Here is a 57,671-nt window from a genome sequence, read left to right on the forward strand (position 1 = left end):
AGCGAATGAATCGGATCATAGGTTTAAGGTGATTCCCACCATCATGGTTTTGTATTGAGGAATGGTGAAAAAGTCGATGCCCTGCGCGGTGGTCGAACCGTCCAGCGTGCTGACTTCCGGATCGGGACCCGAATACCGGGTGAGCGTCCAGAGGTTGGTGGCCGAGGCAAAAATCCGGGCGTTCGACACAATCCGGAAGCGTTCGACGTACTTTTTAGGGAGATTATATCCCAGCGAAACATTTTTCAGTCGCAGGTACGAGCCATCTTCCAGGAATCGGCTACTGTGGTAGTTGTTGTACGTATTCTGGTAAACATACCGGGGTACACTGGTGATGTCACCCGGTTTTTGCCAGCGTTCCAGGGCCTTCCGCGACTGATTACTCTCCAAATCCGCCCCGGTGTTGATGGTAGACGTACTGGTAAAGTTCAGCATCTTGTTGCCATACGAACCCTGAAAGAAGACGTTCAGATCAAAACCTTTGAACGAAAACCGGTTGGTCAAACCGCCAAACAGTTTGGGTTGGGCATTGCCAATCACCTGACCGTCTTCGGAGTTGATCCGGCCATCGCCGTTGATGTCATCGTAAATCGCATCGCCCGTCGCCGGATCGACCCCCAGGAACTTGAGTCCCCAGAACGAACCCAGTGGTTCCCCCTGCAACACCACGTTTGTATTCCCAACGCCATTCGCGGTGTACCCCCTAAACAGCGGGCCATCATTGGCCAGTTCGACCACCTTGTTGACGTTCCGGGACAAGTTCAGGTCCGTATTCCATTTAAAACCGCCCCGGTCGAAGTTGACCGTCGACACCATCAACTCAATTCCCCGGTTCGAGATTTTCCCGATGTTGCCCTGCAAGGTTCCAAAACCGGTCGTCGACGGAATGGGCTGGGCAAACAGCAGTCGGTCGGTGAGGTTGTCGTAGACATCGAAACTAATACTGAGCCGCCCGTTGTAGAGTGAAGCGTCCAGCCCCAGGTTGGCTTCCCGGGTTCGCTCCCACTGCAGGGTTGGGTTTGCGAGCGCTTCAGGACCCAAACCCGTTGCGCCACTGTAGGTCACCGAAGCCCAGGTTCCCAGAAACTGGTAATCCCCAATCCGCTCATTTCCCGTAAAACCGTAGCTGGCGCGGAATTTCAGGTCGTTCAGAAAGCGGAACGATTCCATGAACTTCTCCTGCGAAATCCGCCAACCCACGGAGGCCGAGGGAAAGAGCCCAAATTGACGATCCTGACCAAAACGGGATGAGCCGTCGTAACGGGCCGTCAGCGTCGCCAGATACCGGTCATCATAATCGTAGCGAACTTCGCCGAAGGTGGAGATCAGCCCGCTTTTCAGCAAATTGGAAAATCCGTTATCGACAATACCGGCCGAGGTGATGTACGTAAAGTCATCACTTGGAAATAACCGGCCCGTGACACTCCCCGACCGTTCCTGCCGTTGCAGAATTTCAAACCCCGCCAGAAAGTTAAACCGGTTTTTTTCATTCACTAAGGCACTGTAAGTCAGCGTATTGGTATTGATAAAGGTGGTATAGGTTCCCGACGTAAAGACCCCGTAGCCGCGCCCGCCCACGCTTTCCAGATACCCGCCAATGGCGGTTTGCGACGACTCGAACTGGTCTTCCGTCACCTGGTTATAGTCGATGCTTACCTTGGACCGAAACCGGAGATTCTGGAGCAGTTCGTATTCGGCCCAAAGCCCCCCCAGCATTTTTACCGTATAGGTATCGAACCGGGGCAACAAGGCCTGGGCTACCGGATTGAAGTTTGGAAAACCGGCGTAATTCGGATCGTTGGGGCCATACAATTTTCCCTGCTCGTTGTAGGGCGAGTGAAAGGGCAGTGATTTGAGGGCACCGGAATAGACGCCATCCAGAAAGTTATCGCCCTTGACCCGCTTGTTCAGCGTTCGCGACAGGGAAATATCCGTTCCGAACGACAGCGCCGAATTGGCTTTGTGATCGAAACTGAACTTGCCCGACATCCGGGTCAGGCGGTTGTTTAACTGAATCCCTTCCTCATCCCGGTAATTCCCACTGATGTAAAAATGGGTTTTATCGGTGCCGCCCGATGCCGAAAGCTGGTATTGCTGATAGAGTCCTTTCCGCAAAACCGCATCGACCCAGTCCGTATTGATGCCGTCGGTGACGCCTTTGATCAACCCCAGTTTGTCGGGGTCCTGCCCGGCATTGATCACGGCTTCCCGTTGCAGATCGAGCAACTCGCTGGAATTGAGCAGATCGGGCCGACGGACAATTTCAGTCACCCCGCGCTGCACTTCGGCCGTGAAGGTCGTTTTCTGATTGGCCTTTCCTTTTTTGGTAGTTATCAACACTACCCCGTTGGCGGCCCGCGATCCGTAAATGGCTTTGGCGGAGGCATCTTTCAACACCTGTAGCGACTCGATGTCGTTGGGGTTGAGGAGCGAGAACGCGTTGTCGTTTTGGCCCCCGAAATCGCGCGACGACAGCAAACCGTCTTCGACCGGCACGCCATCGACAATGAACAGGGGGCGGTTGCTGGCCGTGATGGAGGTGCTGCCCCGAACGCGGACGGTGATGCCTCCGCCCGGTGTTCCCGACGACTGGGTGACCAAAACCCCTGCCGCCTGGCCTTGTAGTGCCTGATCGAAACTGGCGACGGGAATCTCCTTGAATTTGTCGGCGGTTACGGAAACCATCGAACCGGTGATGTCTTTCTTCTGCACCGAGTTATACCCGGTTACCACCACCTGCGCCAGTTCATTGACGGCTTCGGCCATCTGGAGATTGATGACCGAACGGTTGTTGACGGGAATGTCCTGAGAAATCAGGGCGATGGACGAAAACGTCAGGATGTTTTTGTCATCGGGGACGTTGATGCTGTAATTGCCATCGGCGTCGGTGCTGACCCCAATGGTGGTTCCTTTCACCACGACGTTCACGCCCGGCAACGTCGATCCGTCCTGTACTGCGGTTACCCGCCCCGTTACCCGACGGGTTTGTCCAAAGGCCAGATTTCCCGACAGAATAATGAATAAGAACCAACAACTTAATAAAGTATAACGTTTTCTCATCTACAAAAACTGGGTGTTAGAACGAATCTCATGGGCAAAAACCGGTTATTTCTCATCCCCTTTGAAGGGTCAATATACTGATTTTTCAAACTATTAAACGCTGAATCACGGCTAATCAATGTATACCAAATAAAAAAATATGTAACATCTACCATGACGCTTTTTTTTAGTGCAACGTTGTACTTCTGCCAAATAAAAATGCCGTACCCGGTGGTACGGCATTTTTAAATAGAGTATTTCAAAATGACGAATATCAAATGATGAATAATAAATATAAAAGTGGGTACGTGCTGTAAATACTTTTACATTTATTATTCATCATTTATCTTTCTCCTTAATACCCCGGATTCTGAACCAGCAGGCTATTGGCGTCGATTTCGCGTTTCGGAATGGGCATGACCAGCTTCGGATCGTTCCAGTTGAGGTCGCCGGTTTTGCCTTTCGTGCGCTTGATGTCGTGGATGCGCAGGCCTTCGAAGGCCAGTTCCAGTTGGCGTTCTTTCAGAACCTGAGCCAGTGTAGGCGCGGCAATCGGAGCCACTCCAGCCCGTTCGCGAACGGCGTTCAGATCCTCGGCGGGTGTAGCCCCCGTGCTGGTCGAAAGTCGCAGGTTGCACTCGGCACGGGTCAGCAGCATTTCCGACAGACGAATCACGGGAATGTTGGCGTAAAAATCCGCCCATTTTCCGGTGTAATACCGGGTTCCGGCTCCTTTCACACCAATGTAATACAACTCCGTCCGGCGCGCATCCGTCAAATCATACGACTCGACGAAGCTGTTCAGCACCTGAACATCCCCCCGGCCAACGGCAGCCCCCCCCGCCGGAATACTGGCGTACAGCGTTGTTAACCCATCATTGGTCGTTCCGGGGTTGTTCTGCGTGTTTTCCTGAATCTCGAAAATACTTTCGGCCGTATTTTTGTTCCGGAAAACCGTCGTCACATTGGTGTTCAGTTGGTAATTCCCCGATTCGATCACCTGATTAACCGCAGCAAGGGCTTTTGCATAGTCGGACTGTTGCAGGTATACCCGCGACAGAAACGCCAGGGCTGCAAATTTAGACGCCCGCAACCCATTGTCTTCCGGCATCAGCGTCGTTGCCTTCGTCAGGTCATCGAGCACCTGGGTATACACCTGGGCTACGGTATTGCGCGCCCGGGTTTCGGCGGCCTGTTCCTGCCCCTTTGTGGCCCGCAGCACCAGCGGAACTCCCAGTTGATCATTGGCTGCCGTCGCTCCCCAGGGCAGCGCATACAGACGAACCAGTTCAAAATACATGATTCCCCGCAGGAACCGGGCTTCCCCTTCAAAGGCGGTTTTCTGGTCGGCATCCGTCACTTTGTCCAGCGACTCCAGGATGTTGTTGGCCACGTTGATGACCTGATAGGCCGTAATCCAGGTGCGTTGCGCTTCGACGTTGGTGGCCAGCATCTGCCGGTTGGTCACTTCCCGGTAGCTCGCAAACGTTCCGCGCCAGGACACCGAATTATCGGACGCCAGCAGTTCAGGAACCAGGTTCAGGTTGGTTCCATACAACTCGCCATCGGCCAGACCGCCCCCGGTTCCGGTCAGAACGCCATAGGTTCCAATCAAGGCACTTTCGATGTCCTGCGCCGTCGATAAAGCCGTAGCCGCATCGACCGACTGGCGGGGCTCAAGGTCCAGTTTGTTGTCACAGGCGGTTATGCCCATCACCATGGCCAGACTTAAGGATATAATTATTTTTTTCATGTTCAGTTTCAATTAAAAGCCAAGATTTACACCAAACGTAAAGGTTTTCGCCTGCGGAGGAGTATAAAAGTCATGCCCTAAAGCAATGTTGGCCGTCTGGTTCGTCGAATTGATATACTGCGTGTTCACTTCCGGATCATAGCCCGTATACTTCGTAAATGTGAACAGGTTCAGGGCCGAAACGTAAACCCGGGCGGTTTGGATAAAGGCTTTCTTCAGGAATGCACTCGGCAGGTTGTAGCCCAGCGAAGCGGTTTTTACCCGCAAAAACGAACCATCCTGCATCCAGCGGGATGAAATACTGGTTCCGTTGGCCGCGCCGAATTCAGCGCGTGGAACATCCGTCACATCACCCGGTTTCTGCCAGCGATTCATCTGGTCCTTGGTCTGGTTATCAAAATAATCACCATTCACCGACTGGTAAATACCCGCTACGTTGAAGAGATCGTTGCCGGAAACAAACTGAAGCAGAACGCTCAGGTCGAACCCTTTGTAGGAGAAGTTATTGTTCAAACCGCCCGTAAAATCCGGGTTGGGATCGCCCACAAACAATTCTGGTGCCGAAGCGTAGTTGTTCGTGGGTTGCCCATCCGGCCCCTCATACAGCGCATCGCCGTTGGCCGGATCGACACCCAGGTATTTTTTACCGTAAAAAACACCCAGTGGCTGACCCACCGTCACATAACTCAGGAAGCGGGAATTGGCCCGGATGGGCGACACATCCAGCCGCGTCACCTTGTTGCGGTTGAACGAGATGTTGAAGTTGGTCGACCAGCGGAAAGCGCCAACCAGGTTTTGCGAGGTAATGCTGAATTCAAGGCCCCGGTTGCGCATGCTGCCGATGTTGCGGGCAATCGTTGAAAAACCGTTGATGGCCGGTTGTGGCACGTTCAGCAGCAGATCGTCGGTGATCTTGTTGTAGAAATCAATCTGGCCGTTGATGCGGTTATTGCGGAAACCAAATTCCAGACCCAGGTCAAACTGCGTCGATTTTTCCCAACGCAAGGCGGCATTGGCCACCTGCGACGGACGAATACCTACCTGGTCGCCATAATTGATGGTTCCATACAACCCGCGTGAATCAAAATTGCCGATTTCCGAATTCCCGGTCAAGCCGTAGCTGGCGCGCAGTTTCAGCAGGCTCAGGATGGGCAGGGCATTCTTGATAAACGGCTCGTCGTTCAGAATCCAGCCCACGGAAGCCGAGGGGAAAAAACCGTAGCGATTGTCGGCCCCAAAGCGTGACGAACCATCGATCCGGCCCGTAAAGCCCACCAGATAGCGATCTTTAAATTTGTAGTTGGCGCGGGCCAGGTACGAAAGAATGCTGAAACCGGTTTCAGTCGAGCGGGCATCCGTTTTCTGGCTGGCACTGGCAAGTTCCTGGAATTTGTCATTCGGAAAATTCCGCCCTTCTGCCCGAACGTCCTGCACATTCTGTTCCTGATAGGTCATCCCGGCCAAAATGTCGATCGTGTGATCGGTACCGATGTTTTTCAGGTAGCTGAGTGTGTTGTTCGTGGTCCAGTTGTTCACCCGCGTCATGGCCTGATAGCCGTAGCCGGTCGGGGCACCATCTTCCGTCACCCGGCCCTGGTAGATTTCTTCCTGCAAATTCAACACATCGAAACCGTACTCACTCCGGAAAGTCAGACCCGGCAGAAGCTGATACTGACCAAATACATTTCCGAACGTACGGAAAGTGCGGGCGTAGTTGGAAGCGTTGTTGAGTTCCACCAGGTTGTTATAATACAGCGTCGAACGGTTATAGCCCGTCGGATCGCTGGGGTTGTAAATCGCCTGCAGGGGCGGCAGGGCGTTCAACTGAATCGGGTTGGAGAACGCATTATCGCCCGACACCTTCTTGTTGACGATGGTGGAGAAAGCAATGCTGGCCCCGACACTCAGTTTCTTGCTTACCGTGTGGTCGAGGTTTAGCCGCATGTTGTTCCGGCGGAAGTTGTTGCCGATGATGAAACCAACCTGTTTGTTGGTCGCACCGCTCAGGCTAAACCGGGTTTTATCGTTCCCGCCGTTGATGCCGAAGTTGGCCTGATTGACGGCTCCCTGCCGGAAAGCCGCACCCGCCCAGTCGCTGTCGATGCCGGAGTTCGGGTCAATCCCGTAGCCCGGAAAACCGTCGCTCGGATCGTTGGGATCGATGCCCGCGTTGGTCAGCGATTCCGTAAATAGTTCTTTGTATTCGGCCGAATTTAAGAACTCCCGTTTGCGGGTTGCGTTCGTGATTCCGGTGTAATAGCCAATCTGGATGTTGGTCCGGCCGGCTTTTCCGCGTTTGGTCGTAATCAGCACGACGCCGTTGCTCGCGCGTGATCCATAAATTGCCGAGGCCGAGGCATCTTTCAGAATCTCAATGGATTCGATGTCGTTCGGGTCGATGTCGGCCAGCGGACTGAAGAGTTCGGTGTCGGTTGTGTTGACATCCTGCGAGGTAATGGGAATCCCGTCCAGCACATACAGCGGTTCGTTCCCGGCGGAGATCGAAGCCGCGCCCCGAACCCGGATCTGCAAGGCCGAACCGAGTTTGCCACTTCCCTGCGTAATCTGAACCCCCGGCGTGCGGCCCTGCAACGCCGTCTCAAAGGTTTGTACCGGCAGTTTGGCAATATCGTCGCCTTTCACCGTCAGTTGCGACCCAGTCAGGTCACGGCGCTGTTGCGTTCCGTAGCCCACCACAACCACTTCACTCAGGGCGCGGGTGTCGTTCACCAGCTTCACATCGATGGTGCTGCGGTTGCCAATTTCCACTTCCTGCGTGGTCGTTCCGATAAAACTGAAAACCAGCGAACCACCCGATGTCGGTACACTGAGGGCGTAATTGCCACTGGCATCGGTCTGGGTTCCCCGCTGGGTTCCCTTCAACTGAATGGAAACACCCGGCAAGGCCGACCCGTCCTCGGAGGAGGTGACTCTTCCAGTCACCTGCCGATCCTGCGCCATCGCCGAAGCCCACACCAGGGTGATTAGCAGACAGCTAAACAGTAATGATCTTCTCATACAAATAGGTTTGGTTTGTTGAAAAAATAAAAATGAAAAAAAACAATCCCCCGGAAAATGGGAATTTACTTAAACGCAATTTAATGCAATTCGGGTGATATGCAGAGCCTTATCATCAAAAAAAATGTATGCCTGCATACTATTTACCAGGTAATTTAGAATCCGGCAATCCATTTCCAATTACCAAAAATACAGTAATTTCCTAATAATCAACCAATTAACTATTTGTTTTGATATATTCAGGATACCTTCCTGCGGCACCGTCGCGATCGGGTATTCGCTCCGGTCAACTTTCCCAATGGGTGACTCCCGGCACCGATCCCTGGTTGGAATTACACTCATAATCCTATTGGAAAGATTAAATAAAATATTTAATCTTTACCAAAACCCGGTTAAAATGGAAGCACACCTTCCGATCTAACCGAATTGCCAGTCATAGAAACACCTAGTCTATGATTATTGACATTCAGTAACAAAGGAAAGTTGAAATGCCCCGAACCCCGTTGCGTCAGGCCGATTTGGAATAAAATGCTTTCAGGTTATCGCGGTAATTGCGTGTCCACTTCAGTTGCTGACCGGTTTTGAGTTTAACGATGTATTCCCCGTTGAAATAAGTTTCGACCTCGGCGATGTAATTGAGGTTGACGATGTATGAGCGGTTGATTCGCACAAAATCGGTTGGATCGAGCCGGGTTTCCAGGCTCGTCAAACTGTCGTAAATCGTATGGCGCTCCTGCGCTGTATGCAGGGTGATGTAATTGCCGTCGGCGTCCAGGTAACTAATGTCGTCGGCCTTGACCAGATACATCCGGCCGGTTTCTTTCACCAGAATCCGGCGCAGATAGGCCCCACTGGGTTGTGCGGCCTGTTCGCTCATCAACTGACTCACCAGGGCCTCAATTCGGGGCTGGGTTTGTTGCGAAATCCGCTCCTGCACCCGCCCCAACGCCTGGTGAAAGCGCACCTCATTGAATGGTTTCAGCAGATAGTCGATGGCGTTGACCTCAAAAGCCCGCAAAGCATACTGATCGTAGGCGGTGGTGAACACCACAAACGGCTGGTGGTGGGGCCAGATTTCTTTCAGTACCTCAAAACCATCGAGTTCGGGCATTTGAATGTCCAGAAAAATCAGATCGGGGCGGTGTTGAAGAATCTTGATGACGGCTTCGGTACCGTTGCCTGCTTCGCCCAGTACAGTAACCGACGGATCGGCCTGCAAAAAGGTGCGAATGACACTCCGGGCCAGCATTTCATCGTCAATGATGAGCGAGCGATAGGTTTTCATGCGTAGAGTTGGTGAGCAAACTAGGTTCACAGGGAAATAAAAGCGTCACGATGGTGCTGCCACCCTGCGGTTGTTCGATGGTAAAATGAGCCGCATCGCCGTAGGCCTGACGGAGTCGCAGGCGGGTGTTGTTCAGTCCAAGACCGCCCCCCTCCCGTCTTTTCCGGCGATGGCCCAGCCCGTTGTCGAAAATCGAAATCTGGATTTCGCCGGGATGTCGGCGGGTGCTGATGCGAATCAGGGCGTCGGTGGTAAGCCCCGAAATACCGTGCGTCACGGCATTTTCGACCAGCGGCTGCAGCAGCAACTGCGGAACCGGACAGTTTTCGGTGGCCGGGTCAATGTCGTACTCGATCCGAAGTCGATCCTGAAACCGGATTTGCTGAATCGCCAGATACTGTTGGGTCAGCGTCAGTTCCTGTCGAAGCGTCAGAAAATTGGAATCCTGGTGCGCCAGCACGCCCCGCAGCAGATCGCTTAGGGTGGTGACCATGTCGATGGCTTTCCGCGTGTCGTTTTGCAGCATCAGACTCACAATGGCATGGTGCGTATTAAACAGAAAATGGGGATTTAACTGCATCTTGAGCGCCTGAAGCTGGGCACCCGCCAGTTGTGTCTTCAATTGCTCATTGTTCAATTCATACGTTAGATTCTGTTCTTTCAGTGCCTGGTAGCGATGGGTGTAGGAAATAATGCTGTACCCGACGACAACCAGCAGGTAATTGGTGACACGCAGTGAATACGACCAGAAAAACCAGAATGGAATATTTTCGGGGCCAATCGGCTTTCCGATTTCGTAAGCATACAAGGGCGAAACGAGCAGATACGCAACACAGGAAACCAGCAGCGAAAAACCCGATGCAATCAACACATGAATGACCAATGATTGGATCCAGGCGCCTTTGCGTTCCAGCAGCCGGATTGGGAAACGCTGCACGGCTTTCAGAATGAAGGGCGTGAAACCGAGCCACATCAGATACGTAACGAGCCATTCGACCGATTCGGCGATATACATCTTCGACTTGCTGCCCAGCAACCAAACCAGCGTACTCTGAATGTACGAGAAGATGGCCAGAACACCCCAGAAAACCAGCGAATAACGCCAGAACTGGCGACTGGTAATCGGGATGCTGGCCTGCTGCAAAAGTGTGTTGATGAAGTTTGTCATTGGGATTCGTACAGGTACGGGTTAGTTCATCCGGCGTTGTTCCTCCTCAGAAACCGTCCGACGGTTTCCGGCTCCTTTTAATTCCCGGTTTCCAAAATAGTAGGTGAATGTCAGGCGGGCGACGCGGGTTTCGGCGTAGGATGCAAACTGGAAATCCATTTGCTGAAATTGCAGCGTTCCCCGATAGCGCTGCGTCTGGAACAGATCGCCCCAGTTGAAACGCAGAACGGCTTTTTTCTGCCAAAAACTTTTCTGGAAGCCGACGCTCACCTGACCATACGCCCGCATTTTGTTCTGGCTGTAGACGTACGGCGAAGTATAAGAAGCCGCCAGTTCAGCCGACAGGCCGTGCGGAAAAACGAATGTATGGTTGCTGGTCAGATTGGCCGACGTCCAGGTCGTGTTCAGTGGTGTTCCGCCCACCCCGGATTGGTAGGAACTGTACGATACATTGGCGGTATTGCGGGCCGACCACCAACGGGTAAACCGCACAGGTGTACTGAGATGTAGCCCCAAAACCGTTTGTTTCGCCAGATTGACGAGCGTAACCCGCGTGACTCCGGTGGTGTTATTCTGTTCGTTGATGTCGGCAATGACGTCACGGGTCTTTGCATAACTCACACCCACCGTCGTTTCGTCCTTGTAACTGTAGCTGAGCTGGAATGCGTCGGTATACTGCGGTTTCAGGTACGGATTGCCCTGCTGGTACATATACGGACTAAAAATACGGATGAAAGGGTTCAGAAACTGGTAATCCGGCCGGTCGATCCGGCGGCTGTAGGTATATTGAAGCTGGTGGTTTTTGCCCACCCGACGGGTCAGCAATACATTCGGAAACAGGTTCAGATACGACCGCTTCACGGTATGTTGGGCCGTCACCGAATAGGCTTCGGTTTGTGTTAGCTCCAGCCGAAGACCCACTTGCAGCGTCCAGTTAGCCCAGTTTCGGTGGCCCGTCAGGTATCCGACGTGAATCGTTTCGCGGTATTCGAATTGGTTCGTGCGGCTGGTGTCGAGCTGCCAGGGCACGGATTGTCCTGCCTCCGCACGTTTGGTCTCAAACTGCAAATCATTTTTGAGCGTCACAAAACTACTTTTCCAGCCGCCTTCCACGGTAGTCTGCCGGTCGATGGGATGCACATAATCGGCTTTGGCGGCCCGGATCAGGGCTTTCGATACGGTATGGAGTCGCTGAAAATTCCGGGGACCGGTTTCGACGCCCTGCGGGTTCAGGTAGCGGTTTTCAAACTGTTCCAACGGCCGAAACGATGCATCGGAATAATCGACGTCCAACAGCAATTCGCGTCCCTTACCGCCCCGGCTTGTGGTGTCGAACCGGTGGCGGTAGTTCAGGTTGGCCGCCAGCCGGTCGATGCTGCGTTGATTATCGTTTCCAGTTTCTTCGGTAGAGGTCAGAACACCGGCTTTGTAGAGGGCACTGGTGGTTCCACCCTGCGAGCGGTTGCCAACGTTCATGCCGTTCAGCAACAATCCGATGGTCGAGTGGTGGTTGGGCGCAAAATCGGCTCCAAACCGAAACGAGTGGCTGGTGTTTTGAATGGGTCGGTAGGTATCCTGCCGGATCAATAGCGGCTCGCCGTCCGGGGACAGCCGCCGGTCGATGTTGGCTACTGACCAATAGTCGCGCTGATCGAATGCGTAGGTACCAAACCAACTCCACGGGCCAGTCCGGGCATTGAGTGTCAGGCCCGAATTGTATTTCAAAAACCGCCCCTGACCCAATCCGGCAGTCAGATTGCCGTTGAGGGGTTGGGCCGACCGGTTGCGTTTCAGGCGGATGTTGATGATACCGGCATTACCGGCGGCATCGTAGCGGGCGGGCGGATTCTGGATGAGTTCAATGGCTTCAATGGTATTGCTGGGCGTGTTCCGGAGCAAATCCATCACCTGTGCGGCCGACAGATAGGTGGGCTTGCCGTCGATCATCACCAGCACATTGTCGCGCCCATTCAGGCTAATCCGGTCCGACTGCCCATCCACCACCACGCCGGGTGCTTTTTCCAGCACTTCGAGTGCTGTTCCACCCGTGGCCACCATGCTGTTCTCCACGTTGAGCACCGTTTTATCAAGATGCTGCTCAATGAACGGTTTTTGGGCCTTCACCGTCACCTGGGACAATTGTCGGGTTTCTTCGCGAATCACCAAAGAAGGCAACTGGTTGTTCCAGTGGTTCTCGCCTACTGAAAAGACACGGGAATAGGTTTTCTGAAACCCTACCAGCGAGGTCGCCACCAGATAGGTTCCGGCAGGAATGGTCTCAAATTCGTACACGCCCTGCTGATTACTCACCGTCCCTTTCACCAGGGTCGAGTCGGTCGCTTTCAGCAACAGCAAGGTCACCAGTTCCAGCGGACCGCCCCCCGAATCCTGTACCAGACCCGTCACCCCGCCGAATTGCGGAGGCTGGGCCATCAGGCTACCGGAAACATACAGAAGCGCAACAATCAGAACACGTTTGAACATTACTGGGGCCTGGAAGACGGTTTTCTGATGAAAACTACGACTTCCCGATGCGTCTTCCCAGGCTCAATTGGCTCAACCGGGGGTTTTATTGTTTGAATTGGGCGAGATCGTATCTGAAATGAATGCCGACTCCAGCGTCCTGATCAACTGGGGTTTGATGGACTGGGTGTATTGATAACCTATCCGGAAAAGATCCCGGGCGCGACGCCAGTCGAAAACATCGTAGCGGCTCAATTCGGGCGGTTCGATCAAAAGGTGGCATTTGGCCAGCCGCTCCCGGGTTTTGCTGCGGACGGCCAGAATGAGGCTGCGTTCCAGCACCCCTTTGACGGACGTAATGGGTTTTTGGGTTGTGAAGGGGTTGCAATGAATCCCCACGATCAGGTCGACCTTGTCTTCGATCACTTCAACCGGCATGTTGTTCAAAACCGCCCCGTCGACGTATTGGCGTTTGTTGATCAGGTAAGGCTCGAAAATACCGGGCAGGCTGCAGGAAGCCAGAATGGGCCGGACGAGTTCTCCGGTATTGAAAACCGTCAGAACACCTTCGGTCAGGTCCGTCGCCACCACATGCATCGGGATATGCAGACTTTCGAAGCAATCGTGCGGTAGATATTTCCGGTATAATTCCTCCGCTTTGTCGAGCCGCAGCAGCCCCAGCCGGGTAAACGCGGGCCGAACGTGGCGGTAAAAGGGCGTTGTTTCGATAATTTTCAGGATTTCGTCGGGCGTATAGCCATTGGCAAACAAGGCGCCGGCAATGGCCCCCGCACTCGTTCCGGCAATCTGATCGAATACAAACCCTTCTTCCTGTAAGCCCTTCAAAACCCCCAGGTGCGCAATTCCCCGCGCCCCTCCTCCGGAAAGCACCAAGCCAATTTTCATTTTTTTACGACGATGACGTTCGAATACCCAGGAAAAAACAACCAATCCGGCCGAATCTCCTCCTTGAAGTAACGAAGCGAATGTTGATTTTGCTACAGAATATTATCTTTAACACAAACTGTGAGATTACTGACCCCGGAGGGGTCCTAAGTGCCGCTGGCACTTAAACAACTGTTAGGCAAGGGCATCATCTCATTGTTGGCGTTATATTTAAAACACCGTCCCGTTTTGTTGTAGGAACGTGGCCAATTGTCCTTTCTCGCGGATTCGGATGCCTTTCTCGGTGGCTTCGACGGTGGCGGCTTCAACAACCGGATCGTGTTCGAACACCAGAATCCAGTTTTCTTCGGCCGCCTGTCGCAGCATACGCGTTTTTTCCTCCATCGTCAGCAGCGGGCGGACGTCGTAACTCATGATCCAGGGCAAGGGAACGTGGGCCGACGACGGAATCAGGTCGGCCACATAGGCCACTTTCCGGTTGCCGACCTGAAAAACCGGCAGCGTCATTTTCTCCGTATGACCATCGACCTGCACCAGTTCGACATTCGGAAAGGAAAAACCGCCCTGGTCGACAAACTGCAACTGCCCGCTCTGCTGCAACGGTTCGATGTTTTCCTTCAGAAAAGATGCTTTTTCGCGCGAATTTGGATTCGTGGCCCAGTCCCAGTGCGCGCTGTGGCTCCAGTAGGTAGCGGATGGAAAGGTAGGCACGAGCTGATCGGCAGACCGGGAAACCGCCCCACCCACATGATCGAAGTGGAGGTGGGTCAGCAAAACATCCGTGATGTCTTTTTCAGAATACCCCGCCTGCCGAATGGATTTCAGCAAGGATGCCTCTCCGTGGGGTTCGTAGTGACTAAAAAACCGGGCATCCTGTTTGTCGCCCAGCCCCGTGTCTACCAGCAGCAGCCGATTACCTTCTTCCACCAGCAAACAGCGCATCGCCCAGGTGCAGAGGTTACGCTCGTCGGCCGGGTTGGACTTGTTCCAGAGTGACTTCGGCACAACGCCGAACATGGCCCCACCATCTAATTTAAAAAAACCGGTATCGATCGTTTGTACAGCCATAGCAAGATTGTAGGGTTCTTGGAAAATGAATAATCAGACTTCTATATACACTATTATTGGCATACCCTGTCCCATTGGATAAGGAATGGATCATTAAAATGACATTAAACAACACTATTTTATGCATTATAAACTAGATTTGCCTTGTATTTATCAGACACATTCAGTACTTTTAGGCATTGATTGAATACTCAACGTGTATGAACTTAAAGAACCTCACTGCATACTGCACGCTCCGGGCAGGTAACAAAGCTGCCGTTTCCGGTGTTGCTGGTTTCGATAATTCATCCATATCCATCGTACGTTATTTGTTCCATTTCGGGTTGTGAATAACCCTGTAAATGCAGGATGGATTCCTGGATTCAATGATATATAAAATTTCGCTTGCAAATAAGTGATCAACCGGAAAGTCCGGTATAGAGGTTCCTTCTATCTGTTTTCGGTTCGCCGAAGCGGTTGCAGGGAATGGTTATACTGATCTTTTTTTGAGCCTTACTCTTAACCGGGTAAGGTAGGTAGGACAGAGAAAAATGGTAGCAAAGATCCCCGTGCATTTCGGGGATTTTTCTTTTTAGGGCCATTGAGCTTTTTTCAGTCGGCTTTTCGGGTCAGCGTCTGGGTATCGAGGGAGACAACAATGGCTTGTCCAATGTGCCACTCCTGTACACCTGAAGGCACATTGAGTGCGATCAGATTGTCCGTCAACCGAATCCGAAGCCGCGTTGTCGTCTCCTCAACCTGAACCTCCTGTATGGTACCCCTAAGGGGAACAGCCGATTTTTTTCCTGCCACAGCAGGGCTTCCAATAGCCGTCACCTTTCCCTGGTTTAGTTCCAGGATGCAGTCGGCAACCCGGTGAATTTCGTCCTGATGGTGACTCACCAAGACCGTTGTTGTGCCAAACTGCCGGTGTAAACGAACCAGTTCGTGGAGCAATTGCTGCCGGGTTTCGTAGTCCAGGGCCGAAAAGGGTTCGTCCAGTAACAATACGTCCGGCCGCCGTGCCAAAGCCCGGATCAACGCCACCCGCTGGCGTTGCCCCCCCGAGAGGGTTGCCGGCTTCCGGTCAGCCAGATGAACCAGATTGACCAGCGACAGCAGCTCATCCACCAGTGAATCCCGGCGGTTTTCGGCCGCAAACTCGACGTTTTGTCGGACAGTCATGTTGGGAAACAGCGCAGCATCCTGAAACACCATGCCGACTTTCCGTTGCTGCACCGGCAACTGAATCCGTTCCGCCGTATCGAGCCAGATCCGGTCGCCAACCCGGATCAGACCGCTTTCCGGCATCGTCAGACCCGCCAGAATCCGCAGGAGTGTCGTTTTTCCCGAACCTGAAGGGCCACACAAACCGGTCAGGCTCCCGGTCGTCAGCTTAAAATCGACATCGAGCAGAGCCGGACCGCTGGCAAACAACAAATTCATCCGGGCCTGTAGCTGGAGCATCGGCATCAGAATATCACCCATCTTTTGTTTATTGCGTAAACCGTCAGCAAAATACCGAAGGAGATGACCAGCAGCAACAAGGCGTAGGCATTGGCCGCTCCATAATGCAGCAACTCGACTTCGTCGTAAATCGCCACGGAAGCCACGCGGGTTTGTCCGGGCAGATTGCCTCCAATCATCAGCACCAGTCCAAACTCCCCAATCGTGTGAGCGAAAGACAGTACCAGGCCCGTCAGCAGCGACGGTTTGATGTTGGGCAGCAAGACACGGAAGAAGGTTTCCCGGCGGGATTTCCCAAGCGTATACGATGCTTCCCGCAACGATGCCGGCAGATTTTCCAAACCGGCCTGTACGGGGTGAACCATAAATGGCAGGCTGTAGAAAATGGACGCCACCACCAGCCCTTCAAAGGTAAACAACAACCGCAGATCGAACCAGGAAAGCAGTTTTTTACCCAGAAAACCGGTCGGATTAAACGCCAGCAAAAAGTAAAAACCGAGTACGGAGGGGGGCAACACGAGCGGTAAACTGATGACGGCTTCGACCACCGGTTTGAAACGGAAGCGGGTGAAGGCCAGCCAACCCGCCAGCGGAATCCCCACCAGCAGCAACAAAAGCGTTGTGGTGGTGGCCAGGCGAAACGTCAGCAGCAGGGGTTGCCAGTCGAAATCGGTCATGGGCGGGATGGCAGTTGGTAACCGTATTGTTGGAAAATAGCCCGTGCTTCCGGCGAAAATAAATAGTCGTAGAATTTCTGCGAACCGGCGGTGGCCTTTCTGAGCAGCACCACGCCCTGCGCAATGGGTTTTGCCCCTTTCACATCCGCCCAGCGGCCTTTGCCCCTTAACAACGGCTCCAGCACCACCGATTTTGCCGTAAACCCCGCATCGACCGCACCCGAAACCAGGTATTGGTTGACCTGTGAAATGCTTTCTCCGTAGACGATTTTAGATTGTAAGCTTTTCAGCAGGTTCTGCTGGGTCAGTGTGTTTACGGCCACGGCACCATAGGGAGCGGTTTTGGGGTTGGCAATGGCAATCTTCGTAATCCGTTTGTCGGCCAGGACGGCCAGTCCTTTGGCGGGATCGATGTCGGCCCGCGTCCAAAGCACCAGCAAGCCGTAGGCATACGTTTTCGGTTTCGCCTGCGCCAGCCCGGCCTGAAAAACCAGCTCGGGATAGTGAAGATCGGCCGACAGAAAAACGTCGAACGGTGCGCCATTCTGGATTTGGGCCGTGAGCTTTCCCGACGAGTTGACGATGGATTCGAGAGTCAGACTGGTTTTCGCTTCAAAACCGGCTTTCAGTTTTTCCATGACGAACTGCGCATTGGCCGCCACCGCCACCCGAATTTTCTGGGCTGTAGCCGGGAGTGTGAATGCAATAAGAAGCAGGATGAACCCGTGGCGCATGAACGATCGTTATAGTCTGGCAAATATAACGAGTTCTTGGAAATAGGAACGGAAATAAGTAGGTTTATATTCCTTACAAAACAACCATGAAACATCTTTTATTTTTACTCGCAGGGTATCTTTTTAGCTTCAGCGGCCAGGCGCAGAAACACCTGGAATGGGCCGGAAAACCGAATCCGGAATGGAAGGCGGAGGTGGTCAGCCAGCATCAGAAGGGAAGTTGGTTAACGGGTGCAGGCCTTACGGTTTTGGGCACGACCGCCAAAGTCGGTTATTTTGCCGCCAACCGGTGGTGGATTGGGGCTGAGGGAGAATTGCACAATTTGTTATCGACCCGTCTGGAAGGCGGTTTATTCGCCCGGTATTACCTCTGGAATGGCTCGCTCCTGAGCGGTTTTGCACTGGGTGGCGTATCCTACGGTCGGTTTCAGGGATGGGATTGGGACATTGACTTCGAAACCCCCGGTTCGCCAACGCGGTATTCCAGCGCCAAATTGAATGCCGGACTGGGTTTGGAAATGACGCTTTCCCGGCGATTGGCGCTTGAAGGCGTCGGGAAGGTGGGCAAGCTCACCGATGCGGGCTGGTTTCAGCCCAGTGTTCAGTTGTCGCTCAACGTGTATTTAGGTAGTCGATAGGCCTAATCTGGCTTGAAAATGCTGACTAAAATGCGTAGTATTGATTTTATTGGATGAACAAGCGCATGGCAATACCCATTGTCTTTGAGGAGCCCAAACGCCTGAAACGCGTTCCCTCCTATCTGGTTTACGAAACACTCAACGGAAAGCCTCTGTATTACAAAGGCTACAAGGACGTTTTGTCAGGCGAGAAAACAGCCGCTGAGATTCTGGGAAGCAGTTCGTTGCAAGCGGCCATTGTGACCGCTATTGTCCTGTTCATAGGTCGTACGATCAATCGGAAAAGATATTTAGTCGTTTCAAATGAATCCGGCCTTCATGTCGATCATGGGAGTAACTTTTCGAACGACGTAGCCATTTTTGAAAAAGAAGGGCTAATTCTGACGAATAAATATTTTGATGTACCGCCCAAAGTAGCCATTGAAATTGATGTACAGATTGATCTGGAAAATTTTTCATCCCGCGAGCAAAGCTATATTTACGCAAAAACCGAGCGGCTTCTCGACTTTGGTGTTGAACGCTTAATCTGGATTACTACCCAGCCCCAGAAGCTATTGGTCGCCAGCCGCACTGGCGACTGGATTACGCACAATTAGGACATCAATGTTCCCGTTCTGGATGATTGTGTGCTGAACTTGGCTGAATTATTGCGTGAGGAAGGGATTGGTTATTGATGATTATTCTTCAGAAAAGTAATCATTATCAATTCTTTTTATTTCATAAATTTGTTGAAGCGAAACACCGAGGTTATAATCAATCATTAATTGAGCTAGTTCTACACCATTAATAAGAACAATTTTTGTTTCGTTGCGTGGCACATACTCAGAGGCTTCCTTTGTAAAAGAAGAAGTTGTGATAAAAATCCCTTTTTTCGCTCCTTGCCCTGCCAATGCACCTATAAACTTGTGTATTTCTGGGCGACCGACAACATTCCCGGGTTTCCAGCGCTTTGCCTGAATATAAATAATATCCAGACCTAATTTATCTTCTTTTATCGTTCCATCAATACCTTCGTCACCACTTTTTCCAATAGCTTTCCCAGCATCTTTTATTGATCCCCCATACCCCATTCTAACAAGCAGTTCGACAACAAGTTTTTCAAAAAAAACTGGAGGCATGCTCACAATTTTATCTAACAAATCTTGTGCAAGGGATTTTCTGATACTGAAATAAGCGCTTTCAAGAGTCTCTTCAGGAGTTTGCTGTGCAATAGTAGTTAGTTCAGCAACTTGCTCACCATTATCCTGTTTTTTTGTAGACTGGAATTCTAAAAATTCTGGATATTGCTTAAGAAATGCAATATTTATGGATACCGGGTTTTGTTTCAAAGCATTTTTACCCCGATCAGTTAGTTTTATAATTCCACGTTTAGGAGAGTCTAATAATCCTGATTTTTTTAAATATGTTTTTGCCCATCCAGCCCTGTTACCAAATAAAAACGCCTGACCACTCGGCAACAACTCCGCCCGCTCTTCATCGGATAGCTGAAAGATAACGCTTAGCCTTTCTACAACATCATTGAATTTATGTTCTTTTCCATCCGCCACATATTTTAGCAGAGGTAACATTATACTCTGGTAATCAGGAATAGGCATAATAAATAAAAGTGTTGAAGTAGCAACTTACAAAAGTATACGAATAGCTACAATTAAACTACATTTAAAACGCCAAAATGACTTCCTGTATAGCATTCAGTGATGTACGCATCAATACCAAAGCAATATTGTTCGTAGCCGGTCGACAAATATGTTTCTTGTTGAACAATATTTTGTTCGGCTATAAATCAACTCCCCGGATTAAACCGGGCCGCATCTATAATCGACCACAAGTGAATCAGCCAGCCGAGCAGAAAAAACCAGAGGACACCGGCCAGCACAAACTGAATGATTGCCATCAGCAACCGCCCTTGCAGCAACTGACCTAAACCGGGAATGAAGAAACTACAGAGAGCAGCCAGCACGTTGCCGCCCGATCCTTGACCTGCCATTGTTTTGAACATTTAAAGTACGATTTCCACCGAAATGTAGTGTGGTGGCGGATCAATCCGTTCGGATTATGACAAACGGTGATTCCTGTCCTTTAAACTGCCAAAAGCCGGGTCCGGTTTTAAAAACTTCTTATCTGTTTCGTTTCGGCAGACCAGTATAAGATGACGATATAAAAAAACCTGCAAGGTCAAAAAAGACCTTGCAGGTTTCGGAGCGGTTTCAAACCAGACTTTACAAGCCTAGTAATTTCTTGTTAAATGCTTCATCAGCGCCCGTTCCGGCGAAGTCGTCAAACGCCCGTTCGGTAACGCGGATGATGTGGCTTTCGATAAACGGTGCGCCTTCTGCCGCGCCCTGCTCAGGGTGCTTGATGGCACACTCCCACTCCAGAACCGCCCAGCCGTCGTAGTCATACTGCGAAAGCTTGCTGAAAATCCCGGAGAAGTCGACCTGACCATCGCCCAGCGAACGGAACCGTCCGGCCCGTTCGACCCAGCCCTGGTAGCCGCTGTAAACGCCCTGTTTCCCCGTCGGATTGAATTCGGCATCTTTGACGTGGAAAGCGAAAATCCGGTCGTGGTAGAAGTCGATGAATTGCAGGTAGTCCAGTTGCTGCAGCAAAAAGTGGCTTGGGTCGTAGTTGATCCCGGCGCGTGGGTGACCATCGACATAGTCAAGGAAAGTCTCGAATGTCACGCCATCGTGCAGGTCTTCACCGGGGTGCAATTCGTAGCCAACGTTCACGCCGGACTCGTCGAACGCATCCAGAATGGGCTTCCAGCGGTTTCCCAATTCCTGAAAAGCCGTGGTGACCAGTCCCGCCGGGCGTTGTGGCCACGGATACATGTACGGCCACAGCAGTGCGCCCGAAAACGTCACGTGCGAGGTCAGGCCGAGATTCTGGCTGGCTTTGGCCGCCCACTTCAATTGCTGCACCGCCCACGCCTGCTGTTCTTTCGGTTTGCCCGCCAGTTCGGCCGGCCCAAACCCGTCGAACATCGATGCATAGGCCGGATGAACTGCCACCAGTTGCCCCTGCAAGTGGGTGGACAGTTCGGTAATTTCCACGCCGATGTCGTTCAGTTTGCCCTTCAGCTCATCGCAATAGGTGGTGCTTTCGGCGGCTTTTTTGAGGTCAATCACCCGGGGGTCCCAGGTCGGAAGCTGGATGCCTTTATAACCGAGGTCGGCCATGTATTGGGCAATGGAATCCAGTGAATTAAACGGGGCGGCATCACCCAGAAACTGCGCCAGAAAAACGGCGGGTCCTTTGATGGTTTTCATGATAATTGAGTGAGTTAGTGATTGAGTGATTGAGCGAAGAATATTCGTTATTTTTTGACACTGTTCCTGGATTTGGAAAGCATCTTCACTAGTTGAACTCCTTCACTTAGCAAATCACTTAACCGGATTTCTGTTACAATTTCGGTATCAATTAAAGTTTCAAGCCAAAAGAGCGATTCATCTAATTCTTCAACAACAATGCTGATTTTAGCGAAAAACTCATTTTGACTTCGGGCTCTTCGCACCGCCCGATAATTGGCGGCTGACGAAGATGAACTTCGTAGAAGTTGTTTCCCAAAATGTTGTGCTTCAAACGAATTAGGCAATGAGCGAAAAACCTGAACACATCGTAACATGAATCCCTTCAGGCGTTTTTCTACACTATCTGCAAATTCGCCTTTATCAATCCGAATCGGCTCCATGTTCTGGCGGGACGGTTTTTCACTCAATCACTCATTCGCACATTCACTCAATGGTTACCCACCCCTGCTTCCTGTTCGATTCCAGAATCTTCTCGCAGATCAGCAGTTCGCGGTAGCCATCGGCGAAGGTGGGGTACGTTGGGTTTTCGGGCTGTTTGCCAGCGGCAACGGCTTCGTAGACTTCCTTGAACATCTGCTTCGAGGTGTCGGGGAAGCCTTCGTTGTGACCACCGGGGAACGATATCACCGAGCGTGCCTCCGAATACATCAGCGACGGATCGCGCATCAGGCTTTCGTTGTAGCCGTCGCGGTTACCGATCCACATTTCGTTCGGCGCTTCGGAGTTCCAGGCAAACGTTTTTTTCGAACCGGCAATCTCCAGTTTCATCTGGTTTTTGCGGCCCGCTGATACCTGCGAAACCGTTATAACCCCTTTGTTACCGTTGTCGAACCGCAGCAACACGTTGGCGTGGTCTTCGGTGTTGATGGGTACATCGGCGTAATCTTCCGGTTGCAGCATCTTGCCCGAATACGTTTCCACCGCCTTGAGCGGTTTTTTCCGGGTTTTGTGAATGGTATTGAAATCCGCCAGAACAGCCACGGTTTTCAGTCCGGTGATGTATTCCAGAATGTCCATCAGGTGGGAGCCGATGTCGGCAATGGCCCGCGAGTCGCCCGACTTATCGGGTTCGAGCCGCCAGTTGTAATCCGTTTCGTAAAACAGCCAGTCCTGCAAATACGATCCAATCACGGAATACACCTCGCCCAGATCGCCTTTCTCCCGCATCACCCGCATCTGACGGGCCAACGGGTAATACCGCAAGTTGAAGTGAACGGCATTCACCAGGCCGGTTTTGGCTGCCAGTTCCACCAGTTCTTCGGCTTCTTTCAGATCTTTGGCCAGCGGTTTTTCGCAAACCACGTGTTTCCCTGCTTCCAGAGCGGCTTTTGATTGCGAATAGTGCAGGAAGTTGGGGGTACAGATGTGGATACACTGGATGTCGTCCTGTTTCAGCAATTCGTCAAAGGTGTAGGAACGGGCAATGCCGAGCGAATCGGCTTTTTGGCGGGCCAGTTCGGCGGTAACTTCGCAAAGCGCAACTACCTCGACGTTCGGAAGCCGACGCAGGGCTTCAATGTGAGCCGGACCAATAAAGCCCGTACCAACTACACCAACTTTGATTTTTTCCATTTTTGAGAGTTAAAGAATGTATTTAAAGGTTAAAAAAGAAAACCGTGCAGGCGATTACACAGGGTTCATCGGAGAACATCAGAGAAACTTTGATTACCTCTGATGTTCTCCGATGAACCCTGTGTAATCACATTTTCGATTTCTCATTCCACGAATTTCGTCCACTTTTCATTGGACTGGTTCGACTGGAGTACGGTTTCGATGAAGGCCAGGCCGCGGATGCCGTCTTCGGCGGAAGGGAAATCGGCGTAGATCGGGTCGGGTTCCTTGCCTTCCATCACGCTCCGGAGTGTGACAGCGAAATTGCGGTACAGATTGGCAAACGCTTCGAAAAAGCCCTCGGGGTGACCGGATGGCACCCGGATGTGCGCCTTTGCGGCTGCGGACAACTCGCCGACGGCCGGGCGGAAAACCCGCTGCCCTTCCTGCGTTTTGTAAATCAGTGTGTTTGGCTCCATCTGCCGCCATTCCAGTCCACCGAGTTCGCCATAAATCCGGATGTTGAGCGCATTTTCCTCGCCGTTGGCAATCTGGCTGGCGTGCAGAACACCTTTAACACCGTCTTCAAACCGCAGCAGTACGTTGCCATCGTCGTCCAGTTTCCGGCCCTCGACGAAGATTGTCAGGTCGGCACACAATTCGGTGATTTTCAAACCGGTAATGTATTCCGCCAGGTTCTCCGCGTGCGTGCCGATGTCGCCCATGCAGCCAGCCGCACCCGACTGGGCCGGGTCGGTCCGCCAGATGGCCTGTTTGTAGGAAGTTGCTTCTTCCAGCTTCGAAAGCCAGCCCTGCGGGTATTCCACCACCACTTTGCGAAGTTTGCCCAGTTTGCCGCTTCGCACCATCTCGCGGGCTTCTTTCACCATCGGATAGCCCGTGTAATTGTGCGTCAGACAGAAGAGTTTGCCGGTTTCTTTCACAATCTGAGCCAGTTCCCGGGCTTCCGCCAGATTCAGCGTCATCGGTTTATCGCAAACCACGTGAAAACCGTTTTCAAGAGCCAGTTTTGCGGGCGGAAAATGCATGTGGTTCGGGGTCACGATCGACACAAAGTCCATCCGTTCGCCTTCCGGCAATTCCTTTTCTTTCAAAATCATTTCCTCAAAACTGCCGTATACACGCTCATCGGGCAGGTAAAGAGCGTAGCCAGTGGCTTTTGATTTTTCCGGATTGGAGCTAAAAGCCCCGCAGACCAGTTCGATTTCGCCGTCGAAAACAGCGGCCCGACGGTGGACGGCCCCAATGAAAGCTTCCAGGCTTCCGCCAATCATGCCCATCCGAATTTTTCTGTGCGCCATACTATTGTTGAACTGAAGGTTTGATTAGTTTGGTTGATTCTGACCGGATATTTTAGGTCTCCAAACGGGGAAGATTCAGAAAATCAGTTCCTACTACTCCCCGGTTAAAAATCTAAAAATATAAAATCAGAAGAATTTGGCCGGGAAATTAGCAGGTTTACTTATTTTTCGGAAATTTTGTATATTTCCATTCAATAAAACTTAGCTTTAACCACAAATTTTTCAACTAAACCCCTACAATACACTTATGGCGACACTCACGGCGACAATGCCTGTCAACCAGAGCCGACTTTTCAATGCCAGTTGCTTTGCGCTTATCACCACGGCCTTTTCTTTCAGCATCCGGGCCGGGATTCTGCCCCAGTTAGGAACGGAGTTCGGGTTGACAGCCACCCAACTCGGTGTGATCAATTCCATGTTCTTTTTTGGCTTCCCCATTTCGATGATCATTGGGGGTCTGGTTTACCACTCCGTTGGTCCCAAAATTATTATGATGGTGGCCGTAATTGCCCACACCCTGGGTATTCTGCTCACCATTTATTCCGGTGGCTACATCGGTTTGCTGGTCTCTACCTTCTTCATTGGATTCGGGAACGGTTGTACGGAAGCCGCCTGTAACCCCATGATCGCGGACATGTATACCGGAACAAAAATGAACAAAATGCTGAGTCGGTTCCACATGTGGTTTCCAGGCGGAATCGTGTTGGGTAGCCTGATCTCCAAATTCATGACGGATGCCGGCCAACCCTGGCAGGCGCAAATCTGGGTCATCATGATCCCGACGGTTATTTACGCATTCCTGTATTTCGGACAAACCTTCCCGCAACCCCGCGTCGAAGGCGTTACGTCACTCGGCAAAAATTTCGCGGCCATGTTGACGCCCCTGTACATCTTCATCTTCTGCTGCATGGCCCTGACGGCCATCACCGAATTCGGTCCGCAGCAATGGGTCGGTTTAATCATGGCCAAGAGCGGTGCCAGCCCGATGCTGATTCTGGCATTGGTGACGGGTTTAATGGCGATCGGCCGGTTTTTTGCAGGGCCCATCGTTCATAAATTCGACCAAACCGGGGTGTTACTGGGGTCAGCGGTTTTTGCCACGATCGGTATTTATCTCTTCAGCACCCAAACCGGAACGTCGGCTTACATTGCGGCTGTCTTCTTCGCGATTGGCGTCTGTTATTTCTGGCCCACCATGATCGGCTTTGTCGCTGAAAACATTCCGTTGAGCGGAGCGCTTGGCATGTCCATCGTTGGTGGTGTCGGGATGTTGTCGACATCCATTTTCCAAACCATCATCGGTGGCTGGATCGATACCGAACGCGCTGAAAAATCCGCAGCCGGTCTGTCGGGCGATGCGCTGGAGTTGGCCGCCGGGCAAGCCACGCTGGTCAAAATGACCACTTTCCCAATCATTTTGATCGTTGCGTTTACCTTGCTCTGGTTCTGGATGCGCAGCCGCAAAAAGAGCCACGCCTAATTTGCAACGGGACGAAAAAAATCCTACATTGATAGTGAAAAACTTCCAGCCTTGATTCGCCGACGGGCTGGAAGTTTTTTTTAGTAATTTTTAGAGAAAAATTGGCATTATTTATTAATTGTTTTTATTTTTGAATCAACTATAAAAAGCACCGATAAATAAGGTATTGACCGTAACACGACGTATTTTCCCTAAACCTTACCCTATCGCCAATGAATCAATTAACCCAAACCCGTAAATGGCCTACTTTGAAATTATCACGCTGGCAGATTATTCAGCTATCGGTACTTTCACTCCTGATTACCGCAATGTCGTTCTGGAGGTTTCAATATGAACAGGTGTTGCCGAAAATTAACCCAGTCCAAATGATGATGATGCAGGAACATGGTGACTTGAATGGTCAGACGTTTGTCAAGAACACGCTGCCCCAGCCCCCGGTTTCTAAAGTCCAACTCTAAATTCTCCGATCCGATTTGACGTAACTTTACTACCTTCTCTGTATATCCGATGACCCGCCAATACAGCGGGTCTTTTTTTTAGTTTTATTCTTACCTTAGCGCCCCAACAACGCTTCCGACTACCATCTATCACACTTGACCTTATTGTTTATGGAGAAGAAAATCCGCCGGGAAGATGCCCTCGAATACCACGCCAAGGGCCGTCCGGGCAAAATTGAAGTCATTCCAACCAAAGAGTACAGTACACAACGTGACCTTTCCCTGGCCTATTCCCCGGGCGTAGCCGAACCCTGTCTGGCCATCGCCGAAAACGTCGAAGACGTCTATAAATATACCGCCAAAGGCAATCTGGTGGCCGTGATCAGCAACGGAAGTGCGGTTTTGGGTCTGGGCGACATTGGCCCGGAAGCCGGCAAACCCGTCATGGAAGGCAAAGGGCTGCTGTTCAAGATTTACGCCGACATCGATGTCTTTGACATTGAACTGAATACTAAAAATGTGGACGAGTTTGTCCGCACCGTTAAAATCCTGGAACCCACGTTCGGTGGCGTCAACCTGGAAGACATCAAAGCCCCGGAGTGTTTCGAAATTGAAGAGCGGCTCAAAAAAGAGCTGAACATTCCGGTGATGCACGACGACCAGCACGGAACAGCCATCATCTCGGCGGCCGCCTTGCTGAACGCACTGCAAATCATCGGCAAAAAAATCGATGAGGTAAAAATCGTGGTAAACGGGGCCGGAGCCTCCGCCATTTCCTGCTCGAAACTGTACATCGCACTGGGGGCGAAAATCGAAAATTTCGTCATGTGCGACAGCAAGGGTGTCATTCGGGCGGATCGTTCCGACCTTGACGAGCGCAAAAGTATGTTTGTAACCACCCGCGATCTGTACACACTTCAGGAAGCCTTGACGGGTGCTGACGTATTCATTGGGTTGTCGAAAGGCAACGTCGTCACCCAGGACATGGTAAGGTCGATGGCCAAAGACGCGATTGTGTTCGCGATGGCCAACCCAACGCCCGAAATTTCGTATCCCGAAGCGGTAGAAGCCCGTCCGGACATCATCATGGCAACCGGTCGTTCCGATTATCCCAACCAGGTCAACAATGTGCTGGGCTTCCCGTTCATATTCCGCGGGGCGCTCGACGTTCGGGCCACAGAAATCAATGAAGCCATGAAACTGGCCGCCGTTCACGCGCTGGCCGATCTGGCAAAAAAATCCGTTCCTGATCTGGTCAACCTGGCCTATGGCGAATCTAACCTGATGTTCGGTCGGAAATACATCATTCCCAAACCGGTCGATCCGCGTTTGCTGACCACGGTGGCCCCCGCCGTGGCCCAGGCTGCGATGGATTCGGGCGTTGCCAAACACCCGATTACCGACTGGGATGCCTATGAACAGCAACTGGCGCGTCGTTTGGGCCAGGACAATCAGATTTCGCGGGTGATTCTCAACAAGGCGAAGTCGGACCCCAAGCGGGTGGTTTTTGCCGATGCCGAGAACCTGAAAGTACTGAAAGCCGCTCAACAGGTTCGCGATGAAGGCATTGCCTTCCCGATTCTGCTGGGTGAAGTGGGTCGGATTCGGACCTTGATTACCGAAAACAACCTTGATTTGGGCAATGTCCCAATCCTCGACCCCCGCGCTCCGGAGCAGGACGAGCTGATCCAGAAGTTTAGCGAGCTCTATTACGAGAAACGCAAACGCAAGGGCAGCAACGCGATGGAAGCGAAAAAGCAGATGTATTACCGGAATTATTTCGGGGTGATGATGGTGGAAGCAGGTGAAGCGGACGCCGTAATCTCCGGTCTGACGCGCAACTATCCCGACACGATCCGCCCGGCTTTGCAGGTGATCGGGAAAGAAGCCGGGGTGAAAAAAGTGGCCGGGATGTATATTCTGCTCACCAAACGCGGTCCGCTGTTTTTCTCCGACACAACGGTTAATTTTAATCCGACGGTCGACGAGGTGGTCGAAATCACGGAATTGACGGCCAAAGCCGTCGAACGGTTTAACATCAAACCACGGATTGCCCTGGTTTCGTATTCCAACTTCGGCAGTGCGAAAGGCGATGACGCCCAGAAAATGAACCAGGCCGTTGAGATTCTGCAACGCAAACACCCGGACCTGATTGTCGATGGGGAGATTCAGGCCCACTTAGCGTTCAATACCGATCTGCTGAAACTCAATCATCCGTTCAGCAAACTGGTGGAAGAAGGCGCCAATACGCTGATTTTCCCGAACCTGTCGGCTTCGAACATCGCCTACAACCTCATGACGGAGTCCGCCGGTTTCGACGCCATCGGCCCCATTCTGCTCGGTCTTCGCAAACCGGTTCACGTGCTGCAATTGGGCAGTTCCGAGCGTGAAATCGTTAACATGGTCGCCATCGCGGTCGTCGAAGCGCAGGGAAAGTAGGTTTTTAATGATGAGTTATGAACGATGAATGTTCTGCTTTAGCCCGTTCATCGTTCATAACTCATCATTCTCTTTCCTGCCACTCCTTTCGCATCCGCTGGTAGTCCGGGTCTTCGCGGGCCTGGAGGTATTTTTCGCGAAAGATGGTGGCACTTTCGGCTTTGACCGGATCGACATCAAGTGGTAACTGATCACGGCCGTGGCTTCCGCTGCGGCCTTTTTTATCGTCAGGAACCGGGCCGTCGTATTTCTGGCCAGTTCGGTGGTTGGCATACCGCCGGGATCGCGTTACACCCATTTGCAGGAACTTCCGGGCCATGTCCATCCCGACAAAATCACCGTTTCTCTTGTAATTCAGAAACAGCTCATAAATCTTGTCTGACGATTCGCGGGCAATTTCCGGGGTTTTAAACCGCCAGTGCGGCAGGATTTCCGATTTATACGGTTCTACCAGCAAAACGCCCTGCTCTCCTTTTCCGACGCGGTACAACTCCGGACGTTCGCGCAGGTTTAATTCCTTGTAATTGAGATCGTAATCAAATTTCTTCCGCTCGTTTTTCATGGGATGTGAAACAGGGAACTGAACCCAGTACGAGTTGAATAAACCGCGACCGCTCTTTTTAGTTTATTTTCTTCTTTTTCACTACCACTGTAATAAACCTCATCCTCCCGCGACTAATACCGTGAAAGCCTAACGATGCAATCCCGATGGAAAAGGAATTTGTCAGCCTGTTGAACCGGCACCCCGGTATTCTCTACAAAGTCTGTTCGCTGTACTGCAAAGATCGAGAGGACCGGAATGACCTTTTTCAGGAGATCGTCCTCCAGCTCTGGAAAGCCTTTCCAACTTTCAAAAACGAATCGGCGGTGACGACCTGGATGTACCGGATTGCGCTGAACACCGCCATTTCAAATTTCCGGAAGAAGTCTGGCAAACCGCAACCCGTTTCGTTCTCTGATCTGGATTTCCAGATTCCTGATTTAAAGGAAGACATTGCCGAAGAAGAAATCAGCCTGCTTTACGCGTCCATCGAACAGCTTTCACCCGTCGAAAAAGCCGTCATCTCGCTCTACCTGGATGACAGAAGTTACGACGAAATGGCCTCAATCCTGGGTATCTCCAAATCCAACGTAGGCGTCAAATTAAACCGCATCAAAACCAAACTGGAAACACTCATTAAATCGATAACCCGTTAATTACCAAGACCATGAATTTAGATGAATTGAAATCAACCTGGAAAGGCTACGACGAAAAGATGCTGGCCAGCCAGAAATTAAGCGAACGTGTGGTGTTCATGATGATCAAGGACCGCTCGAAAAGTGTGCTGGCAAAAATGGAGCGGAACCTGACCGGTGCCGGTCTCCTCATGACGGCCGTCGTGATCTTCTTCGCAGCCGCCATTGCCGGGAATGCGTTCGACTATACAAGCTGGTATTTCTACATTCCTTCCGTGTTGTACATGGGATTAGCCCTCTTTGCCATCGCCGTCATTGTAAAAAATTACCGCCACCTCAGCCGGGTGTCGCTCAGCCAGCAGAATCTCTACGACAGCCTGACGACGGTTTTGCAGTGGCACCAAAAAACCCGGGCAGCGTTAGCCCGAGTCTGGCTTCTGTGCATGATGTCCGGTTTTCTGTTTGGCGTATCGATGGTAGCCCGGAAATTTGAAACCTACGGAACGACAAAAGTCATGCTGATGCTGGGTGGAGAGATGCTGTTGATTCTGGTTCTGTACGCACTCGCCCGCTGGGTATTTGCTGTTTTTGAAGACCGGCTCGGTAAGGAATTGACGGAAAATATTCAGGAACTGGATCAACTGAAAGCCATTTCTTAACGGATTTCCCTCCCACTCGTCCGGCCAGGAATCCGTCCAACCCAGACGCCGGATTCCCGCATTTACCCTACACCAAAATACACGGTGTTTATCCCCAAAAAACGGCCATTCATCGAATAGCTGGCCCAAAACCCTCTACTTTGCCATACTTTTGAGTGTGATTTTGACGAAATCACACCCGATCCATTCATCCATTTTCCGTACCATCCGCAGGCTTGATTTTACCGTTCCACATTTTCAGGCAAACAACCGTCAACCCGGTTGTCTTATGGATTGAAGTTCGCAATATCTTTGTATAATTCTATTTGACCCCGCTATTTCCGCTTCCAATAGACTACATTCCCAGAATTATGAAAAAGTTTATACTTTTTGGTATTATTTTATGCTCCACACTCTCCTTTGCTCAGCCTCCCGCTGGCAATCCGCAGGGGGGCGCCCGTCCGGCTCCGGTGATTCCCGGAACGGTCAATCCCGACGCCCCGCGCGGCAACGGTAAAATTTCTGGCGTCCTGATCGACTCTACGACGAACAAACCGGTCGAATTTGCCACCATTGCCCTGCTGAGCGTGCAAACCGGAAAGCCCATCGATGGAACCACCAGTGATGAGAAAGGCAAATTTTCGCTCACGAAACTCTTGCCGGGCGAATACCGGCTGCAGGTTTCATTTCTGGGCTACAAAAACAAGGAAACCAGTAAGCTGAAAATCGAACGCGGGTCAGACATCAACATCGGCAATGTGGCACTGGCCCCGGATGTGAAGACCTTGCAGGAGGTGAATGTGGTCGGCCAAACGCAGATCGTGGAGGAAAAAGTAGACCGGCTGGTGTATAACGCCGAAAAAGACATTACCAACAAGGGCGGTGACGCGTCGGAAGTGATGCGGAAAGTGCCGATGCTGTCGGTCGATCTGGATGGCAACGTGACCCTGCGCGGGAGCAGCAACGTCCGGGTTTTGATCAACAATAAACCGTCGACGATTGTGGCCGCCAGCGTGGCCGATGCGCTCAAGCAGATTCCGGCAGATATGATCAAGTCGGTGGAAGTCATTACGTCGCCGTCGGCCAAATACGACGCGGAAGGGTCGGCCGGTATCATCAACATCATTACGAAGAAAAATACCTTGCAGGGACTGACCCTGAACATGGACGCGGGTGTCGGAAACCGGGGCTCCAACCTGGGTCTGAACGGAAATTACCGGGCCGGAAAAATGGGCTTCTCGCTGGGCGGTTTTGGCCGCGCCAACTACAACATCAAAGGCGGTTTTGAGAACACGCAACGCAGCTTCTTCGATGGCGTAACCACCGAAACCCGCCAGATCGCCGATACGAAAAACCAGTTCATTTTTGGCAACTACCAGCTCGGTTTCGACTACGACATTGCGAAGAACCAGAGCATTACGGCATCGTTACGGTATGGTGCCCAAAACGGCAAAACGTCACAGAATCTGGCTACGGTTTTCTTTCCGGGCGGCATCATTCCCGGACAAACTACCCGGCGTGATGTCGACATCAAAAACCTGTCGGGAACCGTCGATCTGAACGTTGATTATACAAAGACCTTCAAAAAACCGCAGCAGGAATTCAGCATTCTGACCCAGTTCAGCCGCAACAACCGCACGAACGATTACGAAGCCGACCTCTTCGGCAGTTCGTCAGACATTACGGGCCGCGACCGGAACGACAACCTGAGCTACAACCAGGAATCCACGATTCAGATCGACTACCAAACCCCCGTCAAAGCCAATCAGTTGGTGGAATTTGGGGGGAAAGGCATCTTCCGGCAAGTGGACAGCGACTATAAATACTTTATTTCGACCGGCCCAACCGGTGAATACACCCAGAATCCTACCCGCCCCAACAACGGTCTGGATTATGACCAGAATGTAGCTGCTACGTATTTTTCGTACACCTACACGTCGAAAACGAAGTATACGATCAAGGCCGGTGCGCGGTATGAATACACGATGATCAATGCGAATTTCCGCTCCGAAATCCCGGGGCAATCCATCGACATTCCGAGCTACGGCAATCTGGTGCCGAGCATCAACATCTCGAAATCACTCAAAGGCGGAAAAACCGTTAAACTTGCGTACAACCGGCGGTTGCAACGGCCCGGTATTCAATTCCTGAACCCGAACATCAACGCGGCCAACCCGCAGAACATCACCTTTGGAAACCCGTATCTGGAACCGGAACTGACCGACAATGTTGAACTGAGCACCAGTGCATACATCAAGAAAACGTACCTGAACTTTTCGTTTTTTGCCCGCCGGACCGACAATTCCATCGAGAGCGTTCGGACCACGAGCCAGGACGGGGTGATTACGACGACCTACCAGAATATTGGCCACAAAGAGAACTACGGTGCCAACGTATTCGGGAACATCAGCCTGTTTTCGAAATGGCAGATCGGGGGCGGTGCCGACGCCTATTATTCGTACATCACCAACAACAGCCCCACACCATCGCTCAATGCGAGCAATTCCGGGGTTGTGGTGACGGGCCGGATGTTTACGAGTTTGAGCCTGAAAAAGGGCTGGGGTGTGCAGGGTTTTGGCTTCGTTCAGGGCCGGAGTGTGCAGTTGCAGGGCTATCAGACCGGTTTCGCTTTCTACAGCCTGGGAATCAAGAAGGACATCAAAGACGACAAGGGCCAGACGAAGGGCAGTCTGGGTCTGGCGGGTGAAAACTTCCTGACCAATCCGTTCAAAATGCGGACGGAACTTAGCTCACCGACTTTCCAGCAGAGCAACATCAACTACTTCTATAACCGCGGTATTCGGTTGACGTTCAGCTACCGGATCGGAAAAATGAGCTTCGACCAACCCCAGCGCCGGAAAAAATCCGTCAACAACGACGACGTAAAAGACGGCGGTGATGGCGGTGGACAGCCTGCCGGTGGAGCAGCCAAACAGAAATAATTAAGAGTTATGAGTTAAGAATGAAGAGTTTGCAGCCCAAGCGGTTAGCTGATCAACTCTTCATTCTTAACTCACAACTCTTAACTATAACATCGCTGCGCCAAAAACACCCGCGCTGTCGCCCAGTTTGGGTTTCAGAAAATGGGTGCTGAGACGGCCTTCGTTGAAGACGTATTTTTTGGCCCGTTCGACGCCCTCGGTATACAACAGGTCGATGTTGCCAACGCCCCCACCCAGCACAATGGCATCGGGATCCAGCACGTTGATAATGACCGAAATCGCTTTCCCGAAGTTTTCCAGAAGCCGGTCGATGGTTTGCGACGCGTAGGGATCGATGCCCGCCAGATGTCGGCTAACGATCTCTTTCATGTTCCGCTTTTCGCCACTGATGTCGCCGTAATACCGTTGCAGTGCCGGACCGGAGAACACCTGCTCGTTGCAGCCGCGTTTACCGCAGTAACAGGGGTAGCCATTTTCTTCCAGCGTAATGTGGCCCCATTCGCCCCCGATGCCCTGCAAACCGTTCTGAACAAAAGGCTGGCCGTCTTTTCCGCGAAAAACGACCCCGCCACCAACGCCCGTTCCCATGATGACGCCAAAAACCGCCCGGTAGTCCGGCACGATTTCCGGCACCGCGCCCAGCGTGGCTTCCGCGAGGGCAAAGCAGTTGGCGTCATTGGCAATGCTCACCGGAATGCCCAGCACTTTCTCCAGTTCCTGGGGCAGTGGCATGCCGTTGAGGCAGGTGGTGTTGCAGCCTTTCATGACGTGCCGGGCCGGGTCGAAGGTTCCGGGCGTTCCGATGCCGATGTGATCGGGTTGGTAACCGGTTTCGGCTTTTAATACCTTTACAAGGCTGGCGATCTGATTGACAATGTGTTGATAGCCTTTATCCGCTTCCGTATCGATGCGTTTCCGAATCACAACGGCATCGGGGGAGGGTGCCGACAGCACGACTCCTTCAATTTTGGTACCGCCCAGGTCGATACCCCAATAGGTTTGCATGGAGATTTAAGAATTATTCTTCGCGAATTACGATAAAAGAATTAAAAGTTAAGAGTGATGAGTTAAGAATTGGCTGCCGCACTCTACTTTTAACTCATAACTCTTCATTCTTAACTCCCCTATGTGGTACGAGAATTTTTTCTACGGACTGGTGCAGGAAGCCTGGAAAGCCGGTCAAACCGACGAGCAAACGGAACTGGAGTGCGATTTTCTGCACGATACACTGGATGTGCAACCCGGTGGGCGTGTACTCGATATTTTCTGTGGTCACGGCCGTCATGCGCTTGAACTCGCCCGGATGGGCTATTCCGTCACGGGTGTTGACATTTCAACTGAATCCATCGGCGAACTCCGGACGAATGCCAAACGGCAAAAACTGGCCATAGAAACCATCGCCGGCGATTTTATGACGCTTCCAATCGAGGGTGTTTTTAAAGCCGCTTACTGTCTGGGCAATAGTTTTAGCTTTTTCCCGCACGACCAAATGCTGTTTTTTTTGCAAAAAATAGCCGGATTATTACCGGTGGGCGGGCGGTTTGTGGCCGACACGGCCATGATTGCCGAGTCGGTCTTGCCCGATTTTGAGGAACGAAGCTGGATGCAGATCGGCGATATTACATTTTTGATGGAAAATGAATACGACGCCCGCGAGAGTTGCATTACGGCTCACCTGACCTATCTGCGGAACGGCCAGACTCAACGCCGAAAGTCCCGGCATTACATTTATACCGTGGCCGAATTGCATCGTCTCTTCCAGAAAGCCGGGCTAACCATCACCGAACTACTTGGTAATCTGGATGGTTCCGATTTTTTGCTGGGCGACGAACGGCTTCTGCTGGTGGCCCACAGAAAATTATAAAGTGATGAATAAAGCTATTTTCAGCCATAAATTCCTGACCGCGAAACGATTAACTAGACTATTTATTGCAAGAATTGAATATTTGGAAGAATAATTGAGCCAGTGTTAGATCGTTTGCCTAGTAATGTGTAGTTTAACGCCGATTTAACACTGTTAACTTGATGTAAACCGTATGGAGACACTTGAGCGCAAGCAACGCAGCCGGGAGCAAACCCGCGCCGGAATTGTTTTGACCGCTAAGGACATCGCTCGCCGGGAAGGTTGGCAAGCCGTTTCGATCCGTAAGATTGCCGATGCAATCGACTACAGTGCCCCGATTGTCTATGAATATTTCGATAGCAAGGATATACTGCTCGACGAAATCCGAAACGAAGGATTTCGTCACTTACGATTGGAGTACGACCGCATAAAAAAAGTATACCGTGACCCGGAAAAACGCCTGTTTGAAATGTCGGTGGCCCAGTGGCAGTTTTCCCTGGATCAGCCCGAGATTTACCAGGTCATGTATAATTTGAACGGGGCCTATTGTACCATTCCCGTTTGCGATTCCATCGAGATGGAGGACATCAGCAATATTATTCGGGAAATTATCTTTTCTTTCATTCCCAAATCGAAAGAGAGCATTCAAAAATTGTATTTCGAGTGGTGGTCGTTGTCGCACGGCATGATCACCCTGGCCATGATGCTCCGGGATCGCCAGCCGCTGGAACAGTCCGAGCAGGTGTACCGCGACTCGATTCGCCGGTTTGTCCGCGGGCTGCGCTAAATTAATCCTAAATAGCTGACAATGAACGATGACGATCCCACCGCTTCGGCCGGGCTGATGGTCATCGTTCGTTTTTGTTTTCCCTAACCGACCCACCCGAAATCTGCATGCGCTGCCTATTTTCCTGTTTATTTCTCTTCATTTTTACTACCTCGCAGGCTCAAAAATCCAGGCAGTTCCTTTTCATCAAAGCCGGTAAATTATACGATTCCGAGAAAAACGTTTTTCTGATCAATCAGGATGTTATCATTGAAGGGGATCGGATTGTCGCGGTGGGCAGGGGGTTGAAAAAGCCGAAAAAAGCCCGGTTGATTGACCTTCGGAACAGCACGGTTACACCCGGTTTGATCGATGCCCATACGCATCTTTTGATCAATCAGAAAATCACGAAGGATGGTCTGGAAGTCGCTTCGAAAGTTCCGACCGACGAGCGAATGAAACAGGCATTGGGCTTTGCCAAAGCGTATTTACTGGCCGGGGTTACCACCGTGCGGGATGTCGGCAATTCCGGGCAATTCCTGGATGTCAGGCTGAAAGAACAACTCAAGCGTGACGAAACGCCCAGCCCTCGCCTGGTGGTTTCCGGGCCGATTCTGAGTCCGCCAGGTGGTCAGTTTGGACGTTTGTTTCCCGCCGACAGTTTCCTGATCAACCAGGAATACCGCGTGATCAAAGGGGCCGAAGATGCCCGAGCCGCCGTTCTGGCGCACATCCGGCGGGGAGTGGACGTGATCAAAGTCTGCATGAACACCGACAACCGGGTGCTGGCCCCCGACGAAATAAAGGCCATTGTGGAAACCGCCCATCAACAGAAAATTCCCGTCACCGCCCACGCCACCTACGACGAATCAGCGCGGGATGCGGTTTTGGCGGGTGTGGATGGCATCGAACACGGCTATTCCCTGTCGGACAGCACCTTGTCGATCATGGCAAAACGCGGAACCTATCTGGTGCCCACCGACGTCTCCCGCGAACAGGGCAAACTGCGGGTAGCGGCTGTCGGCATGAAAGGCAAAGAAGGCGAAGATTATCTGAACGGTGCGTTGAAAGGGTTTCATGACCGGCTCAACCGGGCCGTCAACATCGGCGTCCCCATCGTCTCGGGTTCTGACTATTACAACGACATCCCCGGTATAGATCGCGGAAAAGGCTCGGTCGATGTGCTGCTTTCCTACGCCGAAGCCGGAATCTCCGTTCCGACGGTGCTCCAGTTTGCCACCCTGAATGCCGCCAAAGCGTTGGGGATTTCGAATCAAACCGGCACCTTGAAAAAAGGGATGAAAGCGGATCTGACGGTTTTTAAAGGCGATCTGGAAACCGATTTCTCAACCGCCCTTTTCGCCATCGATATGGTGATCAAAGACGGTAAAGTCTACCCTTAGTTTCATTTCCCTTCCTTCACCGTCTTGAGCAAAGATGTCAGTTCGGCGACGACCTGCGGGTTCTGTCCGGCCACGTTTTTCGTCTCTCTCAGGTCCATCTTCAAGTCATACAGTTGCGGATGAGGATGATTCCCCAATTCGGTGTTGGTGTTTTTCTGCACCGCCGGTCCCTGGCTCGGTTCGATGTATTTCCAGTTCCCTTTCACGATGGAAAGGGTGTTGTTCAACGCGTGTTCGATAACGTAATCGCGACCTTTTGGGTCTTTCCCAAGCAAGGCATTGAGGGTATTGAAACTGTCGGTGGCTTCTCCCTCACCCACTTTCTGGCCCGTCAATACCGCCAGCGAAGCCAGCAAATCGACCTGGCTTAGCAGCGCACCCGAGGTTCCCGCCTTCACCTTTCCCGGCCAGCGGACGATGAACGGCACCCGCGTTCCGGCATCGAACGCGCTGTATTTCCCCCCGCGCAACGGTCCCGCAGGGGTGTGCCCGCCCAGTTTCGTGACGGCTTCATCCTGATAGCCATCGTCCACCACCGGGCCGTTATCGCTGCTGATAATCACCAAAGTCTGGTCTTTCAGGCCCAGCCGCTCCAGGGTTTTCATGACTTCTCCCACGCAATAATCCAGTTGCAGAATGGCGTCACCCCGTGGGCCCATACCGCTTTTGCCAACAAACCGGGAGTGCGGCATGCGGGGTACATGAATGTCGTGCGTCGAGAAATAGACAAAAAACGGGCTTTTCTGATTCGTTTCGATAAACTGATTGACTTTCCCGGTCAACACATCCGCCATTTCTTCATCGACCCACCGCGCCGATTTGCCCCCGCTCATGTACCCAATCCGGCTGACGCCGTTGATGATCGTCTGGTCGTGACCGTGTGAATACATCATCTTGAGCAGTTCCGGATTGGCTCTGCCGGTAGGTTCGGTTCCGATGGGATCTTTGTAACTCACCTGAACCGGATCGCTGGGGTTTAGTCCGACAATGCGGTGGTTTTCCACATATACGCAGGGAACGCGGTCGCCCGTAGCGGGCAGCAAAAACGAGTAGTTGAAACCGATTTCCAGCGGTCCCGGTTTGATGTCACCGTTCCAGTCCGGGCCGCCTTTGGGTCCCAGGCCCAGGTGCCACTTGCCAACCACGCCCGTCTGGTAGCCCGCCCGCTGCAACATCCCGGGCAAGGTTACGCGGTTGGTCGGAATCAGCAGGGCTGCATCACCGGGGGCAATTCCCGTTCCGGTTTTTCGCCAGGCATATTGGCCGGTCAGGAGCGAATACCGCGAGGGAGTGCAGGTGGCCGATGTCGCGTGTGCGTTGGTAAACCGCAACCCTTCGGCGGCAACCCGGTCGATGTTCGGTGTTTTGACTTTCGTTGCGCCGTAGCAACTTAGATCGCCATAGCCCAGATCATCCGCATAAATCAACACGATGTTGGGTTTCTGCTGGGCATGAGCGGCCAGTCCGGAAAAAACGAGAACACTGCAAAACAGGAAAAGAAATCTATTTTTCATCGGTTTAGGAAGCTGATTACGTCAGGCATTGCACCATCGGCCGCGCTCAAAGTAGGGAATTCCCGGTTTTAATACAACGCTTTGCGCTTTGTCAGCGGAAATTCCGGGTGCTCGGTCCGGGTTTCGGTCATGAAAGCCTTCATTTTTGCCACCATTTCCGGATGTTGATCGGCCAGGTTCGTCTTCTCGGCAATGTCATCAGTCAGGTTGTACAGTTCAAAAGGTTTTTCGTACAACTTGATACCTTTCCACGGCCCCATCACAACGGCCTGAATCGGCCCCTCCCGCTCGTTGATTTCCCAATACAAAGCGTTATGCACCTGCTGGTTTTTCGGTTTTCCCAACAGCGTCGGCAGGTACGAAATTCCGTCAATTTTGGCGGTTGGTTTAATCCCGGCTACTTCGCAGGCTGTTGGCAGAAAATCCCAGAACGCGCAGGCATGACCCGACACCGACCCGGCTTTGATTTTCCCCGGCCAGCGGGCCACAAACGGCACCCGAATACCCCCTTCATACAATTGCAGTTTCCCACCCCGAAACGGGCCGTTGCTGTCGAAAAAACCGTTGTCGAAACCGGGACCGTTGTCACTCGTAAAAACGACCAGCGTATTCTCATCCAGCTTCTGCTTTTTCAGTTCGGCCATGATCTGTCCCACGTAGCGATCCAGCCGCGACACCATACCGGCATAGGCAAGATTGCCGTCGGGATCGTGGTGATAGTGAGCCACTTTCATGGGTCGCTCGGGCCAGCCCAGATTCTGGTACGGTTTTTTGGAATCGTCGGGTACGGTTAGCTCATTGTGCGGCAGCGTGAACGGCAGGTACAGAAAAAACGGCCCGTTTTTGTGATCCTGAATGAAACTTAGTGCCTGACTCGCAAACGAGTCGTTTGAATACGTTCCGACTTTTTTCGCACAGTCGTTGTCCGGCAACAGCACTTTTTCCCGGTTTTGCCAAATGTATTCGGGGTAATAATGGTGCGCTTCGCGGTGGGTTTTGAAACCGTAAAAAACGTCGAACCCCTGATCCAGCGCATGGCCCGTTGTGCCGCCTTCGTCCAGCCCCCATTTGCCGATAATGCCGGTTTGGTAGCCCGCCCGCTTCAACTCCTCGGCCACCGTCACATCCGTCGGAATCAGATTGGCCGGTTTTCCGGTCAGGCTCCATTCCGAGAGTTCGCGCACGGTGGCGTGGGCGGTGTGAATACCGGTCATCAAAGCCGCCCGCGACGGTCCGCAAACGGAGGTGCCGCAATACTGCTGTCGAAAGTTCATGCCCTCCGTAGCCAGCCGGTCGAGGTTCGGTGTTTTGATTTTGGTTTGCCCATTGAATCCCACATCGCCGTAGCCCAAATCATCGGCCACGATCAGAATGATGTTCGGTTTCTTCGGGGCTTTTTTTTCGGTGGGTGTCAAGGAAAGAAAAACCAGCAACGGCAAAACCGCCCCCAAAGCCACCAGCGAATAGCGTTTCAGACGTTTCATATTAGTTGAAAAAAGACGCTTTGGAAGAAGAACGAGCGGTTTGCAACGGTTTCAGGGCCATGCCGGCTTCGATGGCGAGGTCGGCTTCGATAATATCCGCTCCGCTGTCGATGATGCCGAGGTAGCCTTTCGTCAGTTCGTCGGCGATTTTGATCGTGCCTTTGGTATACTGAATGTCGTAATTGCGCGAACTTCCCACCATACACATCGCCCCTCGTTTGTGAATTTCCCGGAACAGTTCCGGGTCTTTTCCCAGCGTGTGGCTCACAAAAACGACGACGTTTTGCCAGGGCACCCCCGTTTTGTCGAACTCCCGGACTTTCTCCATCGTCCCCAGCATCACTTCCATCAGAATCGATTGATTCAGTTGGTAACATTTTACCGCGTCTTCGTTGCTGTACGCCATTACAATCGCATTGGCTTCGGCCCGGTGTTCCACAATTTTCCGAACCCGGGCTTCTATCGGAACGTCCTTCATGTCCAGCACCAAGACGGTTTTGCCTTTCGCCCATTCCAGCGCTTCGTCGAGCGTCGGCATCGCGTAGGGTGTCACATGGCCTTCGGTATCTTTCAGTTTCAGACTTCTCAGTTCGCTCAGGGTGAAGTCCGCAACCTTGCCGTGGCCGGTGCTGGTGCGGTCGAGGGTGGCGTCGTGCATAAGCACGATGGCGCTGTCTTTGGTGTAATGCGGATCGATTTCCAGAATGGCGTGCACCTGCTTGAGCGTATTTTCAAACGTGGGCAGGCAGTTTTCCGGAAAGCCCTTTCGCGCACCGCCCCGGTGGGCGCTGACAAACGGCAGCCGGTCGGGCGAATAGGCAAAGAAGGTCTTTAAATCCGCACTGTTTTTTGCCCGGATCGTATGAAAACCGGGTGCCGGATCAATCAGTGAAAAACCACATAACCCGGCGGTCAGAATTAGTAACAGGAAAAAAGCAGAATATCTCATGGCAGGAATTTGGAATGAAGAAAGATGATAGACCAGAGAAACCAGACAATAGAATACCATTCGTCTAGCGTCTCACTTCTCTGGTCTTTACTCTACAAAAACCTCAATACCCCGGATTTTGGACAATTTTCGGGTTCTGGTCGATCACCGCCTGCGGAATCGGCATCAGGTAATTTTTGGCCGGATCAAACTTGATCGTGCCACCACCCACATTCACGACTTCATACGTCAGTGCCCCATTCACCGTCGAAATTTTCATGGCTTTCAGCGGTTTGCTGAACACATCGGGGGCAATCCGCCACCGCCACAAATCGAATAGTCGCTTGCCTTCGAATGCCAGTTCCACCCGTCGTTCCCGACGGATTCGCTGGCGCATCTGCTCCTGACTCAGGCCCGTGGGTAGGTTTGGCAAGCCGGCACGGGTACGGATTTTATTCATTGCATCATACACCGTCTGATCCGGCCCCGACAGTTCGTTTTTCGCTTCGGCGTAATTCAAAAGCACCTCGGCGTAGCGGAACACGATGGAATTGGAACCGCCCGTGGCATTATTAAGGTTATCCCGACTGGGCATGACGGCCGGATCGAGGAGCTTTTTCAGGAAATAACCCGTCCGGTTTTTTCCGCCCGAGCCCGACGCATCGAAGGCATTGTTGTTATTCGCGATCCCCAGCCGGGTGTAAATCACCTGTCCGCCAATCCAGGGCGTTCCGTCGAACAGGATGGAGGCCGCAAACCGCTTGTCCCGGTTGGCATACGGATTTTTCGGATCGTACTGAGCCGAACCCTCGGCGGCCGTTTTGCCATCCAGAAACTCGTAATCATCCACCAGATTCTGCGTCGGGTTGACACTACCCCAGCCCAAACCGTTTGTCAGCATCGTTACGCCCCAGTACGTATCGCGGGCGTGGCCTTTGATGTTCGGCGCATACTGCACATCGAAAATCACCTCTTTGTTGTTCTCATTGGCCGAATAAAACAACCCGCCGTAATCCGCAAACAGCTCATAGACATTCAGTTGCATAATCTGCTGGTTGGTGGCAGCGGCATCCGCCCATTTGCCTGCGTAGAGTTCCAGTTCACCTTTCAAGGCCAGGGCCGCTCCTTTCGTAACCCGCCCCACATCCACACCGGCAACGGTGGTGGGCAAATCGGCGGCCGCTTTGGCACATTCTTCCTGAACAAACGTGACGCATTCGGCGTAGGTGTTTCGCGGATAATTGATATCCTCCTCCGCATTCCGGTTCAGGACTTTCGTGATCAGCGGAACCCCGCCGTAGAGATTGATCAAAGACGTGTAAAAATACGCCCGTAAAAACCGGGCCTGCGCCAGCATCGACTTCTTGGTAGTCTCATCGAACGATGAAACCGCTACTTTTTCGAGAAACAGGTTGCACTTGCGGATGTTGGCGTACATCCGGCTCCACTGCGGGCCAAAAATCTGCGCGTTCGGGCCGTAGGTATTGTTGGCAAACAACGTGTACGACGGAATACCGGCCAGGTTTCCATTCACCGAATTATCGGAATAGTTGTCCAGCGGATCGTTGCTGACTTCGGTGGGCACGTTGGTGAAGACCGACGACCAGGGCCCGGCATTCAGCGAATTATAGACGTCATTCAAAAACAGACTGGCATTTTGGGGCGTGCTCCAAACCGTTTCGTTCGTCAGTTGGTCGGTCGGCATCACCTCCACCGTCTGGTCGCTGCACGACAGGCAACTGAGGAGGACAAAGCAGGAAATCAGTATTTTTTTCATGATTGATTAGGCAAGTTGAGCATGCGTTAAAAACCGATCGTCAAGCCGACCGTATACACCTTTTGCTGGAAATAATACCGCGCCCGGTTGCTGGCCAGTTCGGGATCGAGGAAGGGCACTTTCGAAAACGTGAGCAAATTCTGGCCGGAAACATACACCCGCAGCGTCTGGGCATTCAGTTTGCTGAGAACCGCCGGCGAAAAACTGTAGCCGAAATCCAGCGTTTTCAGGCGCAGGTAGCTGCCATCCCGAATCCAGAACGACGACACCTGGCTGTTGTTGGTTGTCGGCGAAGGCGTCACGCGCGGATAAGCCGCATTCGGGTTTTCGGGTGTCCAGTAATCCAGTTGCTCCCGAAACACTTTGGCCCCATTGAAAAACGGCAATTGCGCTTCGTTTTCCAGCAGAAGCGTGCTCGATGCGGCTCCCTGCCACAACAGATTCAGGTTAAAGCCTTTCCAGGTCAGGTTGGTCGTTAAGCCCAGAATCATCTGCGGCTCCAGCGGTTTTCCGATAAATACCTCGTCGTTGCCGTCAATTTTGCCGTCGCTGTTGATGTCTTCGTATTTGATATCACCCGGTTTCAACGCGCCAAACTGCGTGGCCGATGCCTTGATTTCTTCTTCCGACTGGAAAAAACCGGTGGCCCGGTAGCCAAACCGCGCGTTGTAGGGCCGCCCCGTCCGGCGTCGGTTGGGGTTGTTGAAAGTCGAGGCATTCTCGAATGTCTGAATGAGTTTGTTGGCGGCATAGGTGAAATTGAAGGTCGCATCCAGCTTCAGACCGCCCCGGAACGACTGCCGGGTGTTGATCGACAGATCGACGCCCCGGTTGCTCATTTCACCCGCGTTGACCTGCGAAATACCGATGCCGTATTCCACCGGAACCGTTTGGGCGGGCGACACCAGCATGTTCGACCGGCGTTCGTGGAAATAATCCGCTTCCAGGTTCAGCCGACCGTTCCAGAGGGACGCTTCGAGGCCGATGTCAAACTTTTTGGCGGTTTCCCAGGTAATGTTCGGGTTGGCTTCGTTGCGTTCAAAAACGCCCTGCGTCTGGTAGAACTGGGTTCCGCCGAACACATAGCTGTTCGCCAGGCCGTAGGTACTCAGGTATTGAAACGGACTCCCCGCCAGATTGCCTGATTTTCCGTATGACGCTCTGATTTTCAGGTTATTCACCCACAAAACCCGGTCTTTGAAGAACGGCTCTTCCGAGATCCGCCAGCCCAACGAAGCCGCCGGAAAAAACGCAAACCGCTGGCCGGGCGCAAAATAATAGTGTCCATCGTACCGCCCGGCCAGTTCGACCAGGTACTTTTCGGCATAGTTGTAACTGGCGCGACCCACAAAACCGACCTGCTTGCTCGAACTGGCCGATCCCGAATTGTCGTAATTGGTTTTGTTGGTACTGCCCGTCGAGAGCTGGTCCAGATACACCGAATAGTTCAGCCGCGAAGCCGCAAAGTCATCCGTCTGACCATTGCGCTGCTCAACGACGCCCAGCACGTTGACCGCGTGTTTGCCGAATGTATTCAAGTAGGTTATGTACCCTTGCAGCGTCGTTTTCGGGCTTTGACTAAAGGCCTGCGACAACTGCGGAGCTCCCACGCCCCCTTTGGTGGTCACAAACTGGTCCTGCGCATTCAGCGTGTAGTAGGTAAAGGGAATCTGCCAGATTTTGGACAACGAGTAGTTTTTGTCGTAAGCCGCCACGCCCTTGATCGCCAGACCAGGAATGAACGGCAGTTTTTGCTCGATGGTCAACTGCGTAAACAGGATGTTGTTGGTCATCTTGTTGTAGCCGCTTTCGTAGATCGACGGCAGCAACTCGTTCCCTGGCTTGCCATTGCTGAACGATAACTGGTTGACCAGCAGGGGCGGATTTTTGGTAACCGACGTAAAAATACCGGTTCCGCTCGATGACCCGGGGTTGTTGGTATTCTCCAGCGTCCCTTTTACATCCAGCGAAATCGTGGTGGTCGGCGTCGCATTCACGTCAATGTTGGAAGCCAGGTTAACCCGCGAGAAGTTGATGGTTTTCACCGCACCTTCCTGGTACATGTAGCGCAACGACGTGAAAAACCGCACCTTGTCCGATCCACCTGCCAGCGTCAGGTCATGGTTGGTCATCGGCGCCTGAAAATTGATCACTTCCCGAACCCAGTCGTGATCAGGATAATGATCCGGATCGGAGCCATCCCGGTATTTCTGCAATTGCTCGTCGGTGTAGGTGGCTGGCAAACCCGCGTTTTTGTTGGCGGTATTCAACAACGAGGCAAACTCATACGAGTTCAAATAATCGGGATAGCGCGTCGGCCGCTGCATGCCCACCCAGCCGTTGTAACTCAACGAAATCCGCCCGGATTTACCGCGTTTGGTCGTCACCAGAATAACGCCGTTGGCACCCGCCAATCCGTAAGGAGCCACCGCTGCGGCATCTTTCAAAACCGTAATGCTCTCAATTTCATTCGGATTCAGTTGCGCAAACGGGCGCGGAATACCGTCGACAATCGTCAGCGCCCCATTTTGCGATCCGGTGGTTCCGAGGCCCCGCACCCGCAAGGTCGACGCATCTTTCCCCGGCTCCCCGCTGCCCTGAAACGACAGAACCCCGGATACGCGACCACTGATGCTGTTGTTGATGTTGGCAACGGGAGCGGCTTTCAACTCATCCCCTTTGACGGTCGAAACCGCAGCCGTGGTCGATGTTTTGCGTTGCGTGCCGTAGCCCACCACCACCACTTCGCTCAGGGCTTTGATGTCGGGTTTGAGCGAAACCGCGATGGTCGTGCGGTTGGCAATGGCCACTTCCTGTGGTTCATACCCGACAAAACTGAACACCAGGGTCTGATCGGCGTCGTCGACGCGCAGGGAATAGACCCCACTCCCGTCCGTGGCCGTGCCTTTGGTGGTGCCTTTGACCACAACTGTCACCCCCGGAATGGGCTGTTTGTTTTCAAAATCCGTAACTGTACCGGTAATCGTACGCGCCAGAGCTTCCAGGGTTACGGTTTTGGTTCGAAGTTCCAACTGCCCGGTTTCCGGAGCTTTATCCAGCAAAATCTGCTTGCCTTTCACTTCATAACTGACATTGAGCGGTTTCAGCAAGCTGGTGAGCACGTCGGCCAGCGACTGATTCGTTACGTTCAGCGACACTTTCCGGTTGGCCGGAACCACCTGCGGGCTGTACATAAACCGTACATCGGCCTGTTTTTCAAGCTGCCGCAAAACCGTTTTCACCTCCTGCTCATCGACCTGCAGCGAGATTTTTCGGTTGAGCAAATTCTGGGCAACCACGTCCCCGGCGTAGGCCATACCGGCCAAAGCTGCTATCAGGACAAGTTGAATGAAACTGACACGCATGATTTGGTAGGTCAAAGGGTGCCTGCGTATTCTTTTTTTCATACTTTTGACTGTTTGGTTAGTTTTCAACTGGCAAAACAATCCCGCCCTCTCTTCCGAAGAGGTCTTCACAGGCAGGCGGGTACTTTCCGGGTCGGTAATGCTGGTACCATTACCGACCTTTATTAAGCGTACTACTTACATCCTTTACTATAAATAACGATTTGTGTATCAATCACTTCATACGTGGCATGGATACTGCGGCAAAGCAAATCGAGCTTCTCGAATAAGGATTCGTCGGCCAGCGTCGCCGTAATCTGGCAGTGTTTCAGCAATTCGTCGTCATACAGAATATCAATCCCGTAGGTCTGACTCAGTGCCTGAAAAATCTGCGGTGCCGGGGTTTCGGCATAGCTGATTTCCGCTGGCTGATCGGCGGTTTTAATCGGCACCGGCTGGGCAACGAGCGACTTTGCGAACCGGTTATCGGCTTTTGTCAAGGCCACCTGCTGATTCGGCGTCAACACCACCCCTTCCGGTTTGGCCTGCTTTTGTTCCAGATCACGCGTCCGAAAAACCGATACCTTACCGGTTTTGACAATCACCCGACTCTCCGGCATTCCGGCCTCCGCTTTCACCCAAAAACTGGTTCCCAGAACCCGCGTCACCAATTTTTCCGTGATGACCAGAAAAGGCCGGGCCGGATTGCGCGCGACTTCAAAAAAAGCCTCCCCTTTCAGGAATGTCCGGCGTTCCGGATCGGTAAAGAGTCGGGCATAGTGCAGGCTGGCAGCGGGCGAAAGGGTCACGCGGCTTCCGTCGGGCAAAGGCACTACCAACGGCTGCAACGTCGGGTTCGTTACGGTGATCTGGTCCTGGGATTGTGTTGACACCAGGCCCAGCAAAACGCGGGATGGCGTGCGGTTTTGGTAAATAAATACAGCCCAGGCCAATCCCACCAGCACAAAAACGGCAGCGGCCATCCGGCTCCAGTTCCACAGCGGAATGGTCCGAACCGACGGTTCCTGCTTTTGCCGGATTCTGGCCCAGGTCTCCCGAATGGCCTCATCCCGTTCGGTGTTGGAAACCGGCTGATGTGGCATTTCCAACGCCCGCAGCAACGCCCTGGCCTGGTCGATGGTCGCTTGTTGTTCCGGATGAAGACGTACCCATTCGTTCCAGAAAGCGTCGGTTTGCGGTGTCGGGGTCAAAACCCATTCGCGAAACCAGTCGTCTTTCAGGAATTCCTCAACCGTATAGTAAGCGTAATTGAACATCGGCGCGTGGGGCTTTTATTCAGAGATGCAACCGCGCGAAGGGACATACCCCATTTTTTGGCAATTCGGAGAAAAAAATTGGGAAGTGGTTCAGGCGATCAGAAAACCGACCAGAATGAGGGCCAGGTCGACGGGAATTACCCGGCGAAGGGCGAGCAAAGCCTTCTGCAACAGGTTGGAAACGGACTGGTGCGAGATGCCCATCACCTCGGCAATCTCCTCCCGATCCAGATTCTGGTAATATTTCAGATAAATGATTTCGCGCTGTCGGCGGGGTAATTCATTCAGGTACCGGGCCACCTGCTGCGACTGCCGGACGATGCTTTCGCGTTCGATCAGGACGAGTTCCGGCGAAGGTTCGAAATAGAAATCACCATTGGATAACTGATCCGTCAGAGATAGGAAATATGGTTTGGATAAACTCCGCACCAAACGCCGACGCAGGGACGTGAGCAGATACGCCTTGACCGACGTGGGTTGCGACAACCGGTGCCGGTGGGTCCAGAGGTCGATAAACAACTCCTGAATATTGTCTTTTACCAATTCCTTGTCCTTGCTGTATTTGCTGCCATAATTAACCAATGCGCCATAAAACCGCTCCATCAGCTTCTGGAAGGCGGTTTCGTCATCGGTTACAAAAGCATCCCAATCCCGCCGGTCGGCGGCCAGGGCTGGCAGGTAAACCGGTTTCACATTCATAGCGGCTGGTTCAGGATGCATAGTTAGGCAATTCGGTCTGTAAAAAACAGGGGTCTGCGGAATGGTAAAACAAACTTAACAACGGTCTTCTACTCATCCCGACCGACCGATCGGTTGACCCATTCACCGACAAATTCACCCGGTTTACCTACAATCGCCATCCCAACGCAACGAAACGGGCCCCTTCAACGATATAGATAGAAACCAAGCACAACTTTACCATCTATAGCAACTGACGCATGGAACGCAAAGAATTTTTGAAAAGGACTTTTTCCGCATTGGGTATGGCCGCGATCATGCCCATGGTTGGTGCCTGTTCAACCGACGACGCCGTGGAACCCACCACAACCACCGGAACAGGCACCACGACCGGAACGACCACCGGAACCTGCACCGAAACCTCCAACGAAACGGAAGGTCCTTTCCCCACCAAGACGCCCACCAGTCTGGTAACCAACAACATCACCTCCGACCGGCAGGGAACCAAGCTGACCATCAAGATTACCGTTCAGAACAAAAACAACAGTTGCGCCGGTTTGACGGGGGCTTTGGTAGACATCTGGCACTGCGACGCGGCCGGTAATTACTCCGAATACGGCGGTACGCAGATGCAGTCGACCAACTACCAGAGCGTCCATTTTCTGCGGGGACGCCAGACATCCGACGCCAATGGACTGGTGACCTTTACCAGCATCTACCCTGGCTGGTACAGCGGTCGCGCCCCGCACATTCACGTCCACGTCTATGATTCCACTGGCAAATCGTTGAAAATATCCCAAATTGCTTTTCCGGAAGACATCAGCAAGGTGGTGTATGCACAGGGGGTTTATGCCAGCCACGGCCAGGCCGACACCACCAATGCCCGGGACAACATTTTCAGCGATGGCACTTCCACCAACATGTCAGTCGTAACCGGAAGCACGTCAGCGGGTTACGAACTAACGTGGGCCATTGTCGTACTGGCGTAGTTTCTCCTCAACCGAACGATCAACCGGTATGCTTACCGAAACGAAAGCCCAAATTTACCTCTCCGATCAGCGGGGCTGCACGCAGTCCGCTGATCACCGGAGTTTTCACACCTTTAATTTCGGCCCGTATCAGCACGAAAGTCGACGGCCTTTCGGCGCTCTGACGGTTTTTAACGACGATACGTTACGGGCCGGCAAAAGCCATACCTTGGCGGTCGATGACCCGACAGAAGTATTGCTCATGCCGGTGGTTGGCGGGATTGAACTGGTGGATGGTTTCGGAGAAAGCGTTTTTCTGGGAGCGGGTGAAGTCTTTCACTTTACGGTATTACCGGGGCAGGAATACCGAATTAGTAATCCGTTTGAAAATGAAGCCGTTAACTATCTTATACTCGGTCTGAAGGCCAGCCCAACGGGTTTCGAAAGCTCCGAACGTTTTCCGCTCACAACCTTTGATCTCCAGGCCCGCAACCAGCTTATACCCTTATTTTACTCGCTGGACCGCAACAAGCTGGGTTTTATCGGAAAATACGGGGGTCGCCAGGAAGGTGGTTATACCCTGCGCAATGCCCAGAAACGGGCGTTTGTTTTCGCCATCGAAGGCGCTTTTGAAGTTCAGGACCGGCTGCTCCACCCCCGCGACGGGCTGGCGTTGTGGAACCTGGATGTTATCGAGTTTGAAGCCCTGTCCAATGATGCTATTATTCTGGTGCTGGAAGTGTAAGAAGCAAGTAAAGACCTGAATATCAAAGACTTTTTTTAATATAGAATTTTAAATGATGAATGCTAAATGTAATAATTCCTGTCAATTTATACTTTTACATTTAGCATTCATCATTTGAAATTTTACATTCTAGCTACTTCACAAAACCGTTTCCTGCATTTGCTCCAAAAGCATTGTGGTCAGCACCGGCTTCGGTGTGAAACCAATCTGGCGGTTCACCAACTCGCCATCTTTAAAAACCAGGATGGTTGGCATGTTTCTGACTTTGTAGCGGGCGGTCACCACGGGGTGCATTTCCACATCCACCGTCGCCACCGTGGCCAAACCGGCAAAGTCGGCGGCTAATTCATGAATGAGGGGTTCCAGTCTGCGGCACGGCGGGCACCATTCGGCGCTAAAATCCACCAGCAGCACCCCCGGTTTGGCCAGCAATTCGTCCCAGTTCTGATCGGTGGCATACACCGCCTTTGTGTGTTCAGTAGTCATGATTGTGATTGTTGATTTACCTGTTGATTCCGGCAAATCCCCCAAAATCACCCGCGCAACGAAAAATTTTATCCGTTTTCCGACGCCCGTCTCAACTGCTGAATGCATTTGTATTTCTGATTGACGGCGGTATGGCGGTTTTTCCAGCCCATCGTCACCATGAGGTGGTCCATCGGTTCGTGGGAGAAGTATATTGACCGGATAACCCGCTGACAATGACCGGTGATGCGGGCCATCCAGGCATTGAGTCGTTCGTGCTGAACCTCTTCGGACGAGGGCTCGGGCGAAGCAAAATCGTAGGAATCCTGAAGAGACAGCAACTGATCGTCGCTGATGGTGACCAGCTTATCATCCCGCAGTTTTTTCAACCAAATGTTTTTCGCAATGGCAAACAAAAACGTTTTCAGCGTGGAAGTAAGCTGAAAATCAGGAGCGGTTATTTTTTGGTAGAGCACCAGAACGGATTCCTGGAAAAGATCTTCGGCATCCCCTTCGTTCCCGTGGTTGCGCTGAACAAACCGGGCAATGGCGGGGTACTGTTTTTTATAAATCCATTCGTATGCCGACGTTTCTCCGGCACGAAGCGATTCAATCAGGCTATCATCACAAATGCAGTTCATGGCAAATTCCCTATAGCCATTCATACCACCGCGACCCCAAAAATCACCCGCAGTTTCCCTTTTTATTTAAAGTTTGTGGTTTATGACTCCGACGCCAGCGACCGGACTTCGATCTGGCTGGTGTGATACACCAGCGAATACGGTTCGACGCTCTGGGTTAGCCAGACGTTGCCGCCAATCGTAGAATCATGGCCTACCACCGTCCGACCGCCAAGGATCGTTGCGTTGGCATAAATGATTACATTGTCCTCAATGGTAGGATGTCGTTTCCGCGACGCCATCGACTTGGCCACGTTGGTGGCTCCCAGCGTAACCCCCTGGTAAATTTTTACATTGCTGCCGATAATGGCCGTTTCACCAATGACGACGCCGGTGCCGTGGTCGACAAAAAAAGAAGAGCCGATTTCAGCATTGGGATGAATGTCGATACCGGTATGGCCGTGGGCGTATTCGGTCATCATCCGGGGCAGAAGCGGCACTTGCAGTTCCGTCAAAACGTGGGCAATCCGATACACCGCAATGGCGTAAAAACCGGGATACACGGCGATCACTTCTTCTACCCCCGCAGCCGCCGGATCGAACGCCGAGATTGCCTGCGCATCGAGCAACAATTCATCGTAGGTACTTGGTAACCGGTCAAAAAATTGTTCACAGGTCCGGTCTTTGTCAGCCGACAAATGTTCATCCAGCGGTTTTAACAGACAGGTAAGCTGGCGATTCAACTCCCGGTAGGTGTCGGCAGTACTGACCACAAAAGGCCGGCAATCCTGGGTAATGGGAAAAAGGAAACGAATCAAATTGTCGATAAACCGGCCCACGTCGGGTTTGGAAGGCAGGCGGTATCGAAAACTGGCGTTTTGGGTCGCCATCCGTTCAAAGAAATGTTGCTGTTCGGCAGGAGTCATGGAGTGGTCATTCAATAAAGTCTACAGATAGAATCAATTCGATAGAGTTCTCAACCTTTTAAGCAAAAAAAAGCCTTCTTCCGAAGGGCAATCTGTCTTATAACTAACTGTGTATCAACCGCCCCATTTTGAGGAAAGACAACAACAGGCGCTACTTGAGTGTAAAACGAACATTGGCAACAAATAGTCAGCTAATCCGTTGAAAAAGAAACAAAAACACTGCCAAAAAGTTCGTCCTCCCGCTTTGGATACAATCTTGCTATGACTAAACTAAAGAACTTCATCGATACTTCCATGTCATACCTAAAAAAAACGGTGGTAACGCTGGCAAGCTCACTCACGGTTACGGTGGTTTTCGCCTTCTTGGTGTCGCTGGCCTGTCAGCCACGCGAGGCCGATGCGGAGACCACCGAGACGCCGGGGACAATCGCCCCCGCAGCGCTTCAACTGGAAAATGCTTTTCCCGGCTTGACCTTTAAACAGCCTGTGGAGTTTACGCACGCGGGCGACGGAACCAATCGCGTTTTTGTGCTCGAACAGGAGGGCCGGATTCGGGTGTTCGAAAATAACGCAGCTACAAAAACCGCCGATACGTATTTAGACATCGTCAGCAAAGTGGCTTCGGGCGGTGAAATGGGCCTTTTAGGGCTTGCTTTTCACCCGGATTTCGAGCAAAACGGTTATTTTTTCGTCAATTATACCAAAAATAATCCCCGCGAAACCGTTATTTCCCGGTTTAAAGCCACGGCCGGTTCAAACCGGGTCGATCCGGCAACCGAAACCATCCTGCTGAAATACGAACAGCCTTATGCCAACCACAATGGCGGCAAAGTAGCTTTCGGGCCAGACGGTTTTCTGTACATTGCCGCGGGTGATGGCGGCAGCGGTGGTGACCCGCAGAACAACGGGCAGAACCTGAAAACGATGCTGGGTAAAATCCTGCGGATCGACGTCAACAAAACCGACAAAGGGAACTACGGAATTCCGGCCGACAACCCGTTTGTCGGCAATGCCAACGCGCTTCCCGAAATCTATGCCTACGGACTGCGCAATCCCTGGCGCTTCAGTTTTGACGCCGAAACCGGTCAGCTTTGGGCGGGTGACGTTGGACAAAACAAACTGGAAGAAATCGATATTATCAAGAAGGGCGGCAATTACGGCTGGCGATTGAAAGAGGGTCAGGACTGCTACAATCCCGCAAATGACTGTAACCAGGGGCAATTGATCGAACCCATTCACCAGTACGTTCGTAGCGAAGGCGTTTCGGTGACGGGGGGAGCGGTTTACCGGGGCAGCAGCCTTCCCGACCTGAAAGGAAAATACATCTACGCGGACTTTGCCACCGGCAAGGTGTGGGCGTTGAGTTTTCAGGGCGACCAAAAAACCGGCAACCAACTCCTCACCAGCGAGGGCGGCCCGGTTTCAGCTTTCGGGGAAGACGCCAAACAGGAATTATACATCCTCGACCACAGTAGCGGAACGATCAAGCGGTTTGTTACCAAATAGACCACTGCTTTTCGATAAATGATGGACAGATTCCGCGTGGAGTCTGTCTTTTTTTGTGGTATTTTCTGTAGATTGGTACCAGGAACACCCCATGAGCACCATGTATACGACAACGATCCACACGCCGGTTGGACTGGCTGTCATCAGCGGCAACGAAGACGGTATTGCCAGTGTTCGGTGCAGTAATGATCCCGTCGCAGATTCGGCCTTTGTGCCGGCCATACTCTACAAATGTGCGCGTCAACTGGAGGAATACTTCCTGAATCGCCGACGGTCGTTCGATCTTCCGCTTCGTCCGCAGGGCACGCCCTTTCAGCGGTCGGTCTGGCAAATGCTGGCGGAGGTGCCGTATGGAAAAACCATGTCGTATATGGAATTGACCCGGCGTCTGGGCGACGAAAAAGCCATTCGGGCGGTGGCCGCAGCCAACGGAAAAAACCCGATCTGGATCATCATTCCCTGCCACCGCATCATCGGCTCCAATGGCGACCTGACAGGGTATGCGGGCGGTCTGGGGCGAAAAAAATGGCTGCTGGAACATGAGCAGGTTGCCAATGGTCAATTGAGTTTGTTTTAAGGTTGATATACTGGTTTTGGTATACGGTTTTCGGTATTTGATGCGTTGAATTTCTACAGGCATCAGCCATTGAAAATCTTTTTTTCACCCTAGCGTCTTCGTGTGAAATTACTCAACGCCCTGCTTCTTGTTTTGCTGATTACCAGCCTTTCCGGTTGCTTCTTCCGGAAATGGCGGATGAGCGACCGCGAAATTCAGAAGCATTTTGCCAACCGGCCCGTCAAACCGACTTTTGTTACCATCGAAAACGACAGCCTGAAACTGTTCGTCGCCAGCGTTGGTTCAGACACCCTGCCCCCGCTCCTGCTGATCCACGGAGCGCCGGGGTCGTGGTATGGTTATTTGCGGATGATCGATGACAGCGCCTTGTACAAGCGGTTTCACATTCTCTCCGTCGACCGTCCGGGTTACGGAAAATCGCGGAAAGGGCGAAAAGCCGTTACCTCCATTGCCAAGCAGGCGCAGTGGATCGCTCACGCCCTTAATCTGAATCATTCCGGAAAACCGGCGGTTGTGCTCGGCCGTTCGTACGGTGCGCCGGTGGCTGCCCGGCTGGCCATCATGTATCCGAGCCGGGTGAAACACCTTTTCCTGATTTCTTCGCCCCTCGACCCCGAAAAAGAAAAGTTTTTCTGGTTTTCGAAATGGGGAAAAATGGCTCCCGTCAAGTTGTTTATGGACCGGCACATCAATCTGGCTACCGCTGAAAAATATACGCATGTGGCCGAGCTACGTCAACTCGAACCCCTGTGGTCTAAACTGAATATACCGGTAACGTTGATGCAGGGCGGAAAAGACTGGCTGGTCGATCCGTCGAATCTGGATTATGCCAAAAAAATGCTGGTCGGAAAACCGGCGGAATACATTTTCCTGCCCGAATCGGGTCATTTGATTACCAATTCCCATTCCGAAATGGTGAAAAGTTTGATTCTCCGCAGTGCCGGGTATCCTTCCCCACCCGCCGATGAAACGGTCAATTGAGTTGTAGACAGGAGAATAAAGACAAGCGTGGAAAGAAAAAGCGATTGGGCAACGAAATCACAATATCTTTACCCGCTCGTCTTTTCTCTCAGGTCTTTATTCTATCGTTTTTTCTCTCGTTTAACCCAATGATTACCCTCGAAACCATCCAGGCGGCTCACGACCGCATCCGGTCACACATCCACCGTACGCCCATTCTCACCAACCGAACCATCAATGCCATCAGTGGTGTTTCGGTTTATTTCAAACCGGAAAATTTTCAGAAAATCGGCGCGTTCAAGGCGCGGGGCGGGTTGAACGCCATTCTGCAATTGTCGGAGCAGGAACGATATTACGGTCGCACACTCGGCCCCGTCACCACGCATTCGTCGGGCAACCACGCACAGGCCGTGGCCTTTGCCGCGCGGCAGGTTGGCACAAAAGCTTACATCGTAATGCCCCGAACGGCTCCGCAAGTCAAGAAAGAGGCCGTGCGGGACTACGGTGCCGAAATCATCGAATGCGAGCCGACGCTCGAAGCCCGTGAAGCCGGTGTACTGGAAGTGATGAAACGCACCGGGGCGGTTTTGATCCACCCATTCGACGACGACCGGGTGATTGCCGGACAGGCTACTGCTACCAAAGAATTGATCGAAGACGCCGATTACGAATCGTTTTTCGATGTCATCATGGCGCCGGTCGGGGGTGGTGGGTTACTGAGCGGAACGGCCCTGGCCACCCATTACCTCAGTCCACAAACGAAGGTGATTGCCGGGGAACCGGAAGGAGCCGCCGACGCCGTGTTGTCTTTCCAGAGTGGTCGGGTTGAGAAAGCGCCTTATATCAAAACCATCGCCGACGGCCTGATGACCAGCCTCAGCGAACGCACGCTGGGCTATATCCGGCAACACGTTTCGGACATCCTAACGGTTTCGGATGCGGAGATTATCGCGGCCATGCGGCTGGTTTGGGAACGGATGAAGATCATCATCGAACCTTCCTGCGCCGTTCCGCTGGCGGCTTTGCTGAAACACAAGGACCAGTTTGCCGGACAGAAAGTGGGCATTATTCTGACCGGTGGAAACGTCGATCTGGGCAAATTGCCGTTTTAGGGCCTGACCATTCGGCAACAATTAGACCGGACACAACTGGTTTGTCAACCGAACCAGTTCACTGTAACTCGTGGGCTTCACGAGCACAGTTCCCGTTCCCACTTCATTCAGGCACAGATTGTCATGGGTTTCGAAGGAAGATCCCAGAATTACTGTGGGAATGGTCCGCAAGTGACTGCTCAGTTTCAAGCGTTGCAGGGTCGCAAAACCGTCCAGTACGGGCATATTCAGATCCAGAATGATCAGATCCGGCCGGTCGGCATAGTCTGTCAGGTGATCCAGCAATTCCTGCCCGTTGGAAAACGTATAGAGCAGACAAGCGGGATGGTGTTTCTGGAAGGCCTGCCAGAGCATGAACCGGTCATCGTCGTCATCATCGACAATAAAAACAAGACGGTGTTTCAACAGCATATCGAATCTGATTTTAGAGTTGACCGTTTTTCGAACTTAATCTCAACAAGATAGCCGATCCAATCACTGGATCGGCTACTCCCTTTCTACCTAAAACGCTAAAGAAAACACACAAAATTTGATAAGAGGGGTGAAACAAGAGAAGAAAGACGTTCAGAGTATCGTAGATTTCGTTTCTTTTCTCTCTTGTCTCCCCTCTTTCGTCTACGTAAGCACTCGCCTTTTTCGCAGAACCTGCTGGCGACACCACTGCAATAATTGTATACGCTCCGGCGGGGAGAGCCATCGCAAAAGTTTCCGTAATTCTTTTCGGAAAAGCCGCCGGTCGAAATCAACTTTGTTCAGTACACACTGACTATATTCAAACCAGGACATATCAAGTAAGGGTTAAGTATTTCTACAAAGATGAGATACGCATCTTAAAACCCGCTTAGAGCCCGATTAAAAAAAAATTAGAATTTTCTTACAAAAGAAATAGCCGGTCTTCAGAAAAGAACCGGCTATCGGAATCACCTGAAATTAGCAATGTTACTCGCCAAAAACCTTCTATTGCAAGGAGCGTAAAGAGGTGAGACCAGGGCGTAAAGACTGATAAACAGCGCACAAATTCAGGTCTTTATTCTCTTGTCTCCCCTCTTTCTTCTATAATCTCATCTCTTTCCTCTCATCACAAAATTGACGCGGCTACATTAGAAAACGCTTAGAGCCGTCTTAGAAAAATGTTAATTCGGGCCTTCCAAAAGCTCCGGTTCCCGTCGCCAGGTTTTTGGAGCGGTTTCAGCCCGGCGATAGAAAAACCGGTACAGAATCGGAAAAATCAGCAGCGTCAGCACGGTTGCCGTCACCAAACCGCCAATGACGACCACTGCGAGC

Annotated in this window: 49 protein-coding genes (2 of these 49 only partly in view); 17 read left to right on the plus strand and 32 right to left on the minus strand. The window is 52.1% G+C overall.

From position 1 onward, the window contains the following. From FH871_RS07070 to modA, 12 genes are all read right to left on the minus strand, one after another. Nucleotides 1–19: the start of a RagB/SusD family nutrient uptake outer membrane protein gene (locus tag FH871_RS07070; protein WP_138990712.1), read on the minus strand. The gene continues 1,361 nt to the left of window position 1, outside the view; only the first 19 of its 1,380 coding nucleotides appear in the window; its start codon is at nucleotides 17–19; its stop codon lies beyond the left edge, outside the window. Beyond that, nucleotides 16–3,060, minus strand: a complete 3,045-nt coding sequence (locus FH871_RS07075) for a TonB-dependent receptor (protein WP_138990714.1) — start codon at nucleotides 3,058–3,060, stop codon at nucleotides 16–18. Before FH871_RS07075 ends, FH871_RS07070 begins: the two co-directional genes overlap by 4 nt. A gap of 334 nt (nucleotides 3,061–3,394) precedes the next feature. Next, entirely contained in the window at nucleotides 3,395–4,792 is a 1,398-nt protein-coding gene (locus FH871_RS07080; protein WP_138990716.1) for a RagB/SusD family nutrient uptake outer membrane protein, read from the minus strand. 12 nt (nucleotides 4,793–4,804) lie between these two features. Beyond that, nucleotides 4,805–7,810, minus strand: a complete 3,006-nt coding sequence (locus FH871_RS07085; RefSeq protein WP_138990718.1) for a TonB-dependent receptor — start codon at nucleotides 7,808–7,810, stop codon at nucleotides 4,805–4,807. Between the two features lie 508 nt (nucleotides 7,811–8,318). Then, a complete protein-coding gene (locus FH871_RS07090) occupies nucleotides 8,319–9,095 on the minus strand; it encodes a LytTR family DNA-binding domain-containing protein (RefSeq protein ID WP_138990720.1) in 777 nt (258 codons plus the stop codon). Next, nucleotides 9,067–10,263 carry a sensor histidine kinase gene (locus FH871_RS07095; RefSeq protein ID WP_138990722.1) on the minus strand — a complete coding sequence of 399 codons (1,197 nt, stop codon included), beginning with the start codon at nucleotides 10,261–10,263 and terminating at the stop codon, nucleotides 9,067–9,069. Before FH871_RS07095 ends, FH871_RS07090 begins: the two co-directional genes overlap by 29 nt. 21 nt (nucleotides 10,264–10,284) lie before the next feature. Next, nucleotides 10,285–12,747 carry an outer membrane beta-barrel family protein gene (locus FH871_RS07100; RefSeq protein ID WP_138990724.1) on the minus strand — a complete coding sequence of 821 codons (2,463 nt, stop codon included), beginning with the start codon at nucleotides 12,745–12,747 and terminating at the stop codon, nucleotides 10,285–10,287. A 72-nt stretch (nucleotides 12,748–12,819) separates the two neighbouring features. Then, complete coding sequence (locus FH871_RS07105; protein ID WP_138990726.1) at nucleotides 12,820–13,632, minus strand: patatin-like phospholipase family protein; 813 nt, start codon at nucleotides 13,630–13,632, stop codon at nucleotides 12,820–12,822. Between the two features lie 210 nt (nucleotides 13,633–13,842). Next, entirely contained in the window at nucleotides 13,843–14,700 is an 858-nt protein-coding gene (locus FH871_RS07110; protein ID WP_138990728.1) for an MBL fold metallo-hydrolase, read from the minus strand. Between the two features lie 591 nt (nucleotides 14,701–15,291). Further along, nucleotides 15,292–16,167: a sulfate/molybdate ABC transporter ATP-binding protein gene (locus tag FH871_RS07115; protein ID WP_138990729.1), complete on the minus strand. Its 876-nt coding sequence runs from the start codon at nucleotides 16,165–16,167 to the stop codon at nucleotides 15,292–15,294. After that, complete coding sequence (gene modB, locus FH871_RS07120; protein WP_138990731.1) at nucleotides 16,152–16,823, minus strand: molybdate ABC transporter permease subunit; 672 nt, start codon at nucleotides 16,821–16,823, stop codon at nucleotides 16,152–16,154. Before modB ends, FH871_RS07115 begins: the two co-directional genes overlap by 16 nt. After that, a complete protein-coding gene (modA, locus tag FH871_RS07125; RefSeq protein ID WP_138990733.1) occupies nucleotides 16,820–17,557 on the minus strand; it encodes a molybdate ABC transporter substrate-binding protein in 738 nt (245 codons plus the stop codon). Before modA ends, modB begins: the two co-directional genes overlap by 4 nt. 86 nt (nucleotides 17,558–17,643) lie before the next feature. Here modA and FH871_RS07130 point away from each other — a divergent pair, with 86 nt between their 5' ends. Together FH871_RS07130 and FH871_RS07135 are read left to right on the plus strand one after the other, a co-directional pair. After that, nucleotides 17,644–18,195: a hypothetical protein gene (locus FH871_RS07130; RefSeq protein ID WP_138990735.1), complete on the plus strand. Its 552-nt coding sequence runs from the start codon at nucleotides 17,644–17,646 to the stop codon at nucleotides 18,193–18,195. Between the two features lie 65 nt (nucleotides 18,196–18,260). After that, nucleotides 18,261–18,791, plus strand: a complete 531-nt coding sequence (locus FH871_RS07135) for a Uma2 family endonuclease (protein WP_229317108.1) — start codon at nucleotides 18,261–18,263, stop codon at nucleotides 18,789–18,791. A gap of 81 nt (nucleotides 18,792–18,872) precedes the next feature. On the opposite strand, the gene FH871_RS07140 is transcribed toward FH871_RS07135, so the two are convergent. The 6 genes from FH871_RS07140 to FH871_RS07165 all read right to left on the minus strand — a co-directional run bounded on the left by FH871_RS07140 (nucleotide 18,873) and on the right by FH871_RS07165 (nucleotide 24,361). Further along, complete coding sequence (locus FH871_RS07140; protein ID WP_138990737.1) at nucleotides 18,873–19,790, minus strand: restriction endonuclease; 918 nt, start codon at nucleotides 19,788–19,790, stop codon at nucleotides 18,873–18,875. Nucleotides 19,791–19,978: 188 nt separating this feature from the next. Further along, nucleotides 19,979–20,182, minus strand: coding sequence for a hypothetical protein (locus FH871_RS07145; protein WP_124907399.1), 204 nt, complete (start codon nucleotides 20,180–20,182; stop codon nucleotides 19,979–19,981). A gap of 232 nt (nucleotides 20,183–20,414) precedes the next feature. Continuing rightward, on the minus strand, nucleotides 20,415–21,467 hold the full coding sequence (locus FH871_RS07150) for a sugar phosphate isomerase/epimerase (protein WP_138990738.1): 1,053 nt from the start codon (nucleotides 21,465–21,467) through the stop codon (nucleotides 20,415–20,417). 47 nt (nucleotides 21,468–21,514) lie between these two features. Next, on the minus strand, nucleotides 21,515–21,889 hold the full coding sequence (locus FH871_RS07155) for a four helix bundle protein (RefSeq protein WP_138990740.1): 375 nt from the start codon (nucleotides 21,887–21,889) through the stop codon (nucleotides 21,515–21,517). A gap of 43 nt (nucleotides 21,890–21,932) precedes the next feature. Next, entirely contained in the window at nucleotides 21,933–23,081 is a 1,149-nt protein-coding gene (locus FH871_RS07160) for a Gfo/Idh/MocA family protein (protein WP_138990742.1), read from the minus strand. 143 nt (nucleotides 23,082–23,224) lie between these two features. After that, nucleotides 23,225–24,361 (minus strand): Gfo/Idh/MocA family protein, encoded by a 1,137-nt coding sequence (locus tag FH871_RS07165; RefSeq protein WP_138990986.1) that lies wholly within the window; start codon nucleotides 24,359–24,361, stop codon nucleotides 23,225–23,227. Between the two features lie 268 nt (nucleotides 24,362–24,629). On the opposite strand from FH871_RS07165, the gene FH871_RS07170 reads away from it, so the two are divergent. The 3 genes from FH871_RS07170 to FH871_RS07180 all read left to right on the plus strand — a co-directional run bounded on the left by FH871_RS07170 (nucleotide 24,630) and on the right by FH871_RS07180 (nucleotide 28,738). Then, nucleotides 24,630–25,862 carry an MFS transporter gene (locus tag FH871_RS07170; protein WP_229317110.1) on the plus strand — a complete coding sequence of 411 codons (1,233 nt, stop codon included), beginning with the start codon at nucleotides 24,630–24,632 and terminating at the stop codon, nucleotides 25,860–25,862. Between the two features lie 212 nt (nucleotides 25,863–26,074). After that, nucleotides 26,075–26,320, plus strand: a complete 246-nt coding sequence (locus FH871_RS07175; RefSeq protein ID WP_138990743.1) for a hypothetical protein — start codon at nucleotides 26,075–26,077, stop codon at nucleotides 26,318–26,320. A 150-nt stretch (nucleotides 26,321–26,470) separates the two neighbouring features. Further along, a complete protein-coding gene (locus tag FH871_RS07180; protein ID WP_138990745.1) occupies nucleotides 26,471–28,738 on the plus strand; it encodes an NADP-dependent malic enzyme in 2,268 nt (755 codons plus the stop codon). Between the two features lie 64 nt (nucleotides 28,739–28,802). Here the strand turns inward: FH871_RS07180 and FH871_RS07185 are convergent, their stop codons facing one another. Next, entirely contained in the window at nucleotides 28,803–29,300 is a 498-nt protein-coding gene (locus FH871_RS07185) for a DUF4385 domain-containing protein (RefSeq protein WP_138990747.1), read from the minus strand. Nucleotides 29,301–29,446: 146 nt separating this feature from the next. Between FH871_RS07185 and FH871_RS07190 the strand changes: the two genes are divergently transcribed. The 3 genes from FH871_RS07190 (at nucleotide 29,447) to FH871_RS07200 (ending at nucleotide 33,494) form a co-directional block, all read left to right on the plus strand. Further along, nucleotides 29,447–29,935, plus strand: coding sequence for an RNA polymerase sigma factor (locus FH871_RS07190; protein WP_138990748.1), 489 nt, complete (start codon nucleotides 29,447–29,449; stop codon nucleotides 29,933–29,935). 11 nt (nucleotides 29,936–29,946) lie between these two features. After that, the gene (locus FH871_RS07195; RefSeq protein ID WP_138990750.1) at nucleotides 29,947–30,573 is read left to right on the plus strand and encodes a hypothetical protein; all 627 of its coding nucleotides are present in this window, start codon (nucleotides 29,947–29,949) and stop codon (nucleotides 30,571–30,573) included. 350 nt (nucleotides 30,574–30,923) lie between these two features. Further along, nucleotides 30,924–33,494: a TonB-dependent receptor gene (locus FH871_RS07200; protein WP_138990751.1), complete on the plus strand. Its 2,571-nt coding sequence runs from the start codon at nucleotides 30,924–30,926 to the stop codon at nucleotides 33,492–33,494. Nucleotides 33,495–33,578: 84 nt separating this feature from the next. Here FH871_RS07200 and FH871_RS07205 read toward each other — a convergent pair whose 3' ends face one another. Beyond that, nucleotides 33,579–34,499, minus strand: coding sequence for an ROK family protein (locus FH871_RS07205; RefSeq protein ID WP_138990753.1), 921 nt, complete (start codon nucleotides 34,497–34,499; stop codon nucleotides 33,579–33,581). 121 nt (nucleotides 34,500–34,620) lie between these two features. On the opposite strand from FH871_RS07205, the gene FH871_RS07210 reads away from it, so the two are divergent. The 3 genes from FH871_RS07210 to FH871_RS07220 all read left to right on the plus strand — a co-directional run bounded on the left by FH871_RS07210 (nucleotide 34,621) and on the right by FH871_RS07220 (nucleotide 37,506). Continuing rightward, nucleotides 34,621–35,358 carry a class I SAM-dependent methyltransferase gene (locus tag FH871_RS07210; protein ID WP_138990754.1) on the plus strand — a complete coding sequence of 246 codons (738 nt, stop codon included), beginning with the start codon at nucleotides 34,621–34,623 and terminating at the stop codon, nucleotides 35,356–35,358. Nucleotides 35,359–35,530: 172 nt separating this feature from the next. Then, nucleotides 35,531–36,124, plus strand: coding sequence for a TetR/AcrR family transcriptional regulator (locus tag FH871_RS07215; RefSeq protein WP_138990755.1), 594 nt, complete (start codon nucleotides 35,531–35,533; stop codon nucleotides 36,122–36,124). Nucleotides 36,125–36,231: 107 nt separating this feature from the next. Beyond that, on the plus strand, nucleotides 36,232–37,506 hold the full coding sequence (locus FH871_RS07220; RefSeq protein WP_138990756.1) for an amidohydrolase family protein: 1,275 nt from the start codon (nucleotides 36,232–36,234) through the stop codon (nucleotides 37,504–37,506). A gap of 2 nt (nucleotides 37,507–37,508) precedes the next feature. On the opposite strand, the gene FH871_RS07225 is transcribed toward FH871_RS07220, so the two are convergent. The 7 genes from FH871_RS07225 to FH871_RS07255 form a co-directional block, all read right to left on the minus strand. Beyond that, complete coding sequence (locus FH871_RS07225; RefSeq protein ID WP_138990757.1) at nucleotides 37,509–39,020, minus strand: arylsulfatase; 1,512 nt, start codon at nucleotides 39,018–39,020, stop codon at nucleotides 37,509–37,511. Between the two features lie 68 nt (nucleotides 39,021–39,088). After that, nucleotides 39,089–40,504: an arylsulfatase gene (locus FH871_RS07230; protein WP_138990758.1), complete on the minus strand. Its 1,416-nt coding sequence runs from the start codon at nucleotides 40,502–40,504 to the stop codon at nucleotides 39,089–39,091. 1 nt (nucleotide 40,505) lies between these two features. Beyond that, nucleotides 40,506–41,453: a glycerophosphodiester phosphodiesterase family protein gene (locus FH871_RS07235; protein ID WP_171062784.1), complete on the minus strand. Its 948-nt coding sequence runs from the start codon at nucleotides 41,451–41,453 to the stop codon at nucleotides 40,506–40,508. Nucleotides 41,454–41,556: 103 nt separating this feature from the next. Continuing rightward, nucleotides 41,557–43,209 carry a RagB/SusD family nutrient uptake outer membrane protein gene (locus FH871_RS07240; RefSeq protein ID WP_138990760.1) on the minus strand — a complete coding sequence of 551 codons (1,653 nt, stop codon included), beginning with the start codon at nucleotides 43,207–43,209 and terminating at the stop codon, nucleotides 41,557–41,559. 26 nt (nucleotides 43,210–43,235) lie between these two features. Next, nucleotides 43,236–46,574, minus strand: coding sequence for a TonB-dependent receptor (locus tag FH871_RS07245; protein WP_171062785.1), 3,339 nt, complete (start codon nucleotides 46,572–46,574; stop codon nucleotides 43,236–43,238). A gap of 173 nt (nucleotides 46,575–46,747) precedes the next feature. Next, the gene (locus tag FH871_RS07250) at nucleotides 46,748–47,830 is read right to left on the minus strand and encodes a FecR family protein (RefSeq protein ID WP_138990762.1); all 1,083 of its coding nucleotides are present in this window, start codon (nucleotides 47,828–47,830) and stop codon (nucleotides 46,748–46,750) included. A gap of 90 nt (nucleotides 47,831–47,920) precedes the next feature. Beyond that, a complete protein-coding gene (locus FH871_RS07255) occupies nucleotides 47,921–48,550 on the minus strand; it encodes an RNA polymerase sigma factor (protein ID WP_138990763.1) in 630 nt (209 codons plus the stop codon). 218 nt (nucleotides 48,551–48,768) lie between these two features. On the opposite strand from FH871_RS07255, the gene FH871_RS07260 reads away from it, so the two are divergent. After that, nucleotides 48,769–49,497, plus strand: coding sequence for an intradiol ring-cleavage dioxygenase (locus tag FH871_RS07260; protein ID WP_138990764.1), 729 nt, complete (start codon nucleotides 48,769–48,771; stop codon nucleotides 49,495–49,497). A 28-nt stretch (nucleotides 49,498–49,525) separates the two neighbouring features. After that, on the plus strand, nucleotides 49,526–50,221 hold the full coding sequence (locus FH871_RS07265) for a pirin (RefSeq protein ID WP_138990765.1): 696 nt from the start codon (nucleotides 49,526–49,528) through the stop codon (nucleotides 50,219–50,221). A gap of 138 nt (nucleotides 50,222–50,359) precedes the next feature. Here FH871_RS07265 and FH871_RS07270 read toward each other — a convergent pair whose 3' ends face one another. The 3 genes from FH871_RS07270 to FH871_RS07280 form a co-directional block, all read right to left on the minus strand. Next, the gene (locus tag FH871_RS07270) at nucleotides 50,360–50,707 is read right to left on the minus strand and encodes a co-chaperone YbbN (protein ID WP_171062786.1); all 348 of its coding nucleotides are present in this window, start codon (nucleotides 50,705–50,707) and stop codon (nucleotides 50,360–50,362) included. A gap of 68 nt (nucleotides 50,708–50,775) precedes the next feature. After that, a complete protein-coding gene (locus FH871_RS07275; protein ID WP_171062787.1) occupies nucleotides 50,776–51,327 on the minus strand; it encodes an RNA polymerase sigma factor in 552 nt (183 codons plus the stop codon). Nucleotides 51,328–51,407: 80 nt separating this feature from the next. Then, nucleotides 51,408–52,232, minus strand: a complete 825-nt coding sequence (locus tag FH871_RS07280; RefSeq protein ID WP_138990768.1) for a serine O-acetyltransferase — start codon at nucleotides 52,230–52,232, stop codon at nucleotides 51,408–51,410. Nucleotides 52,233–52,526: 294 nt separating this feature from the next. Here FH871_RS07280 and FH871_RS07285 point away from each other — a divergent pair, with 294 nt between their 5' ends. The 4 genes from FH871_RS07285 (at nucleotide 52,527) to FH871_RS07300 (ending at nucleotide 56,387) form a co-directional block, all read left to right on the plus strand. Beyond that, a complete protein-coding gene (locus FH871_RS07285; protein WP_138990769.1) occupies nucleotides 52,527–53,738 on the plus strand; it encodes a sorbosone dehydrogenase family protein in 1,212 nt (403 codons plus the stop codon). Between the two features lie 91 nt (nucleotides 53,739–53,829). Then, on the plus strand, nucleotides 53,830–54,315 hold the full coding sequence (locus tag FH871_RS07290) for a methylated-DNA--[protein]-cysteine S-methyltransferase (protein WP_306439231.1): 486 nt from the start codon (nucleotides 53,830–53,832) through the stop codon (nucleotides 54,313–54,315). 102 nt (nucleotides 54,316–54,417) lie between these two features. Further along, nucleotides 54,418–55,296, plus strand: a complete 879-nt coding sequence (locus FH871_RS07295) for an alpha/beta fold hydrolase (protein WP_229317112.1) — start codon at nucleotides 54,418–54,420, stop codon at nucleotides 55,294–55,296. A gap of 128 nt (nucleotides 55,297–55,424) precedes the next feature. Beyond that, nucleotides 55,425–56,387, plus strand: coding sequence for a threonine/serine dehydratase (locus tag FH871_RS07300; RefSeq protein WP_138990770.1), 963 nt, complete (start codon nucleotides 55,425–55,427; stop codon nucleotides 56,385–56,387). 21 nt (nucleotides 56,388–56,408) lie between these two features. Here the strand turns inward: FH871_RS07300 and FH871_RS07305 are convergent, their stop codons facing one another. Then, entirely contained in the window at nucleotides 56,409–56,792 is a 384-nt protein-coding gene (locus FH871_RS07305) for a response regulator (protein WP_171062788.1), read from the minus strand. 728 nt (nucleotides 56,793–57,520) lie between these two features. Beyond that, nucleotides 57,521–57,671, minus strand: partial view of an efflux RND transporter permease subunit gene (locus tag FH871_RS07310; RefSeq protein ID WP_138990772.1) — the 3' portion only. The gene runs 3,008 nt beyond the window's last position; the window shows 151 of its 3,159 coding nt (coding positions 3,009–3,159); its start codon lies off the right edge, out of view — the gene reads right to left on this strand; its stop codon occupies nucleotides 57,521–57,523.

The organism is Larkinella sp. C7 (assembly GCF_006149005.1).
In the GTDB taxonomy this organism is placed as follows: Bacteria; Bacteroidota; Bacteroidia; order Cytophagales; family Spirosomataceae; genus Larkinella.

Bases quoted from the DNA above. Each gene is read 5' to 3' on its own strand.
- FH871_RS07080 (WP_138990716.1), bottom strand. From the start codon at position 4,792: ATGAAAAAAATAATTATATCCTTAAGTCTGGCCATGGTGATGGGCATA.
- FH871_RS07175 (WP_138990743.1), top strand. From the start codon at position 26,075: ATGAATCAATTAACCCAAACCCGTAAATGGCCTACTTTGAAATTATCA.
- FH871_RS07170 (WP_229317110.1), top strand. From the start codon at position 24,630: ATGGCGACACTCACGGCGACAATGCCTGTCAACCAGAGCCGACTTTTC.
- FH871_RS07245 (WP_171062785.1), bottom strand. From the start codon at position 46,574: ATGCGTGTCAGTTTCATTCAACTTGTCCTGATAGCAGCTTTGGCCGGT.
- FH871_RS07265 (WP_138990765.1), top strand. From the start codon at position 49,526: ATGCTTACCGAAACGAAAGCCCAAATTTACCTCTCCGATCAGCGGGGC.
- FH871_RS07135 (WP_229317108.1), top strand. From the start codon at position 18,261: ATGGCAATACCCATTGTCTTTGAGGAGCCCAAACGCCTGAAACGCGTT.
- FH871_RS07230 (WP_138990758.1), bottom strand. From the start codon at position 40,504: ATGAAACGTCTGAAACGCTATTCGCTGGTGGCTTTGGGGGCGGTTTTG.
- FH871_RS07095 (WP_138990722.1), bottom strand. From the start codon at position 10,263: ATGACAAACTTCATCAACACACTTTTGCAGCAGGCCAGCATCCCGATT.
- FH871_RS07280 (WP_138990768.1), bottom strand. From the start codon at position 52,232: ATGACTCCTGCCGAACAGCAACATTTCTTTGAACGGATGGCGACCCAA.
- FH871_RS07140 (WP_138990737.1), bottom strand. From the start codon at position 19,790: ATGCCTATTCCTGATTACCAGAGTATAATGTTACCTCTGCTAAAATAT.
- FH871_RS07150 (WP_138990738.1), bottom strand. From the start codon at position 21,467: ATGAAAACCATCAAAGGACCCGCCGTTTTTCTGGCGCAGTTTCTGGGT.
- FH871_RS07275 (WP_171062787.1), bottom strand. From the start codon at position 51,327: ATGAACTGCATTTGTGATGATAGCCTGATTGAATCGCTTCGTGCCGGA.
- FH871_RS07210 (WP_138990754.1), top strand. From the start codon at position 34,621: ATGTGGTACGAGAATTTTTTCTACGGACTGGTGCAGGAAGCCTGGAAA.
- FH871_RS07110 (WP_138990728.1), bottom strand. From the start codon at position 14,700: ATGGCTGTACAAACGATCGATACCGGTTTTTTTAAATTAGATGGTGGG.
- modA (WP_138990733.1), bottom strand. From the start codon at position 17,557: ATGCGCCACGGGTTCATCCTGCTTCTTATTGCATTCACACTCCCGGCT.
- modB (WP_138990731.1), bottom strand. From the start codon at position 16,823: ATGACCGATTTCGACTGGCAACCCCTGCTGCTGACGTTTCGCCTGGCC.
- FH871_RS07250 (WP_138990762.1), bottom strand. From the start codon at position 47,830: ATGTTCAATTACGCTTACTATACGGTTGAGGAATTCCTGAAAGACGAC.
- FH871_RS07260 (WP_138990764.1), top strand. From the start codon at position 48,769: ATGGAACGCAAAGAATTTTTGAAAAGGACTTTTTCCGCATTGGGTATG.
- FH871_RS07200 (WP_138990751.1), top strand. From the start codon at position 30,924: ATGAAAAAGTTTATACTTTTTGGTATTATTTTATGCTCCACACTCTCC.
- FH871_RS07115 (WP_138990729.1), bottom strand. From the start codon at position 16,167: ATGGGTGATATTCTGATGCCGATGCTCCAGCTACAGGCCCGGATGAAT.
- FH871_RS07085 (WP_138990718.1), bottom strand. From the start codon at position 7,810: ATGAGAAGATCATTACTGTTTAGCTGTCTGCTAATCACCCTGGTGTGG.
- FH871_RS07190 (WP_138990748.1), top strand. From the start codon at position 29,447: ATGGAAAAGGAATTTGTCAGCCTGTTGAACCGGCACCCCGGTATTCTC.
- FH871_RS07285 (WP_138990769.1), top strand. From the start codon at position 52,527: ATGTCATACCTAAAAAAAACGGTGGTAACGCTGGCAAGCTCACTCACG.
- FH871_RS07195 (WP_138990750.1), top strand. From the start codon at position 29,947: ATGAATTTAGATGAATTGAAATCAACCTGGAAAGGCTACGACGAAAAG.
- FH871_RS07155 (WP_138990740.1), bottom strand. From the start codon at position 21,889: ATGGAGCCGATTCGGATTGATAAAGGCGAATTTGCAGATAGTGTAGAA.
- FH871_RS07225 (WP_138990757.1), bottom strand. From the start codon at position 39,020: ATGAAAAATAGATTTCTTTTCCTGTTTTGCAGTGTTCTCGTTTTTTCC.
- FH871_RS07075 (WP_138990714.1), bottom strand. From the start codon at position 3,060: ATGAGAAAACGTTATACTTTATTAAGTTGTTGGTTCTTATTCATTATT.
- FH871_RS07205 (WP_138990753.1), bottom strand. From the start codon at position 34,499: ATGCAAACCTATTGGGGTATCGACCTGGGCGGTACCAAAATTGAAGGA.
- FH871_RS07290 (WP_306439231.1), top strand. From the start codon at position 53,830: ATGAGCACCATGTATACGACAACGATCCACACGCCGGTTGGACTGGCT.
- FH871_RS07185 (WP_138990747.1), bottom strand. From the start codon at position 29,300: ATGAAAAACGAGCGGAAGAAATTTGATTACGATCTCAATTACAAGGAA.
- FH871_RS07220 (WP_138990756.1), top strand. From the start codon at position 36,232: ATGCGCTGCCTATTTTCCTGTTTATTTCTCTTCATTTTTACTACCTCG.
- FH871_RS07090 (WP_138990720.1), bottom strand. From the start codon at position 9,095: ATGAAAACCTATCGCTCGCTCATCATTGACGATGAAATGCTGGCCCGG.
- FH871_RS07240 (WP_138990760.1), bottom strand. From the start codon at position 43,209: ATGAAAAAAATACTGATTTCCTGCTTTGTCCTCCTCAGTTGCCTGTCG.
- FH871_RS07105 (WP_138990726.1), bottom strand. From the start codon at position 13,632: ATGAAAATTGGCTTGGTGCTTTCCGGAGGAGGGGCGCGGGGAATTGCG.
- FH871_RS07270 (WP_171062786.1), bottom strand. From the start codon at position 50,707: ATGACTACTGAACACACAAAGGCGGTGTATGCCACCGATCAGAACTGG.
- FH871_RS07160 (WP_138990742.1), bottom strand. From the start codon at position 23,081: ATGGAAAAAATCAAAGTTGGTGTAGTTGGTACGGGCTTTATTGGTCCG.
- FH871_RS07100 (WP_138990724.1), bottom strand. From the start codon at position 12,747: ATGTTCAAACGTGTTCTGATTGTTGCGCTTCTGTATGTTTCCGGTAGC.
- FH871_RS07180 (WP_138990745.1), top strand. From the start codon at position 26,471: ATGGAGAAGAAAATCCGCCGGGAAGATGCCCTCGAATACCACGCCAAG.
- FH871_RS07255 (WP_138990763.1), bottom strand. From the start codon at position 48,550: ATGCATCCTGAACCAGCCGCTATGAATGTGAAACCGGTTTACCTGCCA.
- FH871_RS07300 (WP_138990770.1), top strand. From the start codon at position 55,425: ATGATTACCCTCGAAACCATCCAGGCGGCTCACGACCGCATCCGGTCA.
- FH871_RS07165 (WP_138990986.1), bottom strand. From the start codon at position 24,361: ATGGGCATGATTGGCGGAAGCCTGGAAGCTTTCATTGGGGCCGTCCAC.
- FH871_RS07145 (WP_124907399.1), bottom strand. From the start codon at position 20,182: ATGGCAGGTCAAGGATCGGGCGGCAACGTGCTGGCTGCTCTCTGTAGT.
- FH871_RS07215 (WP_138990755.1), top strand. From the start codon at position 35,531: ATGGAGACACTTGAGCGCAAGCAACGCAGCCGGGAGCAAACCCGCGCC.
- FH871_RS07235 (WP_171062784.1), bottom strand. From the start codon at position 41,453: ATGAGATATTCTGCTTTTTTCCTGTTACTAATTCTGACCGCCGGGTTA.
- FH871_RS07130 (WP_138990735.1), top strand. From the start codon at position 17,644: ATGAAACATCTTTTATTTTTACTCGCAGGGTATCTTTTTAGCTTCAGC.